The 56,711-nt window shown below is 71.6% G+C and carries 52 protein-coding genes and 1 pseudogene (2 of these 53 only partly in view); 30 read left to right on the forward strand and 23 right to left on the reverse strand.

Features of this window, described 5'->3' with window-relative positions; all coding sequences use genetic code 11:
• Positions 1 to 243, forward strand: the end of a protein-coding gene (locus AB0B91_RS25155; protein WP_358324869.1) for a TetR/AcrR family transcriptional regulator. 585 nt of this gene lie to the left of the window's left edge; the window shows 243 of its 828 coding nt (coding positions 586–828); its start codon lies off the left edge, out of view; it ends in the stop codon at positions 241 to 243.
• Positions 244 to 559: 316 nt separating this feature from the next.
• Positions 560 to 1,360 (forward strand): aminoglycoside phosphotransferase family protein, encoded by an 801-nt coding sequence (locus AB0B91_RS25160; RefSeq protein ID WP_358324047.1) that lies wholly within the window; start codon positions 560 to 562, stop codon positions 1,358 to 1,360.
• A 121-nt stretch (positions 1,361 to 1,481) separates the two neighbouring features.
• Here the strand turns inward: AB0B91_RS25160 and AB0B91_RS25165 are convergent, their stop codons facing one another.
• Positions 1,482 to 2,129, reverse strand: coding sequence for a TetR family transcriptional regulator (locus AB0B91_RS25165; RefSeq protein WP_358324050.1), 648 nt, complete (start codon positions 2,127 to 2,129; stop codon positions 1,482 to 1,484).
• Between the two features lie 86 nt (positions 2,130 to 2,215).
• Between AB0B91_RS25165 and AB0B91_RS25170 the strand changes: the two genes are divergently transcribed.
• Positions 2,216 to 3,697, forward strand: a complete 1,482-nt coding sequence (locus AB0B91_RS25170) for an FAD-dependent monooxygenase (RefSeq protein ID WP_358324053.1) — start codon at positions 2,216 to 2,218, stop codon at positions 3,695 to 3,697.
• A gap of 225 nt (positions 3,698 to 3,922) precedes the next feature.
• On the opposite strand, the gene AB0B91_RS25175 is transcribed toward AB0B91_RS25170, so the two are convergent.
• The 5 genes from AB0B91_RS25175 to AB0B91_RS25195 form a co-directional block, all read right to left on the reverse strand.
• A complete protein-coding gene (locus AB0B91_RS25175; RefSeq protein WP_358324056.1) occupies positions 3,923 to 4,657 on the reverse strand; it encodes an SRPBCC domain-containing protein in 735 nt (244 codons plus the stop codon).
• A gap of 1 nt (position 4,658) precedes the next feature.
• Positions 4,659 to 5,243, reverse strand: a complete 585-nt coding sequence (locus AB0B91_RS25180; protein ID WP_358324059.1) for a helix-turn-helix domain-containing protein — start codon at positions 5,241 to 5,243, stop codon at positions 4,659 to 4,661.
• A 32-nt stretch (positions 5,244 to 5,275) separates the two neighbouring features.
• Entirely contained in the window at positions 5,276 to 6,445 is a 1,170-nt protein-coding gene (locus AB0B91_RS25185) for an alpha/beta fold hydrolase (RefSeq protein ID WP_358324062.1), read from the reverse strand.
• Between the two features lie 83 nt (positions 6,446 to 6,528).
• Complete coding sequence (locus tag AB0B91_RS25190) at positions 6,529 to 7,443, reverse strand: LysR family transcriptional regulator (protein ID WP_358324065.1); 915 nt, start codon at positions 7,441 to 7,443, stop codon at positions 6,529 to 6,531.
• A gap of 111 nt (positions 7,444 to 7,554) precedes the next feature.
• Entirely contained in the window at positions 7,555 to 9,039 is a 1,485-nt protein-coding gene (locus AB0B91_RS25195; RefSeq protein ID WP_358324067.1) for an FAD-dependent monooxygenase, read from the reverse strand.
• Between the two features lie 72 nt (positions 9,040 to 9,111).
• On the opposite strand from AB0B91_RS25195, the gene AB0B91_RS25200 reads away from it, so the two are divergent.
• From AB0B91_RS25200 to AB0B91_RS25225, 6 genes are all read left to right on the forward strand, one after another.
• A complete protein-coding gene (locus tag AB0B91_RS25200) occupies positions 9,112 to 9,759 on the forward strand; it encodes a TetR/AcrR family transcriptional regulator (RefSeq protein ID WP_358324070.1) in 648 nt (215 codons plus the stop codon).
• Positions 9,760 to 9,801: 42 nt separating this feature from the next.
• Positions 9,802 to 10,929, forward strand: coding sequence for a winged helix DNA-binding domain-containing protein (locus tag AB0B91_RS25205; RefSeq protein ID WP_358324072.1), 1,128 nt, complete (start codon positions 9,802 to 9,804; stop codon positions 10,927 to 10,929).
• A gap of 39 nt (positions 10,930 to 10,968) precedes the next feature.
• Positions 10,969 to 11,199, forward strand: coding sequence for a hypothetical protein (locus tag AB0B91_RS25210; protein WP_358024478.1), 231 nt, complete (start codon positions 10,969 to 10,971; stop codon positions 11,197 to 11,199).
• 2 nt (positions 11,200 to 11,201) lie between these two features.
• Entirely contained in the window at positions 11,202 to 11,684 is a 483-nt protein-coding gene (locus tag AB0B91_RS25215; RefSeq protein WP_358324075.1) for a Clp protease N-terminal domain-containing protein, read from the forward strand.
• A 115-nt stretch (positions 11,685 to 11,799) separates the two neighbouring features.
• Entirely contained in the window at positions 11,800 to 11,967 is a 168-nt protein-coding gene (locus tag AB0B91_RS25220; protein WP_358324078.1) for a hypothetical protein, read from the forward strand.
• Positions 11,968 to 12,022: 55 nt separating this feature from the next.
• Complete coding sequence (locus AB0B91_RS25225) at positions 12,023 to 12,844, forward strand: hypothetical protein (RefSeq protein WP_358324081.1); 822 nt, start codon at positions 12,023 to 12,025, stop codon at positions 12,842 to 12,844.
• Between the two features lie 136 nt (positions 12,845 to 12,980).
• On the opposite strand, the gene AB0B91_RS25230 is transcribed toward AB0B91_RS25225, so the two are convergent.
• Positions 12,981 to 15,950 carry an AAA family ATPase gene (locus tag AB0B91_RS25230; protein WP_358324084.1) on the reverse strand — a complete coding sequence of 990 codons (2,970 nt, stop codon included), beginning with the start codon at positions 15,948 to 15,950 and terminating at the stop codon, positions 12,981 to 12,983.
• Positions 15,951 to 16,882: 932 nt separating this feature from the next.
• On the opposite strand from AB0B91_RS25230, the gene AB0B91_RS25235 reads away from it, so the two are divergent.
• The 4 genes from AB0B91_RS25235 to AB0B91_RS25250 all read left to right on the forward strand — a co-directional run bounded on the left by AB0B91_RS25235 (position 16,883) and on the right by AB0B91_RS25250 (position 19,317).
• Complete coding sequence (locus tag AB0B91_RS25235) at positions 16,883 to 17,467, forward strand: RDD family protein (RefSeq protein ID WP_358324087.1); 585 nt, start codon at positions 16,883 to 16,885, stop codon at positions 17,465 to 17,467.
• Positions 17,468 to 17,696: 229 nt separating this feature from the next.
• Positions 17,697 to 18,617, forward strand: coding sequence for a 2-dehydropantoate 2-reductase N-terminal domain-containing protein (locus AB0B91_RS25240; RefSeq protein ID WP_358324088.1), 921 nt, complete (start codon positions 17,697 to 17,699; stop codon positions 18,615 to 18,617).
• Complete coding sequence (locus AB0B91_RS25245; RefSeq protein WP_358324091.1) at positions 18,614 to 18,961, forward strand: metalloregulator ArsR/SmtB family transcription factor; 348 nt, start codon at positions 18,614 to 18,616, stop codon at positions 18,959 to 18,961. Before AB0B91_RS25240 ends, AB0B91_RS25245 begins: the two co-directional genes overlap by 4 nt.
• A 143-nt stretch (positions 18,962 to 19,104) precedes the next feature.
• Complete coding sequence (locus AB0B91_RS25250) at positions 19,105 to 19,317, forward strand: hypothetical protein (RefSeq protein ID WP_358324094.1); 213 nt, start codon at positions 19,105 to 19,107, stop codon at positions 19,315 to 19,317.
• Here AB0B91_RS25250 and AB0B91_RS25255 read toward each other — a convergent pair.
• Both AB0B91_RS25255 and AB0B91_RS25260 read right to left on the reverse strand, forming a co-directional pair.
• Positions 19,296 to 23,069: a hypothetical protein gene (locus tag AB0B91_RS25255; protein ID WP_358324096.1), complete on the reverse strand. Its 3,774-nt coding sequence runs from the start codon at positions 23,067 to 23,069 to the stop codon at positions 19,296 to 19,298. The genes AB0B91_RS25250 and AB0B91_RS25255 overlap by 22 nt on opposite strands.
• Before the next feature lie 176 nt (positions 23,070 to 23,245).
• The gene (locus AB0B91_RS25260) at positions 23,246 to 23,578 is read right to left on the reverse strand and encodes a hypothetical protein (protein ID WP_358324099.1); all 333 of its coding nucleotides are present in this window, start codon (positions 23,576 to 23,578) and stop codon (positions 23,246 to 23,248) included.
• A 252-nt stretch (positions 23,579 to 23,830) separates the two neighbouring features.
• On the opposite strand from AB0B91_RS25260, the gene AB0B91_RS25265 reads away from it, so the two are divergent.
• Entirely contained in the window at positions 23,831 to 24,436 is a 606-nt protein-coding gene (locus AB0B91_RS25265; protein ID WP_358324102.1) for a PepSY domain-containing protein, read from the forward strand.
• A gap of 65 nt (positions 24,437 to 24,501) precedes the next feature.
• Here the strand turns inward: AB0B91_RS25265 and add are convergent, their stop codons facing one another.
• Complete coding sequence (add, locus tag AB0B91_RS25270) at positions 24,502 to 25,455, reverse strand: adenosine deaminase (protein ID WP_358324105.1); 954 nt, start codon at positions 25,453 to 25,455, stop codon at positions 24,502 to 24,504.
• A gap of 79 nt (positions 25,456 to 25,534) precedes the next feature.
• Between add and AB0B91_RS25275 the strand changes: the two genes are divergently transcribed.
• The 4 genes from AB0B91_RS25275 (at position 25,535) to AB0B91_RS25290 (ending at position 30,729) form a co-directional block, all read left to right on the forward strand.
• Positions 25,535 to 26,137 (forward strand): TetR/AcrR family transcriptional regulator, encoded by a 603-nt coding sequence (locus tag AB0B91_RS25275; RefSeq protein ID WP_358324108.1) that lies wholly within the window; start codon positions 25,535 to 25,537, stop codon positions 26,135 to 26,137.
• A gap of 82 nt (positions 26,138 to 26,219) precedes the next feature.
• Positions 26,220 to 28,202, forward strand: coding sequence for a condensation domain-containing protein (locus AB0B91_RS25280; protein WP_358324111.1), 1,983 nt, complete (start codon positions 26,220 to 26,222; stop codon positions 28,200 to 28,202).
• A complete protein-coding gene (locus AB0B91_RS25285; RefSeq protein ID WP_358324114.1) occupies positions 28,199 to 29,050 on the forward strand; it encodes a thioesterase domain-containing protein in 852 nt (283 codons plus the stop codon). The genes AB0B91_RS25280 and AB0B91_RS25285 overlap by 4 nt, the downstream gene beginning before the upstream one ends.
• Positions 28,960 to 30,729 (forward strand): non-ribosomal peptide synthetase, encoded by a 1,770-nt coding sequence (locus AB0B91_RS25290; RefSeq protein ID WP_358324117.1) that lies wholly within the window; start codon positions 28,960 to 28,962, stop codon positions 30,727 to 30,729. The genes AB0B91_RS25285 and AB0B91_RS25290 overlap by 91 nt, the downstream gene beginning before the upstream one ends.
• Here the strand turns inward: AB0B91_RS25290 and AB0B91_RS25295 are convergent.
• The 7 genes from AB0B91_RS25295 to AB0B91_RS25325 are packed head-to-tail and all read right to left on the reverse strand — an operon-like array spanning position 30,720 to position 36,941.
• Positions 30,720 to 32,261, reverse strand: a complete 1,542-nt coding sequence (locus tag AB0B91_RS25295; RefSeq protein WP_358324119.1) for a class I adenylate-forming enzyme family protein — start codon at positions 32,259 to 32,261, stop codon at positions 30,720 to 30,722. The two genes, AB0B91_RS25290 and AB0B91_RS25295, sit on opposite strands and share 10 nt — an antisense overlap.
• Positions 32,251 to 33,000 carry a hypothetical protein gene (locus AB0B91_RS25300; RefSeq protein WP_358324122.1) on the reverse strand — a complete coding sequence of 250 codons (750 nt, stop codon included), beginning with the start codon at positions 32,998 to 33,000 and terminating at the stop codon, positions 32,251 to 32,253. Before AB0B91_RS25300 ends, AB0B91_RS25295 begins: the two co-directional genes overlap by 11 nt.
• Positions 32,990 to 34,252 carry a beta-ketoacyl-[acyl-carrier-protein] synthase family protein gene (locus AB0B91_RS25305; protein ID WP_358324124.1) on the reverse strand — a complete coding sequence of 421 codons (1,263 nt, stop codon included), beginning with the start codon at positions 34,250 to 34,252 and terminating at the stop codon, positions 32,990 to 32,992. Before AB0B91_RS25305 ends, AB0B91_RS25300 begins: the two co-directional genes overlap by 11 nt.
• Complete coding sequence (locus AB0B91_RS25310) at positions 34,249 to 34,725, reverse strand: hypothetical protein (protein ID WP_214636462.1); 477 nt, start codon at positions 34,723 to 34,725, stop codon at positions 34,249 to 34,251. The genes AB0B91_RS25305 and AB0B91_RS25310 overlap by 4 nt, the downstream gene beginning before the upstream one ends.
• Positions 34,709 to 35,314 carry an acyl-CoA thioesterase gene (locus AB0B91_RS25315; protein WP_358324126.1) on the reverse strand — a complete coding sequence of 202 codons (606 nt, stop codon included), beginning with the start codon at positions 35,312 to 35,314 and terminating at the stop codon, positions 34,709 to 34,711. The genes AB0B91_RS25310 and AB0B91_RS25315 overlap by 17 nt, the downstream gene beginning before the upstream one ends.
• Positions 35,311 to 36,690, reverse strand: coding sequence for an aminotransferase class III-fold pyridoxal phosphate-dependent enzyme (locus AB0B91_RS25320; RefSeq protein ID WP_358324129.1), 1,380 nt, complete (start codon positions 36,688 to 36,690; stop codon positions 35,311 to 35,313). Before AB0B91_RS25320 ends, AB0B91_RS25315 begins: the two co-directional genes overlap by 4 nt.
• The gene (locus AB0B91_RS25325) at positions 36,687 to 36,941 is read right to left on the reverse strand and encodes an acyl carrier protein (protein ID WP_358324131.1); all 255 of its coding nucleotides are present in this window, start codon (positions 36,939 to 36,941) and stop codon (positions 36,687 to 36,689) included. Before AB0B91_RS25325 ends, AB0B91_RS25320 begins: the two co-directional genes overlap by 4 nt.
• 260 nt (positions 36,942 to 37,201) lie before the next feature.
• Here AB0B91_RS25325 and AB0B91_RS25330 point away from each other — a divergent pair, with 260 nt between their 5' ends.
• Positions 37,202 to 37,930 (forward strand): class I SAM-dependent methyltransferase, encoded by a 729-nt coding sequence (locus AB0B91_RS25330; RefSeq protein ID WP_358324133.1) that lies wholly within the window; start codon positions 37,202 to 37,204, stop codon positions 37,928 to 37,930.
• A gap of 67 nt (positions 37,931 to 37,997) precedes the next feature.
• Here the strand turns inward: AB0B91_RS25330 and AB0B91_RS25335 are convergent.
• The 3 genes and pseudogenes from AB0B91_RS25335 to AB0B91_RS25345 all read right to left on the reverse strand — a co-directional run.
• Positions 37,998 to 38,948, reverse strand: a pseudogene (locus tag AB0B91_RS25335) (RNA polymerase sigma factor); the annotation flags it as partial.
• Positions 38,949 to 39,437: 489 nt separating this feature from the next.
• Positions 39,438 to 40,862, reverse strand: coding sequence for a wax ester/triacylglycerol synthase family O-acyltransferase (locus AB0B91_RS25340; RefSeq protein ID WP_358324136.1), 1,425 nt, complete (start codon positions 40,860 to 40,862; stop codon positions 39,438 to 39,440).
• Positions 40,863 to 40,893: 31 nt separating this feature from the next.
• Positions 40,894 to 41,946, reverse strand: a complete 1,053-nt coding sequence (locus AB0B91_RS25345; protein WP_358324139.1) for a winged helix DNA-binding domain-containing protein — start codon at positions 41,944 to 41,946, stop codon at positions 40,894 to 40,896.
• A gap of 9 nt (positions 41,947 to 41,955) precedes the next feature.
• Here AB0B91_RS25345 and AB0B91_RS25350 point away from each other — a divergent pair, with 9 nt between their 5' ends.
• The gene (locus AB0B91_RS25350) at positions 41,956 to 43,170 is read left to right on the forward strand and encodes a cysteine desulfurase-like protein (protein ID WP_358324141.1); all 1,215 of its coding nucleotides are present in this window, start codon (positions 41,956 to 41,958) and stop codon (positions 43,168 to 43,170) included.
• Between the two features lie 22 nt (positions 43,171 to 43,192).
• Positions 43,193 to 44,164, forward strand: a complete 972-nt coding sequence (locus tag AB0B91_RS25355) for a tyrosine-type recombinase/integrase (RefSeq protein WP_358324144.1) — start codon at positions 43,193 to 43,195, stop codon at positions 44,162 to 44,164.
• On the opposite strand, the gene AB0B91_RS25360 is transcribed toward AB0B91_RS25355, so the two are convergent.
• The gene (locus AB0B91_RS25360) at positions 44,138 to 46,129 is read right to left on the reverse strand and encodes an AAA family ATPase (RefSeq protein WP_358324147.1); all 1,992 of its coding nucleotides are present in this window, start codon (positions 46,127 to 46,129) and stop codon (positions 44,138 to 44,140) included. The two genes, AB0B91_RS25355 and AB0B91_RS25360, sit on opposite strands and share 27 nt — an antisense overlap.
• A gap of 61 nt (positions 46,130 to 46,190) precedes the next feature.
• Here AB0B91_RS25360 and AB0B91_RS25365 point away from each other — a divergent pair, with 61 nt between their 5' ends.
• From AB0B91_RS25365 to AB0B91_RS25395, 7 genes are all read left to right on the forward strand, one after another.
• A complete protein-coding gene (locus AB0B91_RS25365; RefSeq protein WP_358324150.1) occupies positions 46,191 to 46,802 on the forward strand; it encodes a TetR family transcriptional regulator in 612 nt (203 codons plus the stop codon).
• A 31-nt stretch (positions 46,803 to 46,833) separates the two neighbouring features.
• Positions 46,834 to 48,699 (forward strand): polysaccharide lyase family 8 super-sandwich domain-containing protein, encoded by a 1,866-nt coding sequence (locus AB0B91_RS25370; protein ID WP_358324153.1) that lies wholly within the window; start codon positions 46,834 to 46,836, stop codon positions 48,697 to 48,699.
• Between the two features lie 39 nt (positions 48,700 to 48,738).
• Positions 48,739 to 49,263, forward strand: a complete 525-nt coding sequence (locus tag AB0B91_RS25375; protein ID WP_358324156.1) for a PadR family transcriptional regulator — start codon at positions 48,739 to 48,741, stop codon at positions 49,261 to 49,263.
• A 29-nt stretch (positions 49,264 to 49,292) separates the two neighbouring features.
• Positions 49,293 to 50,036 (forward strand): siderophore-interacting protein, encoded by a 744-nt coding sequence (locus AB0B91_RS25380; protein WP_358324158.1) that lies wholly within the window; start codon positions 49,293 to 49,295, stop codon positions 50,034 to 50,036.
• A gap of 48 nt (positions 50,037 to 50,084) precedes the next feature.
• Complete coding sequence (locus AB0B91_RS25385) at positions 50,085 to 50,669, forward strand: CoA pyrophosphatase (RefSeq protein ID WP_358324161.1); 585 nt, start codon at positions 50,085 to 50,087, stop codon at positions 50,667 to 50,669.
• Between the two features lie 250 nt (positions 50,670 to 50,919).
• Positions 50,920 to 51,579, forward strand: coding sequence for a lysophospholipid acyltransferase family protein (locus tag AB0B91_RS25390; RefSeq protein ID WP_358324163.1), 660 nt, complete (start codon positions 50,920 to 50,922; stop codon positions 51,577 to 51,579).
• 73 nt (positions 51,580 to 51,652) lie between these two features.
• Complete coding sequence (locus AB0B91_RS25395; RefSeq protein WP_358324166.1) at positions 51,653 to 53,230, forward strand: penicillin-binding transpeptidase domain-containing protein; 1,578 nt, start codon at positions 51,653 to 51,655, stop codon at positions 53,228 to 53,230.
• A 2-nt stretch (positions 53,231 to 53,232) separates the two neighbouring features.
• On the opposite strand, the gene AB0B91_RS25400 is transcribed toward AB0B91_RS25395, so the two are convergent.
• Positions 53,233 to 53,757 (reverse strand): PadR family transcriptional regulator, encoded by a 525-nt coding sequence (locus AB0B91_RS25400; protein ID WP_358324168.1) that lies wholly within the window; start codon positions 53,755 to 53,757, stop codon positions 53,233 to 53,235.
• A gap of 63 nt (positions 53,758 to 53,820) precedes the next feature.
• Between AB0B91_RS25400 and AB0B91_RS25405 the strand changes: the two genes are divergently transcribed.
• A complete protein-coding gene (locus tag AB0B91_RS25405; RefSeq protein WP_358324171.1) occupies positions 53,821 to 55,308 on the forward strand; it encodes an FAD-dependent monooxygenase in 1,488 nt (495 codons plus the stop codon).
• 96 nt (positions 55,309 to 55,404) lie between these two features.
• On the opposite strand, the gene AB0B91_RS25410 is transcribed toward AB0B91_RS25405, so the two are convergent.
• The gene (locus tag AB0B91_RS25410; protein ID WP_358324174.1) at positions 55,405 to 56,220 is read right to left on the reverse strand and encodes a PadR family transcriptional regulator; all 816 of its coding nucleotides are present in this window, start codon (positions 56,218 to 56,220) and stop codon (positions 55,405 to 55,407) included.
• A 124-nt stretch (positions 56,221 to 56,344) separates the two neighbouring features.
• Between AB0B91_RS25410 and AB0B91_RS25415 the strand changes: the two genes are divergently transcribed.
• Positions 56,345 to 56,711, forward strand: partial view of a MerR family transcriptional regulator gene (locus tag AB0B91_RS25415; RefSeq protein WP_358324177.1) — the start only. The gene runs 545 nt beyond the window's last position; the window shows 367 of its 912 coding nt (coding positions 1–367); its start codon is at positions 56,345 to 56,347; the stop codon falls past the right edge of the window.

Raw genomic sequence — 56,711 nt, forward strand, 5'->3', positions numbered from 1 at the left:
TGGTGGTACGCCCGATCGGCCCTGCTAGAAGAGGTCGCCCCCGGCTTCGCCGAACGATTCCCGATGGTGGCCTGGATCGAGACCGACGACCCTGCCCCGCCGTCCGGCGCGGGCCCGCAGCCTGACCAGGCAGCGACCTACCTGGAGGTCAAGGCCAGACCGGCCTTCGCCGCCGGGCTCACCGTCGTGCTCGACGGGATCGAGGCGGCCATCGACCGCGCGGGCGTCACCCCAGCAAGCTGACCTCCGCGTCGCCACCGGCGTCACCTCGAGCCAGATGCAGGCGGTCCTGGCGCCCGCGTCGGCGAACCGGGCGAGCGTCCCACCGGTCCACAACGCCTCCGCCGCACACCGTACCGGCGGAAAACGCGTTGATCGGCCTCCCCCGCTGTGGCAGCGTCGGCCGGGACGGTTTCCCGCGATTTATCAGGAGGTGTGGCACATGGCCACCAAGGTCCTCGGCGAGGTCTCGGTTCACACTCCGACGCGAGAGGTCGCCTGACGCGTACCGGGCTCCTCGCGTTGGAGTGATCTTCGATCACGATCACGAGGAGCAAGAGTGACTTCCCCATCATCCTTCGAACCCCTGCTGGGGGCCGAGGGCAATCCCACGCCGGTGGTCCGGCACGGCGACGTCGTGCTGCGCCCGGCCGGGCCGTGGACGGACAGCGTCCACGCGTTGCTGCTGCATCTGGAGAACGTGGGCTTCACCGGGAGCCCGCGCCTGGTCGGCGACGGTTACGACGAGGAGGGACGTGACGCCGTCACCTACATCGACGGCGACTTCGTCCACCCGCACGCCTGGTCCGACGAGGGTGTGTGGCAGGCGGGCCGCCTGCTGCGCGCGCTCCACGACGCGACGGCCGGATTCCGGCCGCCGCCGGACGCGGTGTGGCAGCCGTGGCCGTTCGAGAGTTCCGCGTCCGATGCGATCATCAGCCATCGCGACACGGGACCGTGGCACACCGTGGCCCGCGACGGCCTGCCGGTCTCCTACATCGACTGGACCAGCGCCGGTCCGATCGATCGGCTGGACGACGTGGCGGGTGCCGCGTGGTGGAACGCCCAGTTGCACGACGACGACGTCGCCGAACGGCAGAGCCTGCCCGGCGCGGAGGCACGCGCGGGTCAGTTGCGCCGCTTCCTCGACGGCTACGGGCTGACCGCCGCCGAACGCGACGGCTTCGTCACGCGGATGATCGAGTTCGCCATCCGTGACTGCGCGTCCGTGGCGATCAGGTCGCGGATCACGCCCGAGACCAGGGACCCGGGCCCGCTGTGGGCCCTGGCCTGGCAGGCACGGGCGGCGGCCTGGATGCTGCGCCACCGACCGCTCCTGGAGAACGCCCTCGCGGCGTAGCCCGACAACGGTGGCTGCCGTCTTCGGACGGCAGCCACCCACGCGGCTGCGATCGGCTGACGGCTCGGGTCTCGCGAACGGCTGACAGCTGACGGCTCAAGCCCTGCGAACCGCTGTCGGCTCAGGTTCCGCGCGGTGCGCCCAACCGGCCCAAGCCGTTGGCCAGCAGGGCGAACGCCTGCTCGGCCTCGCTCACCGCGCCCGCGTAGCGCTCGTCCGCGCCTTCGCCGGCCGCCAGCAGCCTGGCGTTGTCCAGCATCAACGCCCAGAGGACCGCCACGATCTGAACGGCCGCCAGGCGCGCGGCGGACTCATCGACAGCCGCCGTCTCACGCAGCGCATCGGCGAGCGCCCGCTCGGCCCCCGCCTGGAACCGGTACATCCGGGCCACCAGCGACGGCGTCTCCAGGACCATCCGGTAGAGCGCCACGATCGGCGGCAGGTCATTGAGACCGGTGATCGGGTCACGCCTGGCCAGCCCGTCGAGGTAGTGCACCCGCAGCGCCTCCAGCGGCCCCATGCCCGCCGGCCGGGCCCGGACCACCTGGCCGGCCTCCGCCTCATGATCGGCGAACCGGTGCACCACGAGGTCTTCCTTGGCCGGGAAGTAGGCGAACAACGTGCGCCTGGACACCTCGGCCGCCTCCGCGACCTGGGCCACCGACACCTGGTCGAACCCATGCCGCAGGAACAGGTCGATCGCCGCCTCGGAGATCGCCGTGTGCGTCCGCTGCTTCTTGCGCTCGCGCAGCCCGGGCTCGCTGGTCACGTTCGCCACCTTACCAGAAATCTGCACTTGGACTTTTTCTGCACTGGGTATACATTCGCACTCAGGCGACGGAAAGAGGAGGGGCCTTGAGGGACACCGAGGTGATCATCGCGGGTGCCGGGCCGACCGGCCTGACGCTGGCGTACGAGCTGGCGCTGGCCGGGGTCGGCACGCTGGTGCTGGAGCGGCTGCCCGAGCGCATCGAGCAGACGAAGGGCGGCGCGATCCAGCCCCGTACGGCCGAGCTGCTGGAGCTGCGCGGCCTGCTGGAGCCGCTGCGAAGCCGGGCCATGGAACGCGCGCCGGGGGGCGGCCATTTCGCGTTCCTGCCGGTGCCGCTGGACTGCGAGCCGTGGCGTACGCGGCATCCGTACCCGATCGCGATCCCGCAGTGGGAGATCGAGGAGGTCCTGGAGGAAGCCGCGACCGCCCACGGCGCGCGGGTCCTGCGCGACGCCGCGGTCACGGCGGTCGAGCAGGACGACGGTGGGGTGACGGTGAGCGCCGGCGGGCAGCGGTTCCGGGCCGACTATCTGGTCGGCTGCGACGGTGGCCGCAGCACCGTTCGCAAGCTGCTCGGGATGCCGTTCCCCGGCGGGGACGGGACGTTCGTGGCGGTGCTGGCCGACGTCCGGCTGTCCGCCACGTCGGCGTCGGTCCCCCAGACGATAGGCCACATGAGCGAGTTGGTCCGCGAGGGCGGCGGCTACTGGGCCATGCTGATTCCGATCGGGGGCGAGCGCTACCGGCTCACGTTCGGCAGCGAGGACCAGGGGACCGACCGCGACGCGCCGGTCACGGAGGAGGAGATCATCACCGCGCTGCGGGCCGTCTACGGCGAGGAGATCGTGCTGCGCGCGGTGGACAACTCCTCGCGCTTCACCGACGCGACCCGGCAACTGGCGGACTACCGGGCGGGCCGCGTGCTGTTCGCGGGCGACGCCGCGCACATCCACCCGCCGTTCGGCGGTCAGGGCCTCAACATCGGCGTGCAGGACGCGATCAACCTCGGCTGGCGGCTGGCCGCGACCGTCCAGGGCCGGGCGCCCGAGGGCCTCCTGGACCGCTACCAGGCCGAACGGCATCCGGTGGCGGCCGGGGTCCTGCACCACACGTCCGCGCAGCGGTTGCTGGGCATGCCGCGGCCGAGCCAGGATGTGCTCGCGCTGCGCGACATCTTCACCGATCTGCTGCGGCTGCCGGACGCCAACCGCCACATGGCGGGCCTGATGTCCGGCCTGTCGCTGGGCTACGACCTCGGGGGCGAACATCCGCTGGCCGGGCAGCGGGTGCCGGACGCCGACCTGCTCGTCGGCACGGAGCCGGTCCGGCTGTCGGCGCTGTTCGGGGCCGGGCACGCGGTCCTGCTCGACCTGGCCGGGATCGTCCCGGCCGAGCTCCGGCTGCCCGCCCGGGTGGATCTCGTACGGGCCAAGTGTGCGACCGACCTGGGCGCGGCGGCTCTGCTTCTGCGCCCCGACGGCTACGTGTGCTGGGCCGCCGACGACGCCGCCACCTGCGAGCGGACCCTGGCGGCCGCGATCGCCGACCACATTGCCACGCATTAGGGAAATCCAGCGGCGGTTGCCGGGCGAATACCTGGCGGGCCGTACACCGGCACGGGAAGGAGCGGCGGCACGACTCGTTGGCGGCGGTTCGTGCCGAGCCTGATCGTGACGGTGTACGCGGTGCCGGCAGCGGCATCCACTCCGGTCGCCGGAAGCCCGGCGACCGGAACGGATGGTGCGCCGCGCGGCCGGGACGGCTGGACCCCTGCCGGCCGTCCCGGCCGATCACCCAGCCGCGAAGACGCGGTCGAGCCAGGCGTGCCAGGCCGGTCCCTGGTCGTCGGTGCCGGTGTAGAGGTGGTGCGCGGCGACCATCGAGCCGCCGATGCCCTGCAGGAAGCGGTAGATCGCGTCCGGGGTCCGCACGCCCAGCGTCTGGGCGTTGGCGAAGTAGACGACGCCGTCGATCGGGGCGAGCCCGGCGGGCGTGAACCGTACGGGATCGCCAGGCTTGGGGTGGTCCGGGAGGCCGAGCTCGCGGTGAAGGACCGCCCAGGCGCGCGGCCAGTCGGCGACGTGCGGCCCGAACTCCGTGACGGGCGTCGCGGTCCGGCCGCTGAAGTGCGTCAGGTAGGCGACCAGCGTGGCGAAGAACATCGCCAGGCCCAGGGACATGGCCTCGAACTCGGTCTCCCAGTCGTCACCGGGCAGGAAGCCGCTGGTCACCATGCGCAGCGTGGTGCTGCCCTGGTCGCGGCCCTCGACGAGGAACTCGTAGGCGACGAACCGGCCGTCCTCGGCCGTCGGGCTGGCGTGCGCGAACCGGGCGGGAGGCTCTGAGGCGGTCACGGTGGATTCGGGGGTGTACTGGCCGAAGACGGTGCGTACCACGCCGTCGGCCACCTCGTTGCGGCCCATGAACCACGAGTCGATGCCCGGGCCGGTCGCGATGGCCGCCCACACCTCCTCGGGACTCGCCCCGACCGTGGCCTCCTGGGGAAGCTCGAAGGACTGTCCCACCTCAGCGCTCCTTCAGCGAAGGGTGCACCGCGACGACCAGCCGGTGGTCGCGACCCCCCTCCGCCGTCTCGTCGTGGTACTTGCTCACCAGCGCGGTCACGGCGTCGGTCAGCTCCTCGGCGAAGGCCGCGCGGTCGGCCGCCGAGGCGAACCGCACCTCGCCGTCGATCGCGAACGTCGCCACCCGCTTGCGGGCCTCGGTGGCGCCGGTGATCAGCGCCCCGACGTCGCGGACGAGCTGGGCGGCGACGGCGAGCAGCCAGCGGGCCGACAGCCGGTCGGGCGACCTGCCCGGGTCGGGCTGCACCGCGGCCAGCGCGATCGGGGAGATCACGAAGGACGCGGCCGTGGCCTGCATCACCCGCTCGGTGACGTTGCCCTTCTTGCGCTCCTCCACGAGCTCGACCAGCCCGTGCCGCTCCAGCGTGCGCAGATGGTAGTTGACCTTCTGCCGGGCCAGGCCGACCCTGGCCGCCAGCGACGTGGCCGAGCCGGGCTCGACCAGCTCGGCCAGCAGCTTCGACCGCATCGGGTCGAGCGACGCCTCGGCCGCCGCCGGGTCTTCGATCACCGCGACTTCGTACATGGATAAAACGATCGCACCGAAAAAAGTTACTGTCAAGAAAGGTGAGCTGCTCGGTCCGCGAGCGGCAGGAAAGTGTCCAGGGCGTCGGCGACCAGCTCGGGACGCTCCAGGGTCTGCATGTGCGGGGTGCCGGGCAGTTCCTGGTAGACGGCGCCCGGGATGCGCCCGGCGAGCGCGGTCATGATCTCCGGCGTCGTGGAGGCGTCGAGCTCCCCCGCGAGCACCAGGACGGGCGCCTCGAACCCCGCGAGCCCGCCCTGCACGTCCAGCCCCTTGAAGGAGCGCCACGCGGCGGCCCAGTCGACCGGGTCGCCGCGCAGCACGCGCTCCCGGGCGTACCGGACTCCCCATCCGTCGGTGGCGAGCGCTGCGGGGGTGAACCACCGGGTGAGCGACGGCACGATCTGGGCCCGCATGCCGTCGGCCTCGGCCGACCGCGCCCTGTCCTCGAACGCGCCGAACGGGAAGTCGGTGGTGGCCAGCAGCGACAGCGAGGCGAACCGCTCCGGGTGGGCGATCGCGGCGGCCTGCGCGATCCCGCCGCCGTAGGACAGGCCGACGACGTGCGCGCTTTCGAGCCCGAGTGCGTCGAGCACGCCGATGAGGTCCCGGACCGTGTCCGCCATCGTGAACGGTGACGGCGACCCGGCCGCCGCCCCGTGACCCCTGATGTCGTAGGCGTACACACGGCGTCCCGCCGACAGCCGGGTCATGACCGGCTCCCACATCCGCCAGTCCAGGCCGAGCCCGTGGAGCAGCACCACGGGCGGTCCGCTCTCGCCACGCTGGGCGACCACCGTCCGGTGATCGGCCGGCCGCACCTCGCGCAGCGCGGCCGGGCGCGGCACCGCGGCTTCGGCCAGGACCTCGTCGATGACGGTGAGGGCGTTCAGCGCCCGGGGGAAGCCCGCGTACAGGGACACATGCTGGGCCAGGGCGCGCAGTTCGTCGGGCGCGATGCCGTTGTGCAGGGCGGCGCGGGCGTGAGTGGCGAGCTGCGCCTCCGCCCCGCCGATGGCGGCCAGGATCGCGACGGTCGCCGTCTCACGGGCGGCGCGGCCCAGCTCGGGGCGGGCGAGCGTACCGCCGAACGCCCCCTCGACCAGGGCGTCGTACATGTGCGGCGACCTCAGCCGCACCTCCCCCAGCGTCTCCTCGGGGTCGGACCCCATCAATCCTTGGAACTCCCTGCGACCGTTCATGCCGACACTCCTTCTCAGCGCTTCTTGTGATCAAAGCCTGCGGGAGCTGCGGCTATATGTCCAAGACATGATCTGCCTTATGGTTATACATCGGATATATCACCACCAAGCGCGGCGAGCTCGGGGTGCTCGGCCACGAAGGCGATGAACGCCGCCAGCGCCGCGGCCGGACCTCGGGCCGCGGACCAGGCCAGTGACGGCGTCCAGGACGGTTCGGGGTCGAGCCGGACGATGGCCACCGGCATCCCGGGCTCCTCGGCCACCGAACGCGGCAGCACGGCGGCGGCGAGCCCGACACTCGCCAGCGCGCGGGCCGTGCGGTAGTCGCGGGTCTCGAACCTGACCCGCGCCTTGGCACCCGCCGCCACCAGCGCGGACAGGACGATCTCGCGCACCGTCGACCCAGGCGGGTAAAGCACCAGGTCGGCCCCGTCCAGCTCCGCCACCGGCAGGCGGTCCCGCCGGGCGAAGGGCGTGGCGGGGCCGGTGATGAGCACCAGCGGCTCGGCGCCGAGTGGGTGCCAGGCCAGCCGCGTGTCACCGGAGCCGGGCCGGGTGGCCAGGGTCGCGGCGTCGAGGCGGCCCGCGTCCAGGTCGTCGAGCATGTCCTGGGTGGTCTGCTCCTTCAGCTCCACCGTGACCGCCGGGTAGGCGGCGGAGAAGGCCGCAAGTACCCGCGCGACCTGGGTGGCCAGCCCTCGGGCGGTGCCCAGCCGGATCCGGCCGCGGGTCCCTTCGGCCCAGCCGAGCATCTCCTCCTCCACCGCCGCCAGGTCCGACAGGACGCGGTCGGCGTGCTCCAGCAGCGCGCGGCCGGCCGGGGTGAGCTCTACGCGGTGCCGGTTCCGTTCGAACAGGGTCAGGCCGAGTTGGCGTTCGAGCTTGCGTATCTGCTGCGACAGCGCCGGCTGGGCGATGCGCAACGCCTCCGCGGCCCGGGTGAAATGGAGCTCCCGGGCCACGGCCTGGAAATATTCGAGCTGACGAGAGCTGATCATCGCCCGATTGTCCCAGCGCGCCCGCGGCCCGTGCGGGAGGCCGTACAGACGGCCGATCCCAAGACGCCACCCGCGCGGCCGGGGCGCCTCGGGGACCGTGTCCTTAAGGCGTCACGCGGGTGACAGCCACGTGTGGAGAGCCGCCGTCAGGGTGGTGGTGTCGGCCGGGCCTGGGGCGGATGCCCAGGCGACCGTGCCGTCGGGGCGGATGAAGGCGGCCGACAGGCCGTCGCGGTCCTCGACGGTCGCCTCGGCGACGTCCAGCGAGCCCTGCCAGGCCGCCGCCGCCTCCGCCGCCTCGGGCTGTGAGGGGGCGTGGACGAGCAGCGGCCGGCCGGACGCGGCGAGGTCCGCGAGGGTCCGTGTCACGCCGGAAGACAGCGTGAGCCGCAGGTCGGGGCAGGGGCGGCCGGCCAGGGGATGCGTGGCGGGGTAGGGGAGGTCGTAGCGGGTGCCGAGCCCGTTCAGCAGCCGCCCGAAGTAGCGGTTGACCTCCGGCAGGTCGAGCAGGTCCGACACGATGTCGCGCATGGCCGCCGCGTGCGCGCCGGGTCGCAGCAGCGCCGACTGGGCGCGGGTGTTGTGCAGGACGGCGGCGCCCACGGGGTGGCGTTCGGCGGTGTAGGTGTCGAGCAGGCCCTCCGGCGCGCGCCCGGCGACCGTGGCCGCGAGCTTCCAGCCCAGGTTGACGGCGTCCATCAGCCCCAGGTTCAGTCCCTGGCCGCCGTTGGGAGAGTGGACGTGGGCGGCGTCGCCCGCGAGCAGGACCCGGCCGAGCCGGTAGACGGCCGCCTGGCGGGCGACGTCGGTGAAGCGCAGCGTGTCGTGGACCGCCGCCACCTCGACCTCGACGCCCGTCATCCTGTACAGGCTGTCCCGCATCTCCTCCCCGGTCAGCGGCGCGGCGCGGTCCTCGGGGAAGTCGTCGAACTCGACCGTCGCCACCATGCCGGGAGCGCACATCAGCATCCCCGTCGGCAGCCAGCCGGGCTCGGGCAGCCGCTCCATCCCGGAGATGTCGCCCCTCAGCCGCCGGACGACGCTCGTGGGAGCGGTGCCTGGGAAGTCGAACCCGGCCAGCTTCCGCACCGTCGATCGGCCGCCGTCGCAGCCGGCCACGTACGCGGCGGAGATGTGCCGCTCCCCCGCCGGGGTTCGTACGGTCACGGTGGCGCGGGAGTCGTCCTGGGTCAGGGCCGTCACCTCGTGTTCGCGCCGGATCGGGACGTCGAGCGAGGCCAGGTGCTCGGCGAGGATCCGTTCCAGGTCCGGCTGCCAGATCAGCGCTCCGGTCCGCTCGGGTTCCTCCTGGAGGTCGGGGTCGATCTTGTGGATCTGGGCGAAGTGCCCCTTCTCGCTCCCGTGGTCGCGTGCTTTGTCGGCGAGCCCCTGTTCGTGGAACTTCGCCAGGGCCTCCCCCAGCCCGCGGCGGCGCAGCGCCTCCGCGGCCAGCGGTCCGATCCCGCGCGCCTTCTGCTCGCTCGTCGGCTGGGCGAGCCGGTCCAGGACCAGCGGCGTGGCCCCGGCCAGCCGTAATTCGGCGGCGAGCAGCAAACCCACCGGTCCGGCCCCGACCACCACGACATCGGCGTTCATACGCCCTCCAAACTAGACTAGACGGTCTAGTCTCGTAGACTAGTCCCTATTCGGAGAGAGTGGGTACAGACCATGGCCGACCACGGCCCGCGACGCTCACCGGCCAAGCGCCGGGCCATCCTCGACGCCGCCATCCAGGTCTTCACCGACCTGGGCTACGCCCGCGCGAGCGTCGACACGATCGCCGCGCAGGCGGGAGTCGGCAAACAGACCGTCTACGGCCATTTCGGCGACAAGGAGCAGCTCTTCCTCGCCGCGATCCAGGAGGCCAGGTCGGCGGGCGGTCGGGAGGCGTCGGCGAAGGGCGGTCCGGCGGGTCGCGGGGGAACCGCGGGAGCGGCCGTCGTTTTCACCGGCGATCCGCGCGAGGACCTGACGGCACTCGGTGAGCGGACGTTGAACATCGCGCTGTCGCCGCGGGTGGCGGCGCTGCACCGGCTGACCATCGCGGAGGTGGGCCACCATCCGGAGCTCCAGCGCACCTGGCGGGCGAGCTCGTCGTCACTGGACGGCGGCGTGGCGGACTACCTGCGCGAGTGCGACGGTGACGGCAGGCTGCGGGTGCCAGATCCGGTCAGGGCGGCCCGCCAGTTCTCGCAGCTGGTGATCACCGAGGCGCGCGTCGACACTGCGTACGGCATGCTGCCCTTGTCGCCGGAACGGCGGCACGCCATCGCCGCCGAGGCCGCCGATCTCATCGTCCGCGCCCACCACGTCTAACGCGGAACGAATCCTTCCGCATTGCCGCCTACGGTGAGTCTCATGATGGAAATGTCGTGGTCCCAGGTCAGCGCCAGGCGTTTGGAGCGGCAGGGCCTGACCGCCCCCGCCAAGGACGCCACCCCGGCGGACGTCGTCGCCGCCATGTGCGGCGCCCATGCCCAGGTGATGTCGGCGGCCGAGCTGTCGGTCGGCCTCCGCCTCGACGGCGTCACCCGTACCGGTGTCCGGGAGGCGCTGTGGGGCGAGCGCAGCCTGGTCAAGACGCACGGCCCGCGCGGCACCGTCCACCTGTTGCCCGCCCGCGACCTGCCGATGTGGATCGGCGCCCTGTCGTCGCTGCCGTCCTCGTACGCCGTTCACGCCCAGGGCATCCGCCTGACACCCGCCCAGACCGACCAGGTCGTGGAGGCGATCCGCGAGGTGCTGACCGGAGCCGCCCTGACGATCGACGAGCTGAGCGACGCGGTCGTCGCCGCCACGGGACCGTGGGCGGGAGACCTCGTCATGCCGGCCTTCCAGACGATGTGGCCACGCTGGCGGCAGGCCATGGCGACGGCGGCGCACCGGGGCGCGTTCGTGTTCGGCCCGGCGAGGGGGCGCAAGGTCACCTATACCGCCCCACCGGAGGGTTTCCGCCCGGCTGAGGGGTGCGCCGAGCTGGTGGACGCCTATCTGCGGGCGTACGGTCCCGCCACGTCCGAGCAGTTCGCCAAGTGGATCGGCGCGCCGGTCACGTGGGCGGCGGCGGCCTTCGCGGCGGCTGAGCCGGAGCAGGTGCTGTTCGAGGGCGTCCCGGCCTGGGTGGCGGCCGGTGACACCGAGGTGCCGGACGAGCCGCCGAGGGGCGTACACCTGCTGCCGTACTTCGATGCCTATGTCGTGGCCGGTCGGCCGCGCGAACTGCTGTACCCGGGCGCGGCCGCCGCGCGGGCGCTGAACGGCGGCCAGGCGGGCAACTTCCCGGTGCTGCTCGTGGACGGGCAGGTGGCGGGGGTCTGGCACCAGCGGCGGTCCGGCCGCCGGCTGGCCGTCACGGTGGAGACGCTGCGCGAGCTCACCTCCGCCCAGCTACGCGAACTGGACGAGCAGGTGGCGCTGGCCGGACAGATCCTGGAGGGCGAGCCGCGGCTGACACTCGGCCCGATCACCGTGGGCGGCCACGCCTGACGTTGACCCACGCGGGATTAGTCAACTAAGGTTGCTAGCGTGCCCGCTGCTGAGATCCCCGTTTCCCAAGAACCCGCCGATCGACTGGCGGCCGTGGCGGCGTTGCGGCGCCTGGCCGATCAACTGGAGGACGACGCCGTCGAGCAGGCGATGCGCGCTGGCTGGAGCTGGCCGCAGGTCGCCGAGGCGCTCGGCGTGACGCGCCAAGCCGTTCACAAGAAGCACGCCAAGCGGCTCATCGCCGCCGGCGTCACGCTGAGGAGACGCTGACGATGGCCGCCATCGACCACTACATCAACACGATTATCGACCAGGCCGGACTCGAAGCCCAGCAGGACGGCTCGGCGAGCGTCGAGGCGCACCATCTCCTGCTGGCGATCGCCGCCGAGCGGGAGACCGGCACCCATCAGACCCTGGCCTCGGTCGGGCTCGATCACCAAGCGATCCGCGACGCGCTGGACAAGGAGTTCGAGCACAGCCTGGCCGCGGCGGGGGTGTCTCTCGCCGCCTTCGACCTGCCGCGGCCGAGCAGTGCCGCCGAACGGCCCACTCAGATGGGCGCCTCGGCCAAGCTCGCGCTCGAACGGGGCTTCGCGTCCGTCTCCCGCAAGAAGGACCTGCGGCCGGCGCACCTGCTGCTGGGGATCGTGCGGGCTCAGGTCGGCACCGTACCGCGCGCGCTGGGCCTGGCCGGCGTCGACCAGGCCGAGCTGATGGTACGCGTCCTGGACACGCTCCCGGACGACGACAAGTGATGCGCGCCCCGAGGACACAGCTACGATCCACTTCGGCATCCGGTCAGTTCACTGACTCTGGGCCCGTCCGGGTGGACGCAGATCGCCAACTTCGTCATCACCGGCCTGCTGATGCTTGTTTTCTCGCTTGGCCAGCGCCGGCTCTGCACGCCGCTGGACGACGTTCGACCTGGGCGCCGCGTGCTTCGTCGTCGCCCTGCGCTTCGCCGTCGGCTGGGGGTGGCTGACGCTCCTCGCGATCCATCTGCGCGCCCTTGACAGCGTGGACGTGATCATCCCGTGACGCCTCGACGGCAGGATTCCCTGTCGCAACCATCGGTTTTCAACGGGAGGATCTCGTGAAGCGTCTCGCAGTCGCCACCGCCTTGGCAGCAACCGCCGTCTTATCCACCGGAGGCGGCCACGCCCAGGCCGCCACCGCCCCCGACCCGGTCAAGAGCATGAAGAAGCAGTTCGTGGCCGGGCGTGGCGTACTGGTCTCCGAGACGACCAGGAGCACCATCAGCGGAACCAAAGGCGCCGCCGTGGCCAGAACCACCGGCACGATCGGCTTCGTCAAGTCCGGGACGGCGAACCACGACCTCACCACGAGGTGGAAGCCCCAGCCCGACATGACCTTGCCGGTGAACACGGCTTCCACCCGAGCGATCAAGGTGGGCCGCTTCACGTACGTGTCCGGCTTCGGATGGGGGGAGATGCCGGCCGGGGCCAAGTGGATCCGTTTCGGCAAGGACAACAGCTCGTGGGGCAGCATGGGCCAGCGGGGCGATCAGCTCGTCGACGTCTTCAACCCGGCCGTACTCAAGAACGCGCTGGCCAAGGCCACCATCGCGAAACCGGGTGAATACCGGGGCACCCTGACCGCCAAGGATCTGTACGGCGAATCCGGCGTCTACGAGGTGGACAAGGTCTCTTTCCGGCTCTTCGTCAACCGGGACCAGTTGCCAGTCCGCCTCATCACTGAGCATCGCGAGAAGGACACCCTCATCCCCAACGAGGACCACAAGCTGGTCAGGCGCACCGTGCACTCCCTCGTGGACACCCGCTACACCGGCTGGGGCACGAAGGTGAAGATCGTGGCGCCACCGGCGCACGAAGCCGTCGACTTCGATGACCTGCCAGGGCCGTTGGCCCCGGAGCCGTGGATCGGCAATCCGTAACCCGTCTGGCTCACGGCACGGCCCGCGCGATCCAGCTGCGCGCGGCGCCCGCCCGTAACCAAGGTGATGGATCACGAAATACACCCACGCATGCGTACGACTGGAGCCTCCCGGCTGCGATGAGCCGCGGGCGAGGTCACCTGTCCGTGACGTCGGACATGCGCAGGAGGACGGCCCCGAGAGCGGCTCGAGAGGAGACCTCCAGCTTGCGGTAGATCCTCGCGAGATGAGCCTCCACCGTCCTGGTGCTCAGGTAGAGCTGGTCCGCGATCTCACGAGAACGCTTCCCCTCGGCCGCGAGCTCCGCGATCTCCCGTTCCCGTTCGGTGAGCAGGCCCAGCAGGCGTGACCGGGCGACGACCACTCCTGGGCCGGGCACGGCGGCCGCCATCTCGCCCCGCACGCGTAGCGCCTCCTCGCGCACCCTGACCGCCCCGCAACTCCTGGACCCGGACACGGCGGAGTTCAGCCAGCTCAGCGCCACTTCCTGGCCCATGGCCACCGCGGCTGAGGGGGCTCCCGACACCAGCGTCCAGGCGTGCCGCACCGGCATGCCGGCCTGCCGGAAACCGTCCGCCGCATCCTCGAACAGCCTCACCGCCGCGTCGTGTTCGCCATCGGTCTGGTGAAGCACGGCTCTGGCCCGCCACGCGCTCGCCCGCTGGACCGACAGGCCCAGCTGGGCCGCCGCCGTCTCCGCGTCGTCGGCGGAACGGTCGGCGGTGTCGCGGTCTCCACACCGCAGCGCCGCCGTGGAGAGCAGTGCCAGCAGCTCAGCGCGGGACTGCGGCTGGGCCAGCGGCAACCCCGCGCCCCCTCCTTCATCCAGCAGGATCCGGACGCAGCCCCGCGCGTCCCCGCTCATCAGCCGGATCTGGGCGAGCTGCCCCGCCGCCGCACCTCCCCACCAGCCCTGGCCTGGGGACGTGGTGCGGTAGCCCTCCTCAGCGAGCGCGACGATCTCAGCGGTGTCCCGGCGGCTGCGCGCCCACATCAGCGACGTGGCACGCGTCGTCATCGCGAACCCCGCGGCATCGTCAGCGCCTATGGCGCGGGCCACCCGTTCGGCCTCCAGCGCCCACTCCACCGCTCGGTCCAGCCGGCCCGTCCACTGGTCCAGGACCGCCAGCCCGAGAAGGTGGTGCGTCGCGATGTGCCGTTGCGCACCGCCGCTCGTGACTCTCAGCCCCCTGCGCAGGTGCCGGTAGGCATCCCCGAAGCGTTGCAGGTACATCTCCGCACAGCCCACCATGGCGAGCACCTCTGGAATGCGCATGGCCGCCGCGTCGGGTAATCCGTCGACGAGCCTGGCGCACGCCGCGACTTCGGGGATCGCGGTGTCCATCTCGGCGAGGTAGGTGTCACCGAACGCGGCGAGCACCCGCACGCCCAGCTGTGTGAGGTCCCCGCTTTCCGCCGCCGCGCCGGCGACCTCGCGGACCAGCGAGCGCGCCTGACGGTAGGTGTTACGCAGCAGGTGCACCAGCCCGTACTTGAACGTCAGCTCGGCGATGCCGGCGGGAAGCGGATCGGGCAGCGGCCGCGACAGCCCTTCGAGCGCCGCGTGGGCCATGGCCTCCGCCTCCTCGTACCGGCCCAGCAGGCGCTCGGCGTCGGAGCAGGCCGCGTGCGCCGACCGGCGGACGTCAGCGGGCAGATGCGACTGGTCACGCAGCACCTCGTGGGCAAGGGCGCGGGCCTCTTCCAACCGGCCGGCGGCGGTGAGGGCCTGGCAGCACGAGAGCATCAGGGTGGCGCGGTGCGGAGTCAGCCGGTCGCCACGCGGGGAGGAATCCAATACCAGGCGCAGCCAGCGAGCCGCGGTGGCCGGGGTCTCGCCGACGACCTCGGCCGCGCCCTCGGCGAGCACCTGGAGGGCAGGCACGCCGTCAGTGCCCGTCAGATGCTCCGCGTGCCTGGCTCGGGCGGCGGCCGACGCCCCTCTCGCGGAAAGCAGGCCGAGCGCTCTGCGGTGGGCGGGCAGGAGGAACGAAGGGACGGCGCGTTGCCGGACGACGTGCCCGAGCACGCCGTGACGGAAGGCGAACCGCCCGCCAGAAGCGAGCGGACGCACCAGGTCACCGCGGGTGAGCTCAGCGAGCACGTCGAGGGTCCGGTCCAGGCCGAGCCCGGAGACCGCGGCGGCATCCTCAGGGCGGAACGGGTCGCCGAGCACGGCGGCCGCGCCGAGCGTCATGGACGCGTCGGGAGTGAGCTCATCCAGTTCGGCGATCAGCGTCGCCGACTCGCGGAGCAGCGCGTCCCGGTCGGCCCCCGCGCGATCCGGCCAGCTGTCGGGATGCCACCCGGCGGCCGCGAGGATGCGCAGGTTACGGGGGTTGCCGCCGCAGGCCTCGTGCAGGTGCTCGGCGTACCTGCGAGCCTCGAGGTGCTGGTACGAGCGCACGCCGACGGAGCCCTGATCCGAAGTCGGCGCAGCGGGAGCGTCGCCGGCTTTGTGCAGCCGTTCCAGCACGGAGGCCACCGCGTCGGGAACCAGCGGTCCGGGTTCGAGACGGACCACCGTCCTGGTCTGCGCACCATGGTCCAGCGCCTCCAGCAGCAGCGGCCGGGTCTGCCGGGGCCGGTGCGCCACGGCGAGGACGAGTGGGCCTGGCACAGGGGTGCGGACCAGTTGGGCGGCCAGGTCCGCCGAATCCTCGTCGCACCACTGAAGATCGTCCAAGATCAGCACGCCGCCATGATCCGCTGCCCAGTCCGCGAGCAGAGCACGGACAGCACGGCCCACCCGGAAGCGGGGATGCATGGGAGCGCCCGCGGCCCCGGAAGCCCGATCTTCGACCACGGCTTCCATGCTCGGCCGGTCGCCCCAAGCGTCGCGGAACACTTGGTACGGCACGCGGCGGCCGGGTGCCTGCCGGTGGACCCGCGCACCGCGTACGGCATGAGCGCGTAACACCCGAATCCCCGCCCGACCGGCCAGCGCCTCCAGAACGCCCAGCAGGCTCGTCTTGCCTATCCCGGGGTCCCCGGCGATCTCGACCACCGTGCCGCGGCCCGCGGTCAGAGCCCTCACCACGTCCTCGAGCCGCGCGATCTCCGAGTCTCGTCCCACCAGTTGCTCGTGCGATGGCCCTGCGAACACGTATGCCCCTCCCGGCCGCGTCCGTCGAGACCCACAACCGGGGAGTCAAGCCCGGCCTCGACTGCGTCAACCCATGCCGGCGGTCAGCTCCCGGAACCGGAATACATACGCCGACTCGATTCGAGCCCAAGCATAGATTGGGTCAGCGACATTTCCGGATAGACCCAACCGTATCCTTCCTCCCGCAGGCACCCGGCGGCAGGCGATCCTCTGGGAAGCCTGATCACTGCGGGAAGGCACCAGATGGGCAGAACTTCCCCAGCAGCCACGCACCCCACCCGGCATGCCTATCGGCTGGTCACGCCGTCGTCGGCCCCCTGTATCGAGCACGATGTGCCGCACGCTCGGCTCACGATGCTGTCATGATGTCACTTATCACGCGTTGTCAATGAAAATGAACGACACTGCAAAGTGAAGCACCGGTCGAGCCGTCACCGCTTTCGCAGAGTTCCCCAATATCAACGCTGATTTCGTCGCTCATTGCCATGGCAGCAGGGCGCCACTTCGGCACCTTGCGACATAGCCGCGCAGGCCGATATCCGAACGACTTCGGCAGGTCGGCCGCACGAGTCGGACGGCAGCCCGTACGGCCGGCCCACGCGTGACACCTACGTATCCGCACTAGGTAGTTTTGCTGATGCATGCGGACTCGGTCCCGTGGAACAGTAGGCGCCCGAAGCCTGGGCGGGAAAGCGTGTGCACGCGGTGGCCGTGAGTGGCGCCGCCCCAGCGTGCCCGCTCGACGGAGGCCGTACCTGCGCCCGTGAGTCCCGGGGCACTCGCCGGCCGGAGTCCACAGATTCCTGAGCGGCGAGGATGCACCCCCATTCGGAGGCGGCGAAAAACGACTCCCTCCGTTGTCGGCTGTGTTCGATCGTCGCAGGCAGCTGCGGCCGCCCACTTACCACACATTCATCCCGAGGTGAAATGACATGACCAACAGCGGCACGTCGCCCTATCACCAGGACGGCCCGGGCCATCACTCGACGCCGGCCGGATCGTCTCCCTACGGAGCGCCGCAGGGATCCGCCCAGCCCCCGGGCGCCCTCCCGCTCGCAGAGTGGTGGCAGCGCCTGGTCGCCCGCGTCATCGACGGGGTCATTCTGGGAATCGTCACCGCCATTCTCAGCATGATTCTGACGCCCATTCTCGTCAGCGGCGACGGCAGCGGCGTCTTCCTGGCCGCTCTGCTGAACGCGGTCCTGGGCGCGGCGATCTATTTCGCTTACGAGTTCTTCATGCTCCGCAGCGGCGGGCAGACGGTCGGGAAGAAGGTGATGGGCCTCCGTGTGGTGTCGGCACCCTCGAACCACGCCGCCGAACCGCTGTCCTCCAACGCCGTCATGACCCGCGCGGGTGTGCTCTGGGGGCCGCTGGCGCTCAGCTTCATCCCCGTCATCGGATTCGTCGCCTACCTCGCCTACCTCGTGAACGTGCTCTGGCAGTTCTGGGACAAGCCGCTGCACCAGTGCCTGCACGACAAGCTGGCCGGCACCGTCGTCGTCAAGGTGAAGTAGCCGGCAAGACCCGGGAGCGAATCCTCCCGATGATGTCGCACGACGCGCCTGTGGCGGGCAACGCCCACAGGCGCGTCGCGACCTGCGCCTGTTCAACGGCGAAGCCTCTCCCTGGCACGCGCCGTGTCGCGGCACTCTCCCGTACACCCCTTCTCCTGTGTGCTTATGGCCGTATCTCGAGATACTCTATCCATCGAAATATTTAAATATTCTCAAGGATGGAGTTCAGGTGAAGGTGCTGGTGGTGGGTGCGGGAGCACTGGGGCAGGTCTTCGGGATGTGGCTGGCGGCCGGCGGCGCCCAGGTCAGCTACCTGGTCAGGCCCGGCAAGGAGCACTGGGCGGACGGGGACGGTGCGCTGCTGTACAAGCTGCGCCGGCCAGGACGGCCCGTCGAGCAGCGACTGACGCCGCATCAGGTGGTCACCGAGCCGGTGGCCGGAGAGTGGGACATGGTGTGGTTGTGCGTGGACTCCACCGCGCTGCCCGGCGCCTGGACGGGAGACCTGCGCGCCGCGACCGGCGGCGCGACCGTGGTCACCATCAGCCAAGCGCCGCAGGACCACGCGGTCCTCACCCGGACCTGGCCGGCGGAGCAGCTCGTCCAGGTGGTGCCGACCCTTCTCGCCTACCAGGCGCCGTTGCCCGGGCAGACGGGCGAGCCCGGCATCGCCTACTGGGCGCCGCCCGGGGCAGCGCTCGGCGTCTTCGGGTCGGAACCGCGCGCCCGGCAGGTGATCGCCGCGCTCCGGGCGGGCGGCGCGCGCGCCAGACGCACCCGGCGGGCGGGGGCGAGTGACCTCACCGCCGCCCGGATGATGCCTTACATCGCCGCGCTGGAGAACGCGGGCTGGTCGATCGCGGCCACCCGGTACACGCTCGCGGCACGCGCGAGCCGGGAGGCCGTCGCGATCGCCGCGGCATCGCACGGAAGGCGGGCCCCGCTCGCGATCCCGGCCTGTGCCGCGTCCTTGGCCCTACGCGCGCTGCCGCTGCTCGTACCCTTCGACCTGCCGCTCTATATTGAGGCGCACTTCACGAAGGTGAGCGCGCAGACGCGCCTGATGCTGGACGGCTGGATCGCCGAAGGGGCGGCCCGTGGCCTGCCCGTCACCCACCTCACGGAGCTGCGTGCCGAGGTGGCGGCATGACCGGCCATGTCGCCGCGCAGGACGTCCTGGCCCTGTTCGCCACGACCCGGCCGCTGTTCACCGCGCTGGGCGACGAACGCAGACAGGAGATCATCGTGTTCCTGCTCGAATCCGGCGCTTCGCGCAGCGTCGGCGACATCGCCGACCATCTGGGCCTGTCCCAGCCCGCCGTGTCGCACCATCTGAAGATCCTGCGTGACGCGGGGCTGCTCACCGTACGCCGCAACGGCGCACAACGCCTGTACGCGCTCAACGCGGCGGACTATCCACGCCTGCTGACCCCGCTGCGTGATCTGACCTCCACGATCATCGCCTGTGCTACGGCCTCCGACCCTCCGGCTTGACCTTGCTCCTGCGCCGGGGTCGCTCTGATCGCCCGACGTGTGGCATGCATGATCATTAAGAGGTGGCCATCATGCAGGTTATGTCCATAGATCGTCTTGATAGGCTGATCATGACAACTCTCCTGCGACAGAGAGCAGTGATCATGAGCGACAGCGCCGGACCCGTGGATCACAAGCAGGAAGCGCTCGACACGCTCGCCGCCGCGCGCCGTATCTATGACGGCAGAAGCGATACCCCCAACGCGATGGTCGAGCTCATCGCCGACCAGATCCCCGCGGTCATCCATGCTCTGCTGTACGTCGGTGACCAGATCGCCGCCCAGCGGAGTGAAGGTCAAGGGGATGGTTCGAGGTAGATCTTGCGTTCTTCGGGGGTCAGTTCGCGGATGGTGCGCTTGGCGGCGAGTGCCTGGACCTGGTGCATGGAGCCGCATACCTCGCAGCGCCAGATCCGTACCGTGGCGTCGTCGTAGGTCGAGAGCAGCCGCCACCCGTCCGGGCTGAACTTCACGGAATTGACCGTAGTGCCGGAGCCGCTGAAGACCACGGGCTCGCCCCCCTCGGCCGGCATCCAGATCCGCACGGTGTGGTCATTGCCACTGCTGATGACCTGCTGCCCGTCCGGGCTGAAGCCGACGCTCCACACCACGCCCTGATGGCCGCGCAGGACGATCGGGTCTCCGGTCCCGTCGGTGTTCCAGATGCGGATCGTGCCGTCGTTGCCCCCGCTGACCAGCCGCCGCCCGTCCGGGCTGAAGGCGAGGCACCACACCAGGCCTTGGTGGCCGTGCAGCATGACGGGTTGACCGGTCCCGTCGGCGTTCTGGATCAGGATCGTGCCGTCCACGCCCGCGCTCGCCACTCGCCGCCCGTCGGGGCTGAACCCGACATACCGGACCTGGCTCTGAGGGCTGTCCATGACAACCGGCGCTCCGGTCCCGTCAGTGTGCCAGACCCGTACAGTGCCGTCGTCACCTCCGCTGACCACCCGCGTGCCGTCCGGGCTGAAGGCGGCGTTCCACACATGTCCGCTGTGGCCGCGCAGCACGACAGCGTGGCCGCTCCCGTCGGCGTGCCAGATCCGTACCGTGCTGTCAGCACCTGTGCTCGCCAGCCGCCGCCCGTCCGGGCTGAAGGCGACCCCGAGGACGTCCGCCTTGTGGCCACGCAGCACCAGCGCGTCACCGCTGCCGTCGATGTTCTGGACGCGGATCGTGCCGTCGATACCGGCACTGGCGACGCGTCGCCCGTCCGGGCCGAACGCGGCGTCGTACACGGTCCCCCCGGTATGACCTCGCAGGATCCTCGCGTCGCCGGTGTAGGCCACGTCCCACAGCCGCATCGTCCCGTCATCGCTCGCGCTCGCCAGCGTACGCCCGTCCGGGCTGAACGACGCGCTCCACGTCGTACCACGATGGCCGCGCAGAACGAGCGGGTCGATGTTGCTGGCCATGTTCCAGATCCGGACCGTGCCGTCGTTGCCCACGCTGGCGATCCTCCGGCTGTCGCGACTGACCGCCGCACCCTCCACCGTGCCGTCGTGCCCGCGCAGCACTGCTGGTGCGTTCTGTCCGGTCACGTCCCACACCCGCACGGTGCCATCCGTACTGCCGCTGACCAGGTTCCGCCCGTCCGAGCTGTACTGCAGTCCTTCGACAGAATTCTCGTGGCCGCGCAGCACGACCGTTTTCGCCTTACCGGCCGGGTCCCAGATCCGGACGGTGCCGTCGCCGCCGCTGCTGGCAAGTCTCCGCCCGTCCGGGCTGAACACGACCTGCAGAGCCCGCCCATCGTGGCCACGCAGCACCTTGGGAGCACCGCCTCCCGCGGACGAACCGCCGGTCCACCTGCCGCCATCCGGTGCTTTCCAGATCCGCACCGTGCCGTCGTCCCCGGCACTTGCCAGACGTAGCCCGTCGGGGTTGAACGAGACACCCCACACCGGACCACGGTGGCCGCGCAGCACCAGCGGATCGCCGCCGCCGGCCCAGTCGGACACGCTGACCGTTCCGTCGATGCCGCCGGTCGCCAGGTAGCGTCCGTCCGGGCTGAACACGGGGTTCCACGCCTCACCGGCATGGCCGTGCAGCACCACCGGATCGCCGGTGGGCAGCCCTTGCGCGGACACCCGCCAGACCCGTACGGTGCCGTCCCCGCTGCCGGCGGCCAGCTGCCGCCCGTCCGGGCTGAATGCGACGCCGCAGACCTTGCCCGCGGCGATGGGAACGATGAGCCGGATCCGCGAGTCGACGGTGGCCTGCCGGAGTACGGCCGTGGCCTCCTCCGTCGGGCTGACCGCGTATGCCCGCCGGGCGAGCAGCAGCCCGAGCTGCGGGTCCAGCTGGAGCTGGCCACGCGCGTCCGCCGCCAACTGGCGAGAGTACGCGAGATCTCGCTCCTCCTCCGCCCGGTCCGCGTTCACCAGCGCCATCACGGCCAGCACTCCGACCACGGTCGCCACCACCACCAGGCTGATCAGAGCCGCGCGCACACGACGGCCCGCCGCCGCCCGCTCCCGGCGCGCGCGTGCCCGGCCGGCCGCCAGGAACGCGTGTTCCAGGTCGTTGAGCCGGTCGAGCGCGCGGTCCTCCCAGGCCGCCAGTCGCGTTCCCCGGTACAGCAGCTCATCCTCGCGCCCGTGCTGCTCCCACTCGGTGGCGGCGTCGGTGAGCCGCCGCTGGAGCCGGACGAGTTCCCGGTCTTCGGCGAGCCAGCCCCGCAGCCTCGGCCAGGAACGGATCACCGCCTCGTGAGCCACCTGGACGCTGTCCTCGTCGACGGTGAGCAGCCGCGCCGCCGTCAGCCGGGACAGTACGGCCTCCATCGCCGCCCCGTCCGGCCCCGCCAGCAGCTCCGCCGGCGGGACGCGCCTGCGCGTGTCCTCGGTTCCCTGCCCCAGCGCCGTCAGGCGGAGGAACGCGTTCCTGGCCAGACCTCGCTCACCTGCGTCGAGCCCGTCGTAGATCTGCTCGGCGGTCTGCGCGATGGCGCTCTGGATACCTCCTGCTTCCCGGTACCCCGCGAGCGTCAACGTGCCGCCTTTGCGGCGCTTCCACGTCTCCAGCAGGGCGTGGGAGATCAGTGGCAGCGCGCCGGGCTCACCTCTCGCGTCGCTGAGGATGGTCTCGACGAGCGCCCGATCGACCTTGAGCTCTGCCCGGAGCGCCGGGCCGATGATCACTTGTCGGAGGTCGTCGTCCTCCATAGGACCGATCAGCAGGTGCCGATCGCGCAGCATGGCCACCAGCGGTGGGTGTTCGGCGCACCGGGCGTAGAAGTCCGCGCGGATTCCCAGTACGACGCGGGCTCGATCGTTGGTCTCCTCCGCCGCGGCGATCAGCGAGTCCAGGAAGAGGGATCTCTCCCTCTGGTCGTCGCAGAGGCTGAAGACCTCCTCGAACTGGTCGACGACGATCACGATGCGCGCGCTCTTCGGCCTGCCCGCCAGGATCTGACCGATCGCCAGCCGGACGTTCGAAGGGGTGGCCACCAGGTCGGCGTACAGGGAGGGGGCGGAGATTCCGCTGAGGTTGGCCAGGCCCACCGCGAGTTCGTCCAAGGGGTGCGCGCCTGGCGTGAGAAGGAGCGTCGGCCGGTCCCGGCCTTCCGAGGCGGCGCTGTTCCTCAACGCCGGAAGCAGGCCGGCTCGAAGCAGGGAGGACTTGCCGCTTCCTGAGGCGCCGAACACCGCGAGCAGGGATGTGTCGCGTAATCGCGCGGAGAGTTCGTTCACCAGCTCGCGCCGGCCGAAGAACCGGTCCGCGTCGTCAGGATCGAAGGTGACCAGGCCGAGGTAGGGCGCGTTCTGGTCCATCTGGGCCTCCGCGCCGGCGTCGGCGGCGGCCAGCTCCGCGGCGACCTCTCGCCAGAGTTTCTCCCAGGTCTCGGTGTCGCCGCCGCAGGCCTCGACATAGGCCAAGGTGACCGCCAGCGTGGGAAAGATCCCCCCACCTGCCGCCTCGGACAGTGCGGTCACCGAGTAGTGCGCGCGCCTGGACAATTCACGGTAGCTGAGCCGAGGGGCCCCGGCGCGTAACTGTCTCAGCTCATGCGCGAACCGCTGTAACGGGCCCGCGTCAGGGTCGAGCGGCCGTTCCGGTCGTCCCATGAACCCGCCCCCATGGCCGTACGATCGCCGGTTGTCGAACTGCGAAGATCGCCGCTTGACAACCGGAATCGACTATAGCCATCGGGAGTTGATTACGCGATAAACCGCCCGTCCCGGCCCCCGAAGGAAGACGGGCGGCTCCAACGCGACTTACGCCCGGTAATGCCGGTCCGGCCTTACAGGTCGTAATGCAGGTCGGTCTTGCCGTTGCTTGGGTTGTAGGTGCAGTAGTAGTCGATGCCGGTTTGCGAGTGCAGGTAGGACGCTCTTGAAAGGCAGTCGTAGCAGCTTTCGTAGTTCGGGGGCACCCACACGCTGTTCGGATTGGCCTCTGTCCTGAGGTGGCATCGGTTTGGGGCGAGGATCGTGGAGGTCTTGCTGCTCGACGAGGTGCTCGCGGTCGAAGCGTACGACAAGCCGGGTACGGAGGCGATGACAGCCGTTGCGAACATGACTGCCGACACAAGGCCCAGACCGCCCACGAGCTTCCTGCGGGACTGTCGTTCCATGTCGATTCCCTTCGTCGGGTGACTCGGTAAGCCGTATCCCCTGGTCTAGCCGTCCCGCAGTTGTCCAGCACGCGTACGGCGTGCTGGACAAACAACTCTTCGGGAGGTGAAACGCATTCCTTTGACATGCGTCCGCGTTAATGCGGGTTTAGGCGCTGTTTCCCGAATCCCGCTTCTGCCGTTCTGTGTCCTGGCAGGTGTCGCTCATGTCGTTCGCACCGTTCGACCTGCGGAAATGATAAGTGTCGCCACATGAACAAAAAGATCATCGGGGGCGGTCTGGCGGGTGCGGCGCTGCTCGCGGCGGCCGCCTGCGGGGCCGACGCCCGTCAGATGTCCGAGCAGGGCGCCGATACTCCCACGCCGTACGTCGCCGCCACCGCGTCCCCGTACGACGCGGAGGCCGGCTCGCAGAAGCACTCGGGGGTGAAGAAGCTGGAGGAGGTGGCGCAGGCCGCGTTGAAGGCCGTGCCCGGTTCGACGCTCGTCTCGATGGAGGCCGAGGAGAACGGCGGCCTCTGGGAGGTGCGGGTGGTCGACGCCAAAGGCACCGAACACCAGATGGACATCGGGGCCGGCACCGCGAAGGTCGTCAGCGGCCCGTCGGCGGAGGATGACGACTCCGCCGACAAGACCGAGTACCTCGACCGGATCAAGGCCGCCAAGCTCGACTACCAGCAGGCCGCTGGCAAGATCGCCACGGCCGTGCCGGGCGGCCGCATCACCGAACTGAACCTGGACAGCCACCAGGACAAGATCGTCTGGGAGGTGGACGTGGTCACTTCCGACGGGAAGAAGCAGAACATGACCGTTGACGCGATCGACGGCACGGTCACCAAGGACAGAGAAGGGGACTGATCGGGGACCGCGAGCGCTGACCGCACCCCCGACGGTCAGCGCACCGCCACATTTCGTGAAACAAGTTAGCGATCCGTGTCCGCCAACCAGGCGTCCACCCCTGCCCGCAACCGCGCCTTGAGCTCCTCCGCGGCGAACGACGCGTCGATCGAGGCCCGGGCGAACCCGGCCAGCTCCGCGTCGTCGTACCCGAAGACCTCCCGCGCCCGCGCGTACTCCTCCGCGAGGTCGGTCTCGCCGTCGGTGTTGAGCGTGACCACCAGCCCCGCCTCGCGCAGCCGCCGCAGCGGATGCTCGGCCAGGCTGGGCACGACACCGAGCAGGACGTTCGACGTCGGGCAGACCTCCAGCGGAACCCCGCGCTCACCCAGCTCGGCGACCAGCGCGTCGTCCTCCAGAACGCGGACGCCGTGCCCGATCCGCTCGGCGTGCCCGGCCACGAGCACCTCCCGGATACTCTCCGGCCCGCCGAACTCCCCCGCATGGTGCACCAGACGCACCCCGGCGTCCCTGGCCGCGTCGAGCACCTCCACGAACGGCGCCACCGGGTGGCTCTCGTCACCCGCCAGCCCGATGCCGATGACCGCCTCGTAACGGGTGGCGAGCTTCAGCGTCCGCCAGAACCGTTCGACGGAACGCCGCCGCGAGTGGTCGAGCAGCACCCGGCACTCGATCCCGTAGCGGCGCGACCCCTCGGCCAGCCCGTCGAGCACCGCCTCCAGCGGCATCTCCGGCGCGCCGAGCCGCTCGCCGTGCGAGGCCGCGGTGAACGACACCTCCGCGTAGCGGGTGCCCTGAGCAGCCTCGTCCTCGCAGAACTCCAGCGCCACCCGCCGGAAGTGCTCGGCCGTGCGCAGCCGCTCGCGCGTCAGCGCCCGATGGTCGGCGAACTCGCGGAACGTGGCGAACGGCCCGCCCCGGCCTCCGGGGCCGCCGAACTCGCGCGAGGTCTCGGGCCGGACCGTGCTCTCCAGGTGAACGTGCAGGTGGGCTTTGGGCAGCAGCCGTACATCTCTCACTGTCAGCAGCCTAGCCAGCGGCCCGTACGGCCCGCATCCCGGTTTTGCCATTGACTGACTGGTCAGTCATAATGATCACATGTCCCCCCGGAAGGTCGACAAGGCCGCGCGACGCAAAGAGATCCTCACCGCGGCGGTGAAGCTGTTCGCCCGCAAGGGGTTCGCCGCCACCCGTATCGACGACATCGCCGCCGAGGTGGGCATCGCCAAGGGCAGCGTCTATCTCTACTACGACAGCAGGGACGCGCTGCTGGAAGCCGCGTTCGAAGCCTACAGAGCCATATCGGCCGACATTTACGACCGGGCGGTCAACGGCTCCGGCCCGGCGCTGGAACGGCTGGCCGGGCTGGTGCACGCCGTGCTCGACGTACTGGCCGCGCGGCGCGAACCGGCCCGGATCATGGTCGACCTGTGGGCGGCGTCCCGGGAGGCGGAGAAGTCGCCGGTGGACATGGCGGCCGTCTACGGCGACATGCGGGCAGCGGTCTCCGAGCTCCTGCGCCAGGCCGACAAGGAAGGCGCGCTGCGCGCGGGCGTGAGCGAGCACCACGCGACCGTCATCGTGGGCGCCCTCGAGGGCTGTCTACTGCAGTGCCTGGTGGATCCCGGCCTGCCCGCGACGGAGCTGGCCGAGCCGATCATCCAGGTCTGTCTGGAGGGCCTGCGCCGACCGGCCGCTTGACAAGCTCGGAGGGCTGATAGAGCCTCCTTGCAGAGATCTCCGGTTCACCAGCCACTTCGCCTCTCTTACGGGTGATGAGACGATGCCGGAAGAGCACGAGCCGATGCCGTCGCCTGCGCAGCAGCGGTTGTGGTTTCTCCAGCAGCTCGCGCCGGATTCGCCGCAGTACAACGTCTTCCGGGGCTACGAGCTGCGCGGACGGTTGGACGTGGCGGCGCTGCGCCGGGCCCTCGGCGCGCTGGCCGACCGGCACGTCGCGTTACGCATGAGGTTCCCCGCCGACGGCGGGGTCGCCCGCGCGACGGTGAGCGGCTGCCCTTTCGAGGTCGAGCTGCCCATCACCGATCTCACGGGAGAGTCCGGCTGGGAGTCCGCGGCGACGGAGTTCGCCCGGCTGTGGTCGTCGCAGCCGTTCGACCTCGCGCGGGACGACCTGATCCGGGCCCACCTGCTGCGCGCCACGCCCGAGCTGCACGTACTCCTGCTGTGCGTCCATCACATCGTGATCGACGGCTGGTCGGTGCCGATCCTCGACGAGGAGCTCGGCCGGCTCTATGAGGGCCGCCCCCTCGTGGAGCAGTCAGCCGACTATCTCGACTACGCCAGGTGGCAGTGGGAGCTGGCCGGCTCCCCCTCGGCCGAGCGGGTGCTCGCGTACTGGCGGCGACGGCTGGCGGGGGCGCCCGAACTCGTCACGCTGCCCGCCGACCGGCAGCGCCCGAGGATCCAGGACTTCCGCGGCGGGCAGCTGGTCAGGCCCATGCCGGTGGAGGTGATCGACACGCTGAGGTCCTTCGCCGCGGCGCACCGTGTCACGCCGTACACCGTCGCCTACGCCGCCTTCGCCGTGCTGCTCGCCCGTTACGCCCGCACGGACGATCTGGTGATCGGCGTGGTGGTGGCGGGCCGTTCGCGGCCGGAGTTCGCCGGGACGGTGGGCTTCTTCGTCGGTACGCTGCCGGTCCGCATGGACCTGTCCGGCGATCCGAGCTTCGCCGCGGTGCTCGGCGCGGCCCGCGAGGAGCTGTTCGACGCCTACGACAACGACCTGCTGCCCTTCGACGTCCTGGTCGACCGGCTGGCCCTGCGGCGGGACCCCTCCTACACCCCGCTGGTCCAGGTGATCTTCCAGATGCTGGTCACGCGGGCGTACGGGAGCGAGACGCGCTGGGGCGACGTCGGCGCCCGGCTCTGGGGCAGGGACGTCACGCAGCCCGCCACCCGCTTCGACCTGGAGGTCCACCTGCTGGACCAGGCCGACGACGACATGGTCATGGAGGTCTGCTTCAACGCCGACCTGTTCGACGAGGAGACGGTCGCGGGGCTGGCCGGCGACTACATGCGGCTGCTGCGCGCCCTGTGCGGCGACCCCGATCGGCCCGTGTCGGAGGCGTACGCGCTGCTCGGCGGCGGTGAGGCGCGGGTGCGGGTGTCGGTCCGCGACGAGCGGGGGGTCTCGGTGCCGTACGGGGTGCCGGGCGAGGTCTGGCTCGACGGGACGCCCACGCGGCTGCTCGGGCGCGTGCGGGCCGGCGGCACGCTCGACGTGCTGGGCCGTACGGACGCCGAACTCGTGGTCCGCGGCTGCCGGGTGCCGGCCGAGCCGATCGAGCAGGCGCTGCTGGACGACCCGTCGATCGCGGCGGCCGAGGTCTCGGCAGGCGACGGCGACGAGCTGACGGCCCGGCTCACCGCCGTGCCCGGCGAGTCCCGCCCGACCCGGGGCGAACTACGCGCCCGGCTCCGCCGCCGCCTGCCGGGCTTCCTGGTGCCCGGCTCCTTCGTCTGGAACGACGAGCCCTCCCCCGAGGCACCGTTGCCGCACGCGCTGGTCCTGACCGCATCGGACCTGCACGACCCCGACCAGCCGGGCCCGAACCGGCCGGCGCCGAGCGCGCCGAACTCGAACGTGTCGGCCCCTGACCGCCCGGACCCTGACCGGCCAGAGCCGGACCGGCCAGAGCCGGACCGGCCAGAGCCGGACCAGCCGGACCGCGACGCGTCGGGTCTGGACGAGCCGATGGTCTTCTTCGTGGGCGCCGAGCCGCCGGGAGAGGCTTCGTGAGCACGTCAGCGGCGGAGTCCTGCTTCTGGACGCCGCGCCGCAGGCCCGGGGCGGCACTGCGCGCGGTCTGCTTCCCGCACGCCGGCGGTGACGCGCTGTCATACGCCTCCCTCGCCCGCGCGCTGCCCGACGACATCGAGGTGCTGGCCCTGCGGATGCCCCGCCCCGGAGACCGGCGGGCCGAGCCTGCACCTGATCTCGCCACGTTCGCCGGGCGGATCGCCCGCGCGCTCGCGGACCTGGCGCCGCCGTACATGGTGGTGGGTCAGAGCCTGGGCGCCCTGATCGCCTTCGAGGCGGCCAGAGCGGCGCCGGGTACGCCCCCCACGGCATGCCTGTTCATCTCGTCGGCGCCCCCGCATCGCTGGGCGGAGACGCTCGGCATCTACGCGGCGGACGGCGCGGACCGAGCGCTGCTGTCCCATCTACGTGACAGCGACGGAACGATGGGCGCGGCGCTGGACGATCCGACGGTAGGAGCGCTCGTGCTCCGCGACCTGCGGGCAGATCTACGGCTTTTGCAGGGGTACACCGCCTCCGTGGAGCCGCGGCTCACCTGTCCCGTCCGCGTCCTGGTCGGCGCCGAGGACCCGGCGCTGTCGCCGGACGACGTCGCCGGCTGGAGCCGCTGGACGAGCGGGCCCTGCTCGGTCGCGTCGGTGCCCACCGGCCACTTCGTCGTACGGCATGGAGAGGCTTTCGTCGTTCAGGAGATCACCCGCGTCGCCACCGCGGGGTTCACGACCGAGGGAGAAGGATGTTCGACTCGGAGATCGGCCGGCGGGTCGCAGAGCACGCCGCCCAGGCCCCCGACAGCCCGGCCGTCGTGTCCGCCGAGGGCGTCCTGACCTACCGGGACCTGGCCACGCGGGCGGAACGCTACCGTGAGGCGCTGGCGGCGGCGGGACTGCGCGCGGGGGACGTGGTGGCGATGGCGCTGCCCGACGGCGCGGTCGGCATCGCCGCGATGCTGGCCGCGTTCACCGCCGGTACGGCCTTCGTCTGGCTCGACGAGGACCAGCCCGCCGCGCGGCACCGCGCGATCCTGGAGGACTGCGGACCGACGGGTGTGGTGGCGACGCCGAACGGCGTGGAGCAGGCGACCAGGTCGGCGGGTTGCCCCGCGGTGGTGACCGTCCAGGGCGACGAGGCGACGGTGGTCTCGGCCGCGCCGTCCGGGCCGCGCGCGGAGACGGTGCCGCGGGACACGAGCTGCCTGGTCTACACCTCGGGCTCCACCGGCAGGCCCAAGGGCATCGTCCAGCGCAGCGGGAACCTCCTGCACTTCGCGCGCTGGCTCGCCTCGGAGACCGGCCTGCGCCGCGGATCGCACATGCTGCAGCTGGCCCGCCTCAGCTACGACGCCGCCTACCTGGAGATCCTCAGCGCCCTGGACTCCGGTGCCGCGATCGTCATCCCGCCGCCCACGGTGAAGCCCGACGGCGCCGAACTCCTCCCGTGGCTGGACGGCCGGGAGGTGACGCACGTGTTCTGCGTGCCCACGCTCATCCGCCGGCTGCTGCTGGCCCGGGAGAGCGCGGGCGAGCCGCCCGACCCGGGCATGCGGGCGGTCAGCCTCTACGGCGAGCCCCTGCACAGCACGACCGTGGACCAGGTACGCGCCCACTTCCCGCGGGCGGCGGTCTACAACATGTACGGCCCGGCGGAGACGACCGTCGCGACGTTCCACCTGGTCGAGCCGGGCTGCGCCGGGGACATCCCCATCGGCCGGGACATCCCGGGGATAGAGACCCTGCTGCGCGGGGGTGAGAGCGCGTCGGACGACGAGGGCGAGGTCTGGATCAGGACCCGGTTCCTGGCCCGCGGCTACCTGGGCCGGCCCGCGGAGACCGCCGCGGTCTTCTCGGAGAAGGACGAATCCGGCCTGCGTACGTACCGGACCGGGGACCTGGCGCGCAGGCGGCCCGACGGCGCGCTGGTGTTCCTGGGGCGCCGCGACCACCAGGTCAAGATCCGGGGCGCCCGCGTCGAACTGGCCGAGATCGAGGCGGTGCTACGGTCCGAGCCGGGAGTGGCGCAGGCCGCCGTCGGCGTCTTCACCGACGAGCACGGCACCGTGCATCCCGCCGCCTACCTGGAGCCGGTCGCGGCGGCGAAGGTGGATGTGCGGGTCCTGCACCGCCGCCTGGCGGGCGTTCTGCCCGCCTACATGGTGCCCGCCGCGTACGTCCTGCTCGACAAGCTGCCCCTCACCGCGACCGGGAAGATCGACCGGAACGGGCTGCCGGATCCGAACACGCTCACGTCGGGTACCGGCGCCCGGGGAGCGTTCAAGACCGGGACCGAGCGGCGACTTGCCGCGATCTGGCGCGAAGTGCTCGACCGCCAGGAACTGGGCGCCGACGACGACTTCTTCGAGCTGAAGGGGCACTCCCTCATGGCCGTCCGCATCGCGGCGGCGGTGATCGAGGAGTTCGGGGTGGAGATCCCCGTCCGGGCCGTCTTCGAGCATCCCACCGTGCGCGAACTGGCCGGCTACATCGACGAGGAGCTGTCTCACTTGTAGGCGCTCTCCTGGGCGGGGATGCCGCGGATCCGGCAGGGGCGTTCGGCGCGGAGCAGGAAGCGGTGCAGCTCGGCCCGGACGCGCCGGACCGCGTCGTCGGTGACGTCGCGCATGTACAGCTCCAGGACGAACCGCTGCCCATCGTGCTCGACATGCTCCTCGTGCTCCTCGTGCTCGTCGTCGCCGGCGTACGTCCCGCGCCCGTCACCGTACGTTCCGCGCCCGTCATCGCCGGAGTACGCGTCCCGGCCACCGGGACACGGGCGGGTGGCCGCGGCCACGACGCCGGGAAGCGCCTCGGCCAGGCGGCGTACCGACGGCAGCGACACCTTGACCCCGTCCACGACGCAGGAGTCCCCCATACGTCCGGCGAAGTGGAGATAGCCGTCCGCGTCGATGCGGAAGAGGTCCCCGGTGGCGATCTGCCCCGGTGCGGGGCGCCCGTCCGTGGCGCGACCCTCCGTGACGCGACCCTCCGTGACGCGACCCTCCGTGACGCGGCCGTCAGTGGCGCGGCCGTCGGTGGCGCCGACCCGCCGCACGAGCACGGTGTCGGAGGTCACGAGCAGCTCTCCCACGCCGTCGCGCACGTCACGCAGGGACACCCCGACCCCGGGCAGCGGGCGGCCGACCGATCCGTGCCGGTGGACGGGTTCGAGGTGCGCGGCCAGCGTGCTGACCCGTGGCCCCGCCTCCGTCAGGCCGTACGTGATGTACACCTCCAGGTCATCCCGCCCCTGCAGCAGCGCGGTCACCTCCCTGGACGGCAGGGCGTCACCGCCCACGGTGAGCATGCGCAGGCCCTTGGGCGGCTCGCCGGGCACCAGGCCGCGCAGGAGGAAGGGCGTCAGCGAGGAACTCGTCACACCATGGCGCCGCACGGCGTCGGCGTAGCCCCGCGGGCTGAACGGCGGGCCGGTGACCACCAGACGGGCGCCGGTGACCAGGCCCGCCAGCGCCTGGGCCACCAGGGCGTAGGAGAAGTTCAGCGGCAGCGTGATGAGCATCGTGTCGTCGGCCCGCAGCCCGACCGCCCCGGCGTGCCTGGCGGCGTTCCGGAACAGGGACGAGGCCCGGTGCAGGCAGCCGCTGAAGATGCCGGAGGTCCCCGAGGTCAGGATGACCACGTGGCCGGGGCCGTGGTGCTGCCAGGGGCCGGGCAACGTCGCGACGGCGGCGCGGTCGAAACGCCTGACCGCCGTACCGGGGACGACCCTGCCGTACGGGGTGACCAGCAGCCGGGCGCCGAGCCGGCGGGCGACCTCCCTGAGGCGGCTCGCGGGCATGGCGGGTGGAACGGCGACGGGCACCGCCCCGCCGTGCAGCGCGCCGAACAGGTACCGCAGCAGCGCCGTCCCACTCGGCAGGGCGAGCACCACCACGTTCCCCAGCCCATCGACCAGCCCGGCGAACAGATCGGCGACGGCCGCGACGGGCACGGGCGGGCGGGGCTCCGCGTCGACGTCGACGGCCCGCTCACGGAGATAGCTCTCCACCTCGTCGACCGGCGGGCCGAGATCCTCAGCGCTCATCTTCCGGACCCGCTGTCCGGCCGTCGGCGGCGTGGTGGCCGGGTATGGGGTCCGATACCGGGCCGGTGATGTGGCGGCCGGGCAATGGGCCTGGCGTCCAGCCGGTGACAGCGTCATGGCCGGGTGACGGGCCTGGCGTCCAGCCGGTGGTGATGTGGTGGCCGGGTATTAGGTCCTGGTCGGAGGCGGCGGCGTGGCCGGCTATCAAGTCCAGGCCGACGGCGGCGTGGTGGCCGGGGCGCGCGCCCAGGATTCGGCCGACGGCGGTGTGGTGGGCGCCGTTCACGGTGTGCTCGGCGACGGCGACGTACCGGCACTGGCCGGTCGCCAGCCAACCGGCCGCGATCAGCGCCACGACGGGCGCCGCGCGCTCCGGTGGCATGCACACCAGCAGGCTGGGGCCGCGGAAGCCGAGGGTGATGCAGAGCAGGCCGGCGAGCGAGCCGGGGTTCGCGCCGGCGAAGCGGAGCGGGGAGACGCGGCCGCGGGCGGCCGAGTCGGCGACCGAGCGCATGGTGTGGCGGCTGCCGTGGTCGCTGACGGCCAGCGCGCCGATCTCGGCCGGCTCCCGTCGTACCGCCTCCGGCGCCTCGGCCAGCGCCGCCTCCACCGCGGACACCACGAGCCAGGCCGCCGGGTCGGCGTAGAAGGAGGCGGTCCGGCGTCCCTCCGCCGCCAGGTCGCCGGTCTCGCGGAGCCCGCGGGCCAGGGTGGTCAGACCGGCGCGCTCACCGTACATGCCGCACTCCCGGAGTGAAGGCCAGGCTCGTGATGAACCCACCGAAGCCGAGCGTCAGGCTGAGCCCCGCCCCCGGCCGCAGTTCGCCCGGCCGGCCAGCGGGGACGGGAAGGGGAAAGCCCGCCGGCACGTCCTCCAGGCCCACGACCGGCGGCACCGTGCCGTAGTGCAGTGCCAGCACGACGGCGATGGCCTCCAGCACCCCGGTGGCGCCGAGGGTGTGCCCCAGCGCGCCCTTGGTGGCGAACACCACGGGCGGCGCACCGCACCCGCCGAACAGCCTGCTCAGGGCGCCCGACTCGGCGGCGTCGTTGACGGGCGTACCGGAGCCGTGGGCGTTGATCACGGCGATGTCGTCCAGGCCGAGCCCGGAGGCGGCCAGGCAGCGCCGTACCGCGAGGTCGACGCCGGTCCCGGCCGGGTCGGGCGCCGTCATGCCCGCCCCGTCGTTGGCCGCCCCCGTTCCGGCCAGCACCGCGTACGGTTCGGCCCCGCGGGCGCGGGCCGACTCCTCGCGTTCGAGCACGACGAACCCCGCGGCCTCGCCCAGGAGCGTGCCGTCGGCCCGGCGGTCGAACGCGCGCAGCCTGGTGGGCGACATCGTCCCCAGCACGGTGTGCGCCAGCCGTTTGGCCGGGGTGACCACATCGGCCGCGCCGCACACACTCACCTCGGCGACTCCCGACCGAATCACCTCGGCACCGACCGCGAGCGCGTCGGACCCGGACGAACACGCCGTGCTGACGGCGACGGGCGGCAACCGCAGCCCCGCACCGGCAGCGACGTCTGCCGCCCACTGGTACAGATCCGCGTCCTCATCGTCCAACTGCGCCCCAAAGCTGGTACCCAGCACGGGGTACGGCTCCACCCCGGCGCCAGGCGCGACCCCGGACGACTGGGCCGACGGGTCGGGCGCCCCGCCAGGGGTGAGTCCGTCCAGCGAGTCGGACGCCCCACCAAGAGCGAGCCCGGACGGCCCGCCATCTCCCCAGGACCCGCGCGCCTGTCCGGGGGTGAGCCCGGCGTCGATGAGGGCGCGGGACAGGACGCCATCCGCCAGGGCCCGCTGTCGTACCGACGGTTTCAGCTCCGGCGGCGGGTCGGGCAGAGTCGCGGCGAGCAGGTTGCGCAGGCGATGCTCCGACGGCACCTCCCGGAACCCGTCGTCCCCGTCGAGCAGCCGCCGCCACACGCCGGCCAGGCCGTCGCCCAGCGCCGTGGACCAGGCCATCCCGGTGACCCAGACGTTCACCACAGCCGCCGCCCGAGCTGCTCGACCGGGACCCGGATGAGGGAGCCGCGGAAGGCCGCCGCCCGTTCGCCCTCCACCGTCGCACGGCAGGAGAAGTGGAAGGTGTTGCCGATGATCCGGTCACTGCGCACGTCGAAGATCACCTGGTCGCCGACCACCACGATGCGATGGAACCGGCTGTGCGCCGAGCCGATGAGCGTGATCTCGTCGTCGGCCAGCTTCGACGTGCTCATCTGGTAGAGGATGATGCCCGACTGGGCGATGGCCTGGACCAGATGGCTACCGGGGAAGATGGCCCGCTCGGGGAAGTGCCCGGCGATGGCGTCCATGGTGCCGGACACCGACAGCATGCTGCGCAGGTACTCTCCCGGCACGTAGTCGAGCACCCGGTCGATGTAGATCATGGGATGCCGGTGCCGAAGCCACTGCTTGATCTCTGTGAACCCCAGGGTCGACTCACCGGTCTCGGCCATCGGTCCTCCCTTCGCTCAGCTGGGCGCGCAGTGCGGCACGCAAGGCGGCGGGCAGCGGGGCCGGCGTGCCGTCGGCCGCGTTGACCAGGCACATCACGAGCGTCCCCGTGGCGAGCAGCATCCCCGCCCGGGCGCCCGCACGATCAACCCCGGCGTCCGTACGATCGGGCCAGACGTCCGCGCGATCGCGCCAGACGTCCGCGCGATCGCGCCAGACGTCCGCGCGATCGCGCCAGACGTCCGCGTCATCACGCCCGACGCCCGCATGATCAGGCCCGGTGTCCGCGTGATCGGGCAGGCGGCGCACGGTGCCGGAGACCCGCCAGGAAGCGCCGCCGACGTGATCGATGCCGGCGCATACCTCGATCCGGTCGGGGAAACGGGCGGCCGCCCCGTACCGCATGCGCAGCTCGGTCACGGCCGGCTGCAGCTGGTGCTCGCTCATCAGCCGGGTGCCGACGCCCATCGCCTCCAGGTCCTCCAGGAGCGCGGTCTCGATGAGGGAGGCGTAGCGGGTGAAGTGGACCACCCCCGCGGCGTCGGTGTCCACGTGCTCGACACGGCGGCGCAGCGGCCGCGGCCCGCTCACCGGCCGTCCCCGAGGAACCTCGCGGTCCCCCGCTGGATCGCGGCGACCAGTTCCTCCAGGTCGGCGGGGCTGGTGACGAGGGGCGGGGCCACGCGCATGGTGGGGAAGACGTACGGCAGGCCGTGGGAGCGACGGCCCGCGCCGGCCATGAACTCGACGTAGCAGCCCGCCCTGATGATGTGCGACCGCAGGTCGCGCAGCCGGTCAGCGGCGTCCTCCGTGAGTTCCAGCCCTTGGAGCAGCCCCGTGCCGCGCAGCCCGCGATAGGTGCCGGGGAACCGGTCGAGCACCTCCCTGCCGAGGAGTTCGGCCAACTGGGCGCCGAGCTCGGCCGACCGTTCGAGCAGCTTCTCCTCCTCGATCAGCCGCAGCCCGTCGTGGATCACCGCGCAGGTCAGCGGGCGCAGGTCGGAGGTGGCCACGGCCCCGGACGGCCGCACGGCCAGCGACCGCCTGGCGATCACCATCGAGGTGGACAGCACGCCCATGCCCAGGCTCTTGCCGATGACGGTGACGTCCGTGGGGATCGGACCGTGCTCGTCCGCCATGGCGAAGAACCGGCCGGTCTTGGCGAACGTGAGGACCTCGTCGGCCACCAGCAGCGCCCCGTGCTCGGCGGCGAGCGCGGCCAGTGTCCGCAGGTAGCCGGGCGGCGGGACCAGCAGGCCCGCGTCGCCCTGGACCGGCTCGACGACGACGGCCAGCAGGCGCCCGCCGTCGCGGGCGAAGAACTCCAGCAACGGCTCCAGCGCACCGAACGGAAGGTGCTCCACCGCCAGCCCATAGGGACCGCCGGCGGCGATCTGGGGAAGCCCGACGCGGAAGTGGCGCCGGTTCAGCAGCGGCGTGAGCGCGCCCGTCCAGCCGTGCCACGCGCCCTGGAAGGCGAGGACGAGATCGCGGCCGCCCCGCTCGGGGTCGGGCCGCAGCCGGCGGTGGTCGTACCTGGACTCCAGGACCAGCCGCATGGCCAGTTCCATGCCTTCGGAGCCGGAGTTGCGGCCGGCCGCGTGGTAGTCGCCCGGCGTGAAATGGTCGCACCACAGCCCGCCGGAGCCGAGCGTCCCGGCGAGGAGGCGGGTGCGCTCCGCGGACTCGATCTCGTCGGTGGCGTACCCGAGATCCGTCGCCGCGCGGGTAAGGGCGCGCAGCACGGCCGGGTGACCGGCCCCGAGGCAGGCGCTGGCGTAGCCGCCGGAAGCGTCGATGACCTCGAACGGCTCGCCCGCGGCGCCGCCGCGCTCGGCCAGCCGCAGCCGCACACCTCGGCCGCCGAGCGAGACGAACGGCAGCTTGCCACCGCCGTAGTGGTCCAGGTGCAGATCTCCGTCGACGCCGTGGGACGGCGACGCGGCGGTCGGTCCCGCGTGGCTCACGTCCCGCCGCCCTGCAGCCGCCGGATGAGCGCGGTCAGGGCGGCGATGGTACGGAAGTTCTCGGGTACGAAGTCCTCGTCGGAGATGCGGACGTCGAAGATGTCCTCACATTGCACCCGTAGTTCGGTGAATCCCAGAGAATCGAGCCCGTAGATGTCGCGCAGGCTCTCGTGGTCGCTGATTTCCTCGGCCGGCGTCTCCACGAACAATTCGGTCGCCAGAATCTTCTTTATGGTGCCCTCGATTTCCATTACACCTCCGGACAAAGCGCATGGTAAAGAGAACAGCACGGCAGGTAGCCGCAGAATGAGGTGGGCGTGGCATCTTCGTCACGGATCGGCTGGTCGACCGTGAAACCCCGGGACCCAGGGGCCGCCAACAACGACCAGCATGAACCAACCGAAGTTGTTCGTCAATTGCACCCGGCGTCACCGGGTTCACTTGAATTCCGCGGGAAAGCGGAAATGTGAATTACCCCGGCACGCCGCCTTTTCGATCTACAGTGACCTATATGAACACGGGCACTGGACCGGGGGTGTTCACCTCCGACGGCTCACCGGTGGAGTTCTACGCGGCGATCGCCGCCGCGGGCGAACCGGAGATCATCCAGCGGGCGGTGCCGGCCGGAGGGTCGATTCTCGAACTGGGCTCGGGCGCGGGCCGGGTGACGCGCGCCCTCGCCGCGCTCGGCTACGACGTCGTGGCCGTCGACGAGTCGGCCGAGATGCTGGCCAAGGTCGAGGGCGCGGAGCGGGTCCACGCGCGGATCGAGGACCTCGCGCTCGGCCGCCGCTTCGACGCCGTGGTGCTGGCCTCGCTGCTGGTGCACGTGCCAGAGGTGTCGACCAGGCAGCGCTTCCTCGACTGCTGCCGCCGACATGTGCGCGACGACGGCGTGGTGGTGATCCAGTGGATTCCGCTGGACGTGCGCGCCACCTGGTCGGTGGGCACGACCTTCGCGCGGTCCGGGTTCACCACCACGATCACCGAGTTCGCCCCGTCAGGGCCGGAGCTGGTGGACCTCACCCTGAGGTACGAGACCGACGGCCGCCGCTGGACGCAGTCGATCGTCGAGCGTCCGCTGAGCGACGACCAGCTCACCGCCGCTCTGGCCGACGCCGGGCTGGTCGTGGACCACTTCCTGACCCCCGAGCGGACGTGGCTGGCCGCCCGCCCCGACCCCCGACCGGACGCGCCAACCGCCCGGCCTAACCCCGATCGGACGCGACCCGCCTCGTGACCCCCCCGACCGGACGCGGCCGACCGCTCATCGTGACCCCCCGATCGGACTCGGCCGACCGCCCGTCCTAGCTGAGGTATTCGCGCAGCGCCAGGGCCCTGGACGGGTGGCGGAGCTTGGACATGGTCTTGGCCTCGATCTGCCGGATCCGCTCGCGCGTCACCCCGTAGATCCTGCCGATCTCGTCGAGGGTCATCGGCTTGCCGTCGGTGAGGCCGTAGCGCATGGAGATGACGCCCGCCTCCCGCTCGGACAGCTCGTCGAGCAGCGACCGCAGTTGCTGCTGGAGCAGGGTGAACGAGACCGCGTCGGCCGGGGAGACGGCCTCGGTGTCCTCGATGAGGTCGCCGAACTCGCTGTCGCCCTCCTCACCGAGCGGCGTGTGCAGGGAGATCGGCTCGCGACCGTAGCCCTGCACCTCGGCGACCCGGTCGATGGGCAGCTCGGTCTCGGCGGCGATCTCCTCGGGCGTGGGCTCGCGGCCGAGCTCGCCGGCCAGCCGCCGCTGTGTCCGCGCCACCTTGTTGATCATCTCGACCATGTGGACCGGGATGCGGATCGTCCGCGCCTGGTCGGCCATCGCCCGGGTGATGGCCTGCTTGATCCACCACGTGGCGTAGGTGGAGAACTTGAAGCCGAGCCGGTAGTCGAACTTCTCGATCGTCCGGATCAGCCCCAGGTTGCCCTCCTGGATCAGGTCGAGGAAGAGCATGCCGCGGCCGGTGTAGCGCTTGGCGATCGAGACCACCAGGCGCAGGTTGGCCTCCAGCATGCGTTCCTTGGCCCGCGTGCCGTCGTCGGCGATCCATTCGAGGTCGGCGCGCAGCTGACTGGGCAGATCGGTCTCGGTGCTGAGGCGTTCGGTGGCGAACAGGCCCGCCTCGATCCGCTTGGCGAGGTCGATCTCCTGCTCGGCGGTCAGCAGCGGCACCCGGCCGATCTCCTTCAGGTACGCCTTGACTGAGTCAGCGCCGACGACGGCGGCGCCGTCGGCGATGTTTTCGTCTAGCTCGAGAACCTCTGCTGCCTGGGACAAGACACTCTCCTCGCTCGGGTCGTTCGACTGGCGAATATCGATGTCGGACCTGGAAGTCCCTCGGGGGTAAGGAAGCGGGAGACCGGGCAGGTCGTCGCGGACCACGCTGCCCATCTGCTCCTGATGCGCGGGTCCGGCTGAACGACCGCGGCCCGGGGGGCGAAGACGGCCATCATCGGTTACTTCCCGCGCGCGGGGGATTCAGCACCTGTCCGGCGTAAGAGGTTGGCGGTGGTGGTGCGGGGCAAGGCGGGACCGTGCTCGCCGCCGTTGTGGAAAAGGCGACGAGACGCGTGTCCGGCCTGCTCGATCCCGCCATCGATATCCAAGCTACCCGCTGCCCGGCCATGCTCGGCCCGGCTCAGCCATCGGCAAAGGCACGCTGCCATGCGATGCTCCCCTCCTCGGCACCCAAGCTCCCACATGCCACCGACAGTTCCGCCGATCAGGAAGACCGAGAAGACCATCGAGCTATTGCGGCAACTCCCTTTCCGCGTTGAGCAGTTCGTCGAGTGCCGCGCGTAGATCGTCGGCGAGCTCCCAGGCGTCGGGCACCATCTCCCTGTCGGTGATCACCCCGATGTCCAGCGAGCCGTCATAGGAGAAGGCGGTGATGTTCACCCCGCCGCTCACGTCGGTGATCACCGAGACCGGGTAGTGGGTGAGCAGCCGCGCCCCGCACACGTACAGGGGGAACTGCGGGCCCGGTACGTTCGAGATGGCCACGTTGATGGGCGGGACGGTCTGTCCGACCAGGCCGAACGCCGATCTGGAGGCCAGCCCCATGAGGGCGGCGGGCATCGACTCGCTCAGCTCGCGCAGCCATCGCGCGGGCGCCAGCGAGAACCTGTCCTTGATCCGCTGCATGGCCAGCCGCACCTGCTGCAGCCGCGCGACGGGGTCGTCGAGGTGGACGGCCAGCGGCGCCGTCATGAACGTCACCTGGTTGCCCCCCGCCCCCGGCTCCCGCAGCGAGAACGGCACCCCGGCCACCAGCGGCTGGCGCGGGATGCCGCCGTGCGCGGCCAGCCACCGGCGCAGCGCGCCCGCGCACACGGCCATCACCACGTCGTTCACCGTCACCCCGAACGCCTTGCGCACCTGCTTGATCTCCTCCAGCGGCAGCGAGACGAACGCGAAGCGCCGGTGCTCGGAGACCGGCCCGCTGAACGGCGTCTTGGGCGCGGGCAGCGACGGCAGCTCGGGGGCCTGCCCGGAGCCGGCGACCTTGCGGGCCAGCCCGGACAACATCCGGCTGCCCGGAAGCGACGACACGACGGGGATCTCGTCCAGGTGCGGCATCGCCCGGGCGGCGAACCGTACCGCCTGCGCCGGATTGCCCGCCAGCCTGGCGAGCCCGCGCAGGATCATCTCGGCCGATCCCGGCGGCGGCGAGTCGCGCTCGGGCGCGACCGCGGGCGTCGGCGCGGGTACGGGGCCCAGGTCGAGGAGCGCGGCCAGCACGTCGGCGCCGCCGATGCCGTCCACGGCCGCGTGGTGGATCTTGGTGTAGAGCCCCATGCGGCCACCGGACAGGCCGTGGATCAGGTAGATCTCCCACAGGGGCCGGCGGCGGTCCAGGCGGCGGGCGTGCAGCCGGGACACCTGGTCGGCCAGCTGCCTGTCGTCACCGGGCGGCGGCAACCCGATCTCCCGTACGTGATAGTCGAGGTCGAGGTCGTCCTCCTGCACCCAGTAGGGGTGATCCAGTCCGAGGGGCACGTGCGCCAGCTTGCGGCGCAACGCGGGCACGTACGGCAGCCGCCGTTCCAGCAGGGCCTGGAGGTCGGCGCGGTTGAGGTCGCCGTCCAGGATGGCCAGTCCGGCGATGTTGGCGATGTTCGTGGCCGTCTCGAAATGGAGGAATTGGGCATCCAGGGCGGTCAGCTGCGGCATGGCTCACACCTCCGCCCCGAACAAACCAGAATCAGCTCATTACTTCAAGTGAGCGCGCCTCCGCGCCGGGCTCGGCGAAGGCCAGCAGAGCCATCCCCTCCTCCTCCAGCACCTCGGGTGAGACCGGGGTGAAAGGCGTGATGAGCAGCTTGGCCTTCCTGCCCGTGCGCTTGATCTGCCAGGTCCCGGCCACGAAGCCGTCGACCAGGTAGGTGGCGCGGACGCGCAGGTTCTTGGTGACGACCTGGCCGCGGTACGCCTCGGGCAGCACGCGGGTGCGGTCGGCGTGGCCGAGCAGCAGGTTGTCGAAGTCGGGCAGGAACCTGACCGGCGCCGGCATGTCCCCCTCCGGCCTGGGCGCCTCGGGCAAGTCGAACAGTTCCCTGCCGTGCTCGTCCACCAGCACCTCCAGCCGGTCGCGCATGCCGTTCAGCACGCTCTTGAGCCCGGTCAGCCCCGACCACGTCTGCATGTCGGCGGCGGAGGCCGGCCCGAACGCGGCCAGGTACCGCTCGACGAACGTCCCGAGGTCCGGCTCGGCGGCGAGCTCGATGCCCGGCAGGGCGAAGGCGGACTCGCGCGGGAAGCTCCACGGGTCCTCGGTCGGCACCATGATCAGCGGGACGAGCATGCGAACCGCGTAGCCGAGCGCCCGATCGTAGGCGCCGGGGAACTCGTTCTCCAGCCGCGGCCGCAGCTCGTTGAACGTGTGCGGCCCTTCGGCCAGCAGCCGCTCCGCCACCGCCGCGACGGCGTCGAAGTCGAGCTCGGGGAAGCGGCGCGCCGCGCCGGCGAGCAGGGGGTGCAAGAGAGGACGGAACGCGGCGAAGTCCGCCGCGGTCACCAGGTGCAGGGTGGCCCGCATCATGGTGGCGCGCACCAGCGTGCGCGCCCGCAGCGCCGCGTGCAGGTCGTCGCGGGCGAACCCGTCCAGCCGGGTCCACATTCCCAGGTACGGGGGGCGGGGCTCCTGCGCCTGCAGGCCGGCGAGGCGATGCGCGACGCTGGTCACGCCGCCCTGGTGGCGCCGCAAAAGATGCTGCCGGGCCAGGGTGGCCCGGTTGAGTTCCCTCAGGGTGAGCATGAACACATCATGCCCTTTGATACTAAATTTCCTGTTCAATCGGTGCGCGCGACCTACCCCGCGCTGGACGACGGCCACGCCTACCTCGACGGCGCGGCGGGCACCCAGACGCCCCAGTCGGTGATCGACGTCATCGTGGCCGCCTACCGCACGGGCATCGGCAACGTGGGTGGCGCCTTCGCGGCCAGCCACCGCTCCGACGAGATCGTGGCGGCCTGTCGTGCGGCCGTGGCCGACCTGGTCGGCGGTCGTCCGGACGGGGTGATCCTGGGGCCGAACATGACGACGCTCACCTATCGCTTGGCCGGGGCGCTGGCCAAGGGCTGGGGTCCGGGCGACGAGGTCGTGGTGTCGCGGCTGGACCACGACGCCAACGTCCGGCCCTGGATACAGGTCGCGACGCGGGCCGGGGCGACGGTCCGCTGGGCCGAGGTGGACCTGGCGACCGGGGAACTGCCGGTGGAGCAGTACGCGGACCTGATCGGCGAGCGCACCCGGCTGGTGGCGGTGAGCGCCGCCAGCAACGTGCTGGGCACCCGTCCGGACGTGGCCGCGATCGCCGCGCTGGCGCACGAGGCGGGAGCGCTGACCTACGTGGACGGGGTGCACGCCACCGCGCACGGCCCCGTGGACATGGTGGAGCTGGGCGCCGACTTCTACGCCACCAGCGCCTACAAGTGGGCGGGCCCGCACATCGGCGCGGTCGTCGCCGACCCGGCGCTGCTGGAGACGATCAGACCGGACAAGCTGGCCTCCTCCCTCGACACGGTGCCCGAGCGGTTCGAGACGGGCACGGCCGCCTTCGCCGATCTGGCCGGGGTGACGGCCGCCGTGAACCACCTGGCCAAGATGGTCCCGGGCACGGGCACCCGCAGGGAGCGGCTGGTGACCTCGATGTCGGCCGCCGAGTCGTACGAGCTGGAGCTGTTCGCCGTGCTGCTCGAGGGCCTGGAGTCGATGCCGCACGTCACCCTGTACGGCAAGCCCGCCCGGCGCACCGCGACCGCCTACTTCACCGTCGCCGGGCGTACCCCTCGCCAGGTGGCGGAGGCGCTGGCCGCGCGCGGCGTGAACGTGTGGAACGGCCACAACTACGCCTGGGAGCTCACCGGCGCGCTGGGCATCCGCGACTCCGGCAGCGCGGTCCGCGCCGGGCTGGTGCACTACAACGACCCTTCGGACGTCGACCGGCTGCTGCAGGGAGTGGCCCGCCTCCAGGAGTGACCCCGGAAGCTAAGATCGCCGGGTGAGCCTGCCCGCCCTACCGGGCCTGCCGACCACGCTCGTCGAGCCGGCCCGCGACCCCTACCACGTCTACCTCGACTCGCTGACCAGCCCTGAGTCGCGCCGTACGATGCGCGGCTGCCTCGACCGGCTGGCCCGGCTGCTCACCGGCGACCAGACGGCCAGCGGCGCTGGACAGCCGTGGCATCTGCTGCGCTACGAGCACACGGTGCGCATCCGCACGTTGCTGACCGATCAGGGCTGGTCTGCGGCCTACGTCAACAAGCACCTGGTCGCGCTGCGCCGGGTGCTGAAGGAGGCGTGGCGGCTCGGGCAGAGCAGCGCGGAGGACTACGCGCGCGCCTCCGACCTGGCCCCGGTACGCCAGAGCCGCCTGCCCACCGGCCACCACGTGCCGCCGGAGGTCGTGGGAGCGGCCCTGTCGGCCTGCGACGACTCGCCCGCCGGGATCCGCGACGCGGCACTGATCGCGGTGCTCTACTCCACCGGCTGCCGCCGCGCCGAGATCGGCGGGCTGTCTCTGTCCGACTACGACCCGGGCGCCCGCTCGCTCCGGGTCCGCGGCAAGCGCGACAAGGAGCGGCTGGTCTACCTGACGACCGACGCGATCGGGCTGGTCGAGCGGTGGCTGGCGGTGCGCGGCGGCGAGGCGGGCGCGCTGTTCAGCCCGATCAGCAGGATGGGCCGGGTACGCCTGCGCGACGGCCGGCCGGTCGGGCTGACCGGGCAGGGCATCGCCGACATCCTGACCAGGCGGCTGGGTGAGGCCGGGGCGTCCCGGCGTACGGCGCACGACTTCCGCCGCACCTTCATCGGCGAGCTGCTGGACGCGGGCGTCGACCTGGCCACCGCCCAGGCCCTGGTCGGCCACTCGTCTCCGGCCACCACGGCCCGCTATGACCGCCGCCCGGAGAAGACCCGCCGCGAGGCCGTCGACCGCATCCGCCTACCGGCCGCCCGTCCCCTCGCCTGAGCTCGTACCGAAGACATCGAGCGGCAGCGGCCGGGAGTGCACCACGTCCAGCCGGGAGACCGCGCGGGTGAGCGCGACGTACAAGCGGTTGAGGCCGCGGGCCTCGGCCTCGACGATGGCGGCGGGCTCGGCCAGCACCACGTGGTCGTATTCCAGGCCCTTGGCCATCGAGGCGGGCACCACGCTCAGCCGCTCGCCGAGGTCGAGGCCGCCGTTCCACAGGGCGTCGGTCAGCGTGCCGGCGTCGGCGTCGGCCGCGATCACGCCGATCGACCCCTCGAAGGTCAGCGCCTCACGGGCGGCCGCGACGACCCCCTTGTCCAGCTCGGTCACCCGGGTGACGAGCAGCCTGCCGTCGGCGCGGTACGACGTGGTGGCGGGCACGTCCACGTCGAGCGCCGCCAGCAGCCGGTTGGCCGGGCCGACCACCACGGCGGGCACCCGGAACCCCGTCGTGAGCGCGATGACGCCGGCCTCCGGCTTGCCGAGCAGTTCCAGGTGCCGCGGCCAGGACGCGGCCGCCCATGGCGTGGTGCCCTGAGCCAGATCGCCGAGCACGGTGATCGAGCCGTGCTCGCTGCGTCTGGCCACCGCCCTGCACTGCATCGGCGACAGGTCCTGCGCCTCGTCCACGATGACGTGGCCGTAGCCGCTCGGCCGTTCCAGCAGCCCGGCGATCTCGTCGAGCAGCACCAGGTCGGCCGCGGACCACTTGGCGCTCTTGTAGCCGCGCGGCGGCCGGGCCCAGGTGATGGCCGCCCGCTCCTCGGCCGTCAGGATCGGGGCGGCCGGTCCCGGGTCGCTCAGCAGGGCGCACAGGAGCTCCTCCGGGCGTACGGCCGGCCAGATCTCGTCCAGGAACGGCGTGAGCGCCTTGCCGATCTTGCGGGTCCAGACGGCGTTGCCCGTGCGGCCGCGCAGCTCGGCCTGGCGCCGCATCAGCTCGGTGATCCTGGCGCGCACCCGTTCACGCCCGATCGCGTACGGCATGCCGTCGCGCCGCGTGTCGTCGACGATGCGGCGCAGCTCGTCCGCACCGACCCGCCACCGGAAGGAGCCGTCCGCGACGGAGACAGGCTCGACCGGCTTGCCTATGCGCCCGTACAGGACCGTGCGCAGCACCTCGGCCATCCGCGCGTCATGCTTGACCAGCGCGGCGGCCGGGCTGTCGGTGGCCGTGACCGCGACCGTGCCCAGCAGCCGCTCCAGCGTGGTCTGCTCGACGTCGACCTCGCCCAGCGCGGGCAGCACGGCCGAGATGTAGCCGAGGAAGGCCCGGTTGGGGCCCAGCACCAGCACCCCCGAGCGCTCCAGCCGCTGCCGGTGCGCGTACAGCAGGAACGCCGCCCGGTGCAGGCCGACGGCCGTCTTGCCGGTGCCGGGTGCGCCCTGCACGCAGATCGACTCCTCCAGCCCGGCCCGGACCAGGTCGTCCTGCTCGGGCTGGATGGTGGCGACGATGTCGCGCATCGGGCCCACGCGGGGCCGTTCGATCTCGGCGGCCAGGATCCGGCTCTCGGTCTGCTCGCCTTGGGCGAGCCGTTCGTCCTCGAAAGAGGTCAGTGTGGTGCCGGCCCAGCCGAATCGGCGGCGCACCTCGACGCCTAAGGGGTCGCGGGCGCTGGCCCGGTAGAAGGCCCGCGAGACGGGCGCCCGCCAGTCGATGACGACCGGCGGGCCGCCGTGTTCGCCCGTGATGTGCCGCCGGCCGATGTGGTAACTGCGCCCCTGGTGTTCGGCGGAGTCGCCACCGAAGTCGAGCCGTCCGAAGAACGGCGGGCCTTCCGGCTCCTCGCTCAGCTCCTTGGCCAGGCTCTTGAGGTGACGGCCGAGCCGTTCGGCGCTGTAGCGGTCGCCCGCCACGCTCTCGCCGACGATCACGTTGTCCCGGGCCGCGTCGAGCATCCTGCGCAGCCCGGCTCCGCACTGTTCGACGTATCGTCTCTCCTCGTCGAGCGTGGCCATCCGACCTCCAGTTAACTCGGTTAATACTTTTACCAGGTTAACACTTTGTTAGAGTGGACTCATGACAGGACTCCGGCAGTTGCACAGGGAACAGGTGCGCGATGCCATCTCCGCGGCGGCCATCTCGCTCTTCCTGGCGCGTGGTTTCGACGAGGTTCCGGTCGCCGAGATCGCCGCCGCCGCGCGGGTGTCGAAGCCGACGCTGTTCAAGTACTTCCCAGCCAAGGAGGACCTCGTCCTGCACCGCATCAGCGACCATCAGGGCGAGTTCGCGCGGGTGGTGCGGCAGCGCGCCGCGGGCGAGCATCCGCTGGCGGCGCTGCACCGGCACTTTCTCGAAGCCCTGGCCAGGCACGACCCGGTCACCGGGCTGAACGACCAGCCGGAGGTGATGGCCTTTCGCCGCCTGGCCTTCGGCACGCCCAGTGTGGCCGCCCGCCTGCTGCACTTCATGTCGCTGGACGAGGACGCCCTGACCGCCGCGCTCGCCGAGGCTCCGGAGATCCCCGACGCCCTCACCGCCTCGCTGCTGGCGGCGCAGGTGCTGGCCGCGCACCGGGTGCTGGCCAAGCACAACTGGCAGGCCCTGGCCGACGGGCGCACGCTGGCGGAGGTCGAGCCGGAGGCCCTGCACCGCGCCGACCGCGCCTTCGCCCTGCTGCGCCACGCTTGAGCAGCGACCTGCCCGACCTCTGAGGAGCGACATGCCCGACCCTGGAACGGCTCCCGAAACAGCTCACAAAGCGGCCCTCGAAACGGCCAGAGCCCGGCTGCTGCGCGAGCTGCTGGACTCCGCCTCCGGCACCACCGCCATCGGCGCGGCCTCCGGCCTGGCCGGGCCCGGTCCCCTGGCGGACGGGCCCGGCGCCGACGGCACGTGGCCGGACCTCGACTACGCCGACCGGGGCGACGGCCGGAACTGGGCGCCGCTGGAACACCTGTCCAGGACCCTCACCCTGGCACTCTCCGAACAGCACCGGCCCACCGCGCTCCCCGCCCTCGACGCCTGGCGCCGCCACGCCCCGCGCAGCGCCAACTGGTGGTACAACGAGATCGCCGCACCGCAACTGGCCGGTGACGCCCTCCTACTGCTCGCCGACCGGCTCGGCCCCGCCGAACGGGCGGCCTGGGGCGCCTGGCTCGCCGGCTGCGCGGGCCCCGGCGAGATGACCGGCCAGAACCTCGTCTGGACCCAGGCGGTCGTACTGCGTCACGGCCTGCTGGTGGACGACGCCGGCCTGGTCTCCTCGGCGGTCGCGCGCATGTCGACGACCCTGCGGGCGACCCGTGGCGAGGGGATCCAGGACGACTTCAGCTTCCACCAGCACGGCGCCCAGCTCTACTCCGGCGGCTACGGCTTCGCGCTGGCCGCCGACCTGGGTCTGTGGATCCATGTGGTGTACGGCACGCCGTGGGCGTTCGGTACGGCCGAGGTGGGTTTCTTCACCGATTTCCTGCTGGACGGCCTGCGGTGGGCGATGCACGGAGGCGTCTTCGACTTCACCACCATGGGCCGCAACATCACCCGCGCGGACGCCCACCGGCCCGCCGCCGACCTGCGGACCGCGATCCGGCGCCTGCGCGCGGCCGGTGCGCCTCGCCAGGACGAACTGGCGGCCTTCGAACGGCACCTGGCCGAGGCCGAAGCCGGACGGCCCGCCGCCGGACCCGTCGGCTGTCGCTATTACCCGCGTTCCGACTATCTCGTGCATCGGCGACCCGGCTGGTCGGTGGCGGTGCGCATGTCGTCGAGCCGTACCGCGCCCACCGAGAGCATGAACGGCGAGAACCTGCGTGGCCGCCACCTCGGCGACGGCGTCGCCCCCGTCCGGATCGGCGACGGCGTCGCCCCCGTCCGGATCGGCGACGGGCCGCAGGACGGCTACCGGGCGGTCATCCCGTTGTGGGACTGGGCGCGGCTGCCGGGCGTGACCGCCGAGCAGCCGCCCGGCCCGGCGGCGCTCCTCCCCCGCCCCAACGACCGGCACGGCGCCTCACCGGACGTCGGCGGCTGGACGGACGGGCGCCACGGCATCGCCGTGATGCGCCTGGCGGGGACCGACCGGATCGCGGACGGGTGGAAGGCGTGGTTCTGCTTCGACGACGTGTTCGTCGCGCTCGGCGCCGGGATCACCGCGCCGTCGGCGGCGTACCCGGTGGTGACGACGATCGACCAGCGCCTGGTGTCCGGCCCGGTGACGACGGGCCGTTATGCGCACCACGGGCGGATCGGTTACGTGCCGCTGTCCGATCGGGAACCGATGTGGACGCGGGTGGAGCGCCGCACCGGTAGCTGGTCGGACATCACCGCGACCGGGTCCACCGAGCCGCTGACCGCCAGGCTGTTCGCCGTCGGCTTCGACCACGGCCCGCGGCCGGACGGCGCCACGTACGCGTGCCTGGTCCTGCCCGGCGCCGACGCGGCGGCCACGGCCGCGCGCCGGGCGGACCCCGGTGTCACCGTGCTGTCCAACACTCCCCTGCTGCAGGCGGTCCGCTGCGACCGCACCGGTGTCACCCTCACCGCCCGCCACGACGAGCACGGGCTCGTCTTCGCCGCCGAGAGTTGATGTTTACTTCGCTATATCGTTCGATATAGCATCCGAGCCATGATGAACGCACGCCGCGCGCCCGGCGGAGGCGGTGTCGGGCCTACTGGACGGTTCTTCGGGCCGGGGGAGCTGCGCCTGGCCATCCTCGCCCTGCTCGCCGAGCAGCCCGGCCACGGCTACCAGGTGATGAACCGCCTTGCCGACCGCTTCAACGGGACGTACGAGCCCAGCGCGGGCTCCATCTACCCGACGCTGCAGTTGCTGGAGGACGAGGGCCTCGTCCGGATCGAGGCGGCCGAGGGCCGCAAGGTGCACCACATCACCGAGGCGGGCCTGGGCGTGGTCGGCGAGCAGGCCGAGGAGATCGACCGGCTCTGGGCGCGGGCGGCCAGCCGGAGTGAGTGGGGGATGTTCCGCGAGCCTGAGGCGGCCGAGATCATCGGCCCTGCCCTGCGCCTGGTCAAGGCCGCGGTCAAGACACTCGCCCACGCGCACGGCGACCCCCGGGTCGTCGACGAGATCCAAACGATCTTCATCGAGGCCCGCCGCCGGATCGAGCAGCTGGACCCCCGCCGCCACTGACCGCCTTATTCATGAGGAGTGCTGTTGACGTGAAGACGACCATCACCCACGCGCTGCGCGACCGGCTGTTCGTCGTCGGCGAGGTCTTGGAGACCGAACAGGTGACGCCGCGCATGCGGAAGATCAGAATCGGCGGCGAGGCCCTGGCAGGACTGAAGTGGACGCCGGGGCAGCACGTCCGCCTGGCGGTCAAAGACATCTTCACGGCGCGTGCGTGGTTACGGGGCGAGATCGCCAACGCCCTGCGTACGTACTCGATCTGGCACCACGACCCCACCTGGGACACCATCGAGCTGATCGGCTTCGACCACGGCGGCGACGGCCCCGGCACGAGCTGGATCAGGAACGCCCGGCCCGGCCAGGAGATCGCCTTCACCAAGCCGGAAGGCAGCCTCGTCGTACGGCCCGCTCCGTACCATCTGTTCGCCGGGGAGGAGACGGCGTCGGTCGCGTTCGGCGCGATGCTGCGCGCGCTGCCCGAGGGCGAGGTGGTGTTCGGGGCCGTGGAGGCCGACGGGCCCGGCGACCATCTGGACCTGCCGCGCGACCTCACCCGGGTCTGCCGCGAGGGAGCCTCCGCCGCGAGCTCGGAGCTGCTGGTGGCGGCCGTCAGGAAGCTCGCCTTGCCGGACGAGCCCGGCGTGGCCTACCTGGCGGGGGAGGCCCGGACGATCCAGGCCGTCCGCGCGCATCTGGTGCGCGAGCGGGGCTGGCAGCGCCAGAACGTCCGAACGAAGCCCTTCTGGACGCCTGGCAAGCGGGGACTCGACTGATAAATACGCATTTGGCGGGCGTGAGATCCTGGGCTGGTGCTTCCTCCGATGGACGAGCTCCGTGAGCTGGTCACCACCCGCCTGACCGCCTTCGACCGCCGGGAGGCGCCGCCGGCCGAGGGGGTTCGCCGGGCCGCCGTGACGGTGTGCGTGCTCAGGGACACCGCCGGCCTGCCGTACACGATCCTCATCAGGCGGGCCCCGCGCGGGCGCAACCCCGGGCAGTGGGCACTGCCGGGCGGGCGGCTCGACGACGGCGAGCAGCCGGTCGAGGCGGCGCTGCGGGAGCTGGCCGAGGAGACGGCCGTCACGGGCGTCGTGGTGGCGGGGCTGCTCGACGACTTCGTCACCGACTCGGGGTTCGTCATCACGCCGGTGGTGGCCTTCGGCGACGGCCAGCAGCCGGTCGCCGACGGGCACGAGGTGGCCTCGGTGCACGCGGTGCCGCTGGAGCGGTTCCTGGCGCCGGAGGTGCCGCGCTGGCGCGGCGGGCTGCTGCAGATGCCGCTGGGGCCCTCGATCGTGGTCCACGCGCCGACCGGAGCGATTTTGTGGCAGTTCGCGGAGGTGGCCCTGCGTGGCCGTGAGCTGCGGGTCTTCGATGTAGCACAACCACACTGGACCAGAACCTGACCGATTCTTTTGGGCCGGTGGAATACGTGCCGCCGGATGTCCGTTAGCATCGAATGGCCGATGTGGTCTGTGTCCCCCGGGCCGCAAATTACCGCCTTCACGGAATACCGTTCGGCTGGAGCCGTGTTGTGCATCTCGCCGAGGAGGCGACCGCCACATCGGCCTTAGGCTTTTCAGGCGCCCCGGTCCCGGCCGGGGCGCCTGCTCTAGGGTGGGGTGGCCCGGACCGCCGATCATCCAGGAGAGCCCGTTGCTATATGAAGTGGTCAAGTTCGCCGCTGCGCCGATCGCCCATGCGATGTGCCGCCCGCACATCTCCGGTGCGGTGCACGTGCCGAGGACGGGACCGGCCATTCTGGCCGCCAACCACTTGTCGGTGCTCGACTCCTATCTGCTGCCCGCGCTGCTGCCGCGGCACGTGACGTTCGCCGCCAAGAAGGAATACTTCTCCGGCAACCCGGTCTCCGGCTGGTTCATGCGCCTGGGCGGCAGCCTGCCCACCGACCGCGACAGCGCGCACGCCGCGCAGGAGATGCTCGACGCCGCCGCCGACCTGCTGGAGCGCGGTGAGCTGTTCGGCATCCACCCCGAGGGCACCCGCTCCCCTGACGGCCGCCTCTATCGCGGCAAGATCGGCGTGGCCTGGCTGGCGCTCAAGACGGGCGCGCCCGTCCTGCCGGTGGCGCTCAGCGGCACCGAACGCGTGCTGCCGGTCGGCTCCAAAGTGCCGCGCCCGGCCAAGATCGGCATCACGATCGGCGCGCCGATGCGGTTCGAGGGCGACCACACCAAGGCTCGCGACCGCCGCCGGGTGACCGACGAGATCATGGCCGCGATCCGGGAGTTGTCCGGCCAGGAATACGTGCCGACCTATGCGTCAAGTTTCAAAGCCGCAAGCGGTATGTCCTAATTTGTCGCTAAGCTCGGCAATCCGTCGATGATCAGGGGGCTGACCAGTGGCGCGTGGCCGCACCATCGCGATCGTGTCCTGCGTCACCGTGCTGGCGGCGGGGGCCGCCGCGGGTGGCGCGTACTACGTGCTTCACACCAGAGGCACACCCGCCGAGGCGGCGCGGCTCTTCGCCGCCGCCTGGCAGTCGGGTGACAAGGCGGCCATGACCGCCGTGCTGGCCACACCGCAGCAGCTGACGCCGTACGACCAGATGCGCACCGGCCTGGCGGTCGAGGCCACCTCGGTCAAGCTCGGCGCCGTCACCGAGTCCGGCGACGACCGGGCCAAGGTGCCGTACACCACGACCCTGACGCTGAAGAACATCGGCGACTGGACCTACCAGGGACAGATCGACCTGAAGGTGGCCGATCGCGCCTGGAAGGTCGACTGGACGCCCAAGACCCTGCATCCGTCGCTGACCGCCGGCGCCACGTTCGCGCTGAAGACGCGCTGGCCCGACCGGGCCGAGATCACCGACTCCGGCGGCGACCGCATCGACACCGGCGACGTCGGCGGGTCGGTGCAGCAGCTCGTCGGCTACCTCGACAAGGCGACCAAGAAGGACGTGGCCAAGCTCGGCTCCTCCTACCAGGTCGGCCAGGCCATCGGCAGGGGCGGGCTGCAGGAGACGTTCCAGGAGCAACTGGCCGGCACCCCGGCGACCGAGATCAAGGTCGGCGACAAGACGCTGCAGACGATCGAGGGCAAGGACGGCGAGGACCTGAAGACGACGCTCGACCCGCGCGCGCAGGCCGCCGCGGTGGCCGCGGTCAAGGACGTGAAGAAGCCCACCTCGATGGTCGCGATCAAGCCGAGCACGGGCGAGATCCTGGCCGTGGTCAACAACCAGGGCGGCTTCAACCGGGCGCTGGACGGCCGCTACCCGCCGGGCTCGACGTTCAAGGCCGTCACCGCGATCGGGCTGCTCGCGGCCGGGATGACGCCGGAGGACAAGGTGTCCTGCCCGATGTACGCGAACGTGGGCGGGCTGAAGATCCGCAACTCGGAGAAGGAGGAGTTCGGGTCGCTGTCGTTCCTCGACTCCTTCGCCCACTCGTGCAACACCACGTTCGCGCCGCTGGCCGAGAAGCGGCTGGGCGCCGACAAGCTGCTGAAGACGGCCGAGGAGGTCGGGTTCAACCAGCCCCTGAACATCGGGGTGCCGGCCACCAAGGCCAGCTTCCCCAAGCCGGAGTCGGACGCCGAACTGGCCGCCGAGGCGTTCGGGCAGGCCCGGATCACCGCCAGCCCGCTGTCGATCGCCTCGGTCGCCGCGGCCATCGCCGACGGCACCTGGCGGCCGCCCACGCTGGTGCCCGACCTGAAGCAGAAGGCGAGCGAGCAGCCGCTGCCCGAGGGCGTCAAGACCAACCTGCACGCCATGATGGCGGCCGTCGTCACCAAGGGCACCGCCAAGGCGTCCGGGCTGCCCGCGGGCACGCACGGCAAGACGGGCACCGCCGAGTACGGCACCGGAGACAAGCTGCAGACCCATGCCTGGTTCATGGGGTTCAAGGAAGATGTGGCCTTCGCCGTGGTGGTGGAGGGAGGCGGCACCGGGGGCAAGGTCGCGGCCCCGGTGGCGGCCACGTTCCTGCGCCGTCTGTGACCTCAGCTTTCCAACTGCCGCAGAGCCCATCTGGCCCACTCGCGCTGCGCCTCGTACTGGGAGATCCCGTACTGCAGCGCGAGCCGGCCGAAGCGCAGGCCGCCGCGCGGGTGCTCGCCCGCGTCGGCGGCCTCGGCGATGGCCTTGAGCTCGGCCACCATCTGCTCGGCCGTCTCCAGATGTCCCCGTACGAGCTCGCTCGCCTCCGGTGGGTCCAGGGCGGACAGCAGGCACATGCGCAGGCCGTGCTCGTCGCGGACGGCGCGCGGCTTGGGCGGTGACAGCAGCCAGGCGCGCAGCTCCTCACGGCCCGCGTCGGTGATCGCATAGCTCCGGCTGCCTCGGGCCCCCTCTTCGGCGATGACGACGAGGCCCTCGTCCGCCAGGCGCTTGAGCTCGGGGTAGATGTGGCTCTGCCGCGCCGTCCAGGTGTAGCGCTGCAGTGAGCGCTCGAAACGGACGTTGAGGGCGTAGCCGCTGGCGGGCCCGTCCTCCAGCAAGCCGAGCAAGGCGTAACGCAGTGACATGTCCCTATCTTGGCATGCTCCTATCTTGACGTATACAACTGGACAGGTCCTAATGTGGGGGTCATGACGGATGTACTGATCGTGGGCGCCGGACCGACCGGCCTGACCCTCGCCTGTGACCTGACCCGCCGAGGGGTCGCCTGCCGCATCATCGAGCAGGCCGCCACGCCCGCGGCCGGCTCACGCGGCTTCACGCTCAAGCCGCGTTCCCTGGAGGCGCTGGACGATCTCGGCGTCGCCGACCGCATCCTGGCGGCGGGCGACGTCCGCGGCTGGCTCCGCTTCCACCTCGGCACCGAACCCCTCTTCGACCTGCGCCTGCCGCCCGCCCCCGCCGACCCCTCGCGCCCGTACCCGAACACCGTGGCGCTGCCCCAGTGGCGCACGGAGTCGATCCTGCGCGACCGGCTCGCCGAGTTCGGCGGGAAGGTGGAGTTCGGGCGGCGGCTGACCGGATTCGACGCCGGCGACGAGGGCGTGACCGCGACGCTGGAGGACGGCGAGCGGCTCCACGCGCGCTACCTGGTCGCCGCCGACGGCGGTCGCAGCCTGGTCCGGCGCACCCTCGGCCTGCCCTTCTCCGGCTCCACGGCCGAGGACACGCGCGCGCTCATCGCCGACGTGCGCATCGACGGCTTGGACCGCGGCAGCGGCACGCACCTCTGGGTGAGCGCCGACGGCCACATGCTGGTCGCCCGCCCCATCCCCCACGCCGACACCTGGCAGGTGGTCACCTCACTGGAGCCCGGCGACGAGGGCGACCTCGGCACCCTGCGCCACGCGCTCACGACCAGGACCGGCCGCGACCTTCAGGTGTACGACCCGGCCTGGCTGTCGACCTGGCGCTACAACCTGCGGATGGTCGAACGCTACCGGGTCGGCCGGGTGCTGCTGGCCGGAGACGCCGCCCACGTGCACAGCCCCTTCGGCGGCCACGGCATGAACACCGGCATCCAGGACGCCTACAACCTGGGCTGGAAGCTCGCCCTGGTCATCCAGGGCGCGGCCAGGCCCGAACTGCTGGACAGCTACGAGGCCGAGCGGCTGCCGGTCGCGCGGGAGATCCTGGCCGACAGCGACCGCCGGATGAAGGGCATGGTCCCGCCGCGCGTCGTTCGCCCGCTGGTGCGGCTGATCTTGAAGTCCGTCATGGCCCGCCAGCAGCGCCGTACGCGCCACGACCACCCCGTCTACCGCACCGGCCCGCTGACCCGGCACCTCACCGGCAGCCACGGCCGGGTCCGGGCCGGCGACGTGGCCCCCGACGCCCCCGTCATGCTCGACGGGAGCGAACACCGCCTGTCCGAGCTGCTCCGCGGACCGCACTTCACCGCCCTGGCCTTCGGCGTCGCCCCGGACCTCGCCGATCCCCGGGTCCGCGCCTACACCGTCGTCCGCCCGGGCCGGGCCGGACTGGCCGACACGAGCGGGCACCTGCACCGCGTGTACGGCGGACGCGAGGGCACGACCGTGCTGATCCGCCCCGACGGCTATGTCGGGCTCATGGCCGACTCCCCGGCCGCGCTGGCGGACTATCTTGAGCGGCTCTGAGCCCCGGTGCGTGCGGCGTGACTGCCACCCGTAGGCTCGGCCTGGTCACAGCGGGCTCCACAGCGGTCCGTCCCAGGAAGGCCGGCTCTCCGGGGGTCAGCCCGCCAGGCCGCCCCGCTCCCCCATGGCGCCTCCGTCTGGGCGACCGCTCTCCGGCGCGAAATCTCCTGTCGCGAAGTCTCCTGTCGCGAAGCCTCTTGGCGCGAAGCCTCTTGGCGCGAGGTCTCTTGGCGCGAGGTCTCTTGGCGCGAGGTCTCTTGGCGCGAGGTCTCTTGGCGCGAGGTCTCCTGGCGCGAGGTCTCTTGCCGTCGGGTCCGCTGTGGTCGGCGGGGGCTGGTTCGGCTGGTGGTAGCCCTGCCATTGGGCGAGGCCGGGGAACGTGCCGATCGTCAGCTCCGCCAGCAGCGCCCCGGTCCACGCCTCCTCCGCCATGCTCATGGCCAGGGCGTATTCAGACTCGATGAGGAACAACCGCGGGATCTCACCACGCTCGACCTCGAGGTTCGACCGCTGGACGGCGATCCGGTCGCGGAGCAGGGCGAGCCGCCGCCGGAGCAACGCGGTGACCTCGTCGGGGTCGAGCCCGCCCATCACCGACAACCCGGCCTCGAACCCCGTGTGCTCCCGCTCGGGTGTCCCCAGCAGCTCGCGCGTCCAGTCCTCGGCCTCGTCGCGGCCGTCTTGGGTGATGCGGTAGACGGTCCGCTCGGGCCGGGCCCCTTGCCGGGTGCTCTCTATGGCCGCGATCAAACCGTGTTTCTCCAGATTGCGTACCACCGTGTAGAAGGAACCCCACTTGATGGGGGCCTCCCGATCCTTGCCACGAGCCCGCAGGACGGATGCCATCTCGTACGGATGCATCGGCCGTTCCGCGACCACCGTGAGCACGGAGAGGGCCAACAGATTGGCCACTCTGCGTCGTTGCGCCACCCACACCGTCCTTGTAGACGAATATTCGCGGACGAATATACGGGCACGAGTATTCCATGGCAATACCGCTTGCGTCTCCAGTGGGTGGAAGGTGCAGGTTGGTGCCGTGAGCGATCACGTGGAGCTGTACACGATCGGCGAGCTGGCCCGCCGCACCGGGCTGCCGGTGCGGACGATCCGGTTCTGGTCCGACAGCGGCATCCTGCCGCCCACCGGCCGCACGGCGGGCGGCTACCGCCTGTACGACGAGGCCGCGGCGGCCCGCCTCGAACTGGTCCGCACGCTGCGCGACCTCGGCATCGGGCTGGCGGCCGTCCAAGACGTCCTGTCCCGGCAGGTCACGGTGGCCGAGGTGGCGCGGGTGCACCTGCGGGCCGTCGACGCCGAGATCCGGGCGCTGCGGATGCGCCGGGCCGTACTGAGCGTGATCGCCGAACAGGGTGGCACGACCGAGGAGACACTGATGATGCACG

The sequence above is a fragment of the Nonomuraea sp. NPDC049141 genome (assembly GCF_040648415.1).
Lineage (GTDB): Bacteria > Actinomycetota > Actinomycetes > Streptosporangiales > Streptosporangiaceae > Nonomuraea.

Excerpts from the sequence above, each read along its gene's own strand:
- AB0B91_RS25180 (WP_358324059.1), bottom strand. The coding sequence starts at position 5,243 with ATGTACGAAGTCGCGGTGATCGAAGACCCGGCGGCGGCCGAGGCGTCG.
- AB0B91_RS25185 (WP_358324062.1), bottom strand. The coding sequence starts at position 6,445 with ATGAACGGTCGCAGGGAGTTCCAAGGATTGATGGGGTCCGACCCCGAG.
- AB0B91_RS25190 (WP_358324065.1), bottom strand. The coding sequence starts at position 7,443 with ATGATCAGCTCTCGTCAGCTCGAATATTTCCAGGCCGTGGCCCGGGAG.
- AB0B91_RS25195 (WP_358324067.1), bottom strand. The coding sequence starts at position 9,039 with ATGAACGCCGATGTCGTGGTGGTCGGGGCCGGACCGGTGGGTTTGCTG.
- AB0B91_RS25200 (WP_358324070.1), top strand. The coding sequence starts at position 9,112 with ATGGCCGACCACGGCCCGCGACGCTCACCGGCCAAGCGCCGGGCCATC.
- AB0B91_RS25205 (WP_358324072.1), top strand. The coding sequence starts at position 9,802 with ATGATGGAAATGTCGTGGTCCCAGGTCAGCGCCAGGCGTTTGGAGCGG.
- AB0B91_RS25215 (WP_358324075.1), top strand. The coding sequence starts at position 11,202 with ATGGCCGCCATCGACCACTACATCAACACGATTATCGACCAGGCCGGA.
- AB0B91_RS25235 (WP_358324087.1), top strand. The coding sequence starts at position 16,883 with ATGACCAACAGCGGCACGTCGCCCTATCACCAGGACGGCCCGGGCCAT.
- AB0B91_RS25245 (WP_358324091.1), top strand. The coding sequence starts at position 18,614 with ATGACCGGCCATGTCGCCGCGCAGGACGTCCTGGCCCTGTTCGCCACG.
- AB0B91_RS25250 (WP_358324094.1), top strand. The coding sequence starts at position 19,105 with ATGAGCGACAGCGCCGGACCCGTGGATCACAAGCAGGAAGCGCTCGAC.
- AB0B91_RS25255 (WP_358324096.1), bottom strand. The coding sequence starts at position 23,069 with ATGGGACGACCGGAACGGCCGCTCGACCCTGACGCGGGCCCGTTACAG.
- AB0B91_RS25260 (WP_358324099.1), bottom strand. The coding sequence starts at position 23,578 with ATGGAACGACAGTCCCGCAGGAAGCTCGTGGGCGGTCTGGGCCTTGTG.
- AB0B91_RS25265 (WP_358324102.1), top strand. The coding sequence starts at position 23,831 with ATGAACAAAAAGATCATCGGGGGCGGTCTGGCGGGTGCGGCGCTGCTC.
- AB0B91_RS25275 (WP_358324108.1), top strand. The coding sequence starts at position 25,535 with ATGTCCCCCCGGAAGGTCGACAAGGCCGCGCGACGCAAAGAGATCCTC.
- AB0B91_RS25280 (WP_358324111.1), top strand. The coding sequence starts at position 26,220 with ATGCCGGAAGAGCACGAGCCGATGCCGTCGCCTGCGCAGCAGCGGTTG.
- AB0B91_RS25290 (WP_358324117.1), top strand. The coding sequence starts at position 28,960 with ATGTTCGACTCGGAGATCGGCCGGCGGGTCGCAGAGCACGCCGCCCAG.
- AB0B91_RS25295 (WP_358324119.1), bottom strand. The coding sequence starts at position 32,261 with ATGAGCGCTGAGGATCTCGGCCCGCCGGTCGACGAGGTGGAGAGCTAT.
- AB0B91_RS25300 (WP_358324122.1), bottom strand. The coding sequence starts at position 33,000 with ATGTACGGTGAGCGCGCCGGTCTGACCACCCTGGCCCGCGGGCTCCGC.
- AB0B91_RS25310 (WP_214636462.1), bottom strand. The coding sequence starts at position 34,725 with ATGGCCGAGACCGGTGAGTCGACCCTGGGGTTCACAGAGATCAAGCAG.
- AB0B91_RS25325 (WP_358324131.1), bottom strand. The coding sequence starts at position 36,941 with ATGGAAATCGAGGGCACCATAAAGAAGATTCTGGCGACCGAATTGTTC.
- AB0B91_RS25330 (WP_358324133.1), top strand. The coding sequence starts at position 37,202 with ATGAACACGGGCACTGGACCGGGGGTGTTCACCTCCGACGGCTCACCG.
- AB0B91_RS25340 (WP_358324136.1), bottom strand. The coding sequence starts at position 40,862 with ATGCCGCAGCTGACCGCCCTGGATGCCCAATTCCTCCATTTCGAGACG.
- AB0B91_RS25345 (WP_358324139.1), bottom strand. The coding sequence starts at position 41,946 with ATGCTCACCCTGAGGGAACTCAACCGGGCCACCCTGGCCCGGCAGCAT.
- AB0B91_RS25350 (WP_358324141.1), top strand. The coding sequence starts at position 41,956 with ATGCCCTTTGATACTAAATTTCCTGTTCAATCGGTGCGCGCGACCTAC.
- AB0B91_RS25360 (WP_358324147.1), bottom strand. The coding sequence starts at position 46,129 with ATGGCCACGCTCGACGAGGAGAGACGATACGTCGAACAGTGCGGAGCC.
- AB0B91_RS25365 (WP_358324150.1), top strand. The coding sequence starts at position 46,191 with ATGACAGGACTCCGGCAGTTGCACAGGGAACAGGTGCGCGATGCCATC.
- AB0B91_RS25370 (WP_358324153.1), top strand. The coding sequence starts at position 46,834 with ATGCCCGACCCTGGAACGGCTCCCGAAACAGCTCACAAAGCGGCCCTC.
- AB0B91_RS25375 (WP_358324156.1), top strand. The coding sequence starts at position 48,739 with ATGATGAACGCACGCCGCGCGCCCGGCGGAGGCGGTGTCGGGCCTACT.
- AB0B91_RS25385 (WP_358324161.1), top strand. The coding sequence starts at position 50,085 with ATGGACGAGCTCCGTGAGCTGGTCACCACCCGCCTGACCGCCTTCGAC.
- AB0B91_RS25400 (WP_358324168.1), bottom strand. The coding sequence starts at position 53,757 with ATGTCACTGCGTTACGCCTTGCTCGGCTTGCTGGAGGACGGGCCCGCC.
- AB0B91_RS25405 (WP_358324171.1), top strand. The coding sequence starts at position 53,821 with ATGACGGATGTACTGATCGTGGGCGCCGGACCGACCGGCCTGACCCTC.